Below are 56425 nucleotides of genomic sequence, written 5' to 3' on the forward strand. Positions count from 1 at the left end.
GTCCGCGAGGCCCGCCCCCGCCGCTCCCGGTCCGCGCGCGGCGGCGGCCACGGCGCGCGCCGGCGTGCCGGGCGTCAGCCACATCATCGCGGTCGCCTCCGGCAAGGGCGGCGTCGGCAAGTCGACGACGGCGGCGAACCTGGCGCTGGCGCTGGCGTCGCTGGGGCTGAAGGTCGGCGTGCTCGACGCCGACATCTACGGCCCGTCCATGCCCAAGCTCTTCAACCTCCACGACAAGCCGGAGATCGGCGAGGGGCGGGTGATGAAGCCGCTCGTCGCCCACGGCGTGAAGGTGATGTCGATCGGCTTCCTCATCGAGGAGGAGACGCCGGTCATCTGGCGCGGGCCGATGGTGATGTCGGCGCTGCAGCAGCTCCTGCGCGAGGTCGACTGGGGAACCCTCGACGTGCTCGTGGTCGACATGCCGCCCGGCACGGGCGACGCCCAGCTCACCATGGCGCAGGCGGTGCCGCTGGCCGGCGCGGTCATCGTCTCGACGCCGCAAGACCTGGCGCTGATCGACGCGCGGCGCGGCATCGCCATGTTCAAGCGGGTGGAGGTGCCGGTGCTCGGCATCGCCGAGAACATGTCCACCTTCATCTGCCCGCATTGCGGCGGGCGCTCCGACATTTTCGGGCACGGCGGCGCGCGGCACGAGGCCGACCGCCTCGGCGTGCCCTTCCTCGGCGAGATCCCGCTGCACATGGACATCCGCGAGACGTCCGACGCCGGGTTGCCCGTCGTCGTGGCCGCGCCGGACGGGCCACACGCGCGCGTCTACAAGGACATCGCCCGGAAAGTGTGGACGGCGCTGTCGGGCGGCGCCGGGGCCCGCAAGGCCCCGTCCATCGTCATCGAGTAGGCCTCAGAACGCCTCCTCCAACATGGCGAGATAGTCCTGTTCGGTGGCCGGGCGGGCGTTGGTGGCGTGGGTGTGGTCGCCCAGCGCCGCCTTGGCGATGGCGGGCAGAACCTGCCGCGGCACGCCCATTTCCGACAGGCGGGAGGGCAGGCCGAGTCCCCGGCTGAATTGCGCCACGAAATCGGCGACGTCCGCGCCCGGCGCGAGCCCCATGGCCCGCCGCAGCCCGTCATATTTCTCGCCCGCCGCCGGCGCGTTGAAGCGCAGCACCGTCGGCAGCAGAACCGCGTTCAGCGTCCCGTGATGCAGCGCGAATTCTCGCAGCGCGCCGAGCGGGTGCGACAAAGCGTGCACCGCGCCGAGGCCCTTCTGGAACGCCAGCGCGCCCTCGAAGGCGGCGATCATCATCTCGCGCCTAGCCTCGCGGTCCTGCCCGTTGGCGACGGCGCGGGGCAGCGCCTTCGTCGCCCGCTCCAGCCCGTCGATGGCGATCGCGCCGGCGACCGGGTTGTCGACGGGGGAGATGAAGCACTCGATGCAATGGCTCACCGCGTCCATGCCGGTCGCGGCCGTCAGCCCGGGCGGCAGGCCCAGCGTCAGCTCGGGGTCGCAGACGGCGCGGCGGGGAATCAGGTGCGGCGACAGCAGCGCCAGCTTGCGCCCGTCCCGGAAAGTGATGACCGCGCCGCGGCCGACCTCGCTGCCCGTCCCCGCCGTCGTCGGCACGGCGATGACGGGCGCGGCGGCGGCGGTGATGCGGGGCGTGCCGCCGAGCACGGCGGTGAAGCTCTGGAGCGGACCTTCGTGGGTGGCGAGCACCGCCACCGCCTTGGCGAGGTCCATCGGCGAGCCGCCGCCGATGGCGACGATGCCGTCGCATCCGTGCGCGCGATAGACGGAGAGCGCCGCCTCCGCCGCTTCCTCGGTGGGGTTGGACGGCGTGTCGGTGAAAACCGGGGCGGCGGCGTCGGCGTCCGGCAGGGCGGCGCGGATGCGGTCCAGCAGGCCGGCGGCGGCGACGCCGCGATCCGTCAGGATCAGCGGCGCGGCGATGCCCGTCGCCCGCAAATCCTCCGGCAGGCCGGCGATGGCGCCGAAGTCGAGCCGGATGGTGGTGAGATAGTTGATGATCGCCAAGGCCGTGTCCTCTCCTGCCCGCCGCGGGGGCGACGCGGGCGGATCATTTCATCAGACGGGACGGGGGTGAAGACATGCGCTGCGCGCCGGGCTGCCTTGTTCCTGTCGTATTTCGACCTTGTGGTCGGTTGACGACGGGTTCGAGACCAAGATGCTACGCCCCAATCGGTGTGATCGTACGCGCCGCGTCGAAAATGCCGACCGAGGATACCCCAGGAGAATCAAAGATGAAGCGCCGTCAATTCGTCCAGGCCGCCGGAGCGGGACTGGCCGCGACCGCGATCGCCAAGCCCGCCCTCGCGCAGGCCCAGCCGGAAGTGAAGTGGCGTCTCGCCTCGAGCTTCCCGAAGTCGCTCGACACGATCTATGGCGGCGCCGAGGTGTTCGCCAAGCACGTGTCGGACCTCACCGACGGCAAGTTCCAGATCCAGGTGTTCGCCGGCGGCGAGATCGTCCCCGCCCTGCAGGCGCTGGACGCCACCCAGAACGGCACGGTGGAGTGCTGCCACACCGTCTCGTACTACTATGTCGGCAAGGATCCCACCTTCGCCATCGCCTCCGCGGTGCCGTTCGGCCTCAACGCCCGCGGCCAGAACTCCTGGCTGTTCCAGGGCGGCGGCAACGAGCTGTTCAACGAGTTCTTCAAGAAGTCCAATGTCGTCGGCTTCCCCTGCGGCAACACCGGCACGCAGATGGGCGGCTGGTTCCGCAAGGAGATCAAGAGCGTCGCCGACATTAGCGGCCTCAAGATGCGCATCGGCGGCATCGCCGGCCAGGTGCTGCAGAAGCTCGGCGCGGTGCCCCAGCAGATCGCCGGCGGCGACATCTACCCGGCGCTGGAGAAGGGCACGATCGACGCGGCCGAGTGGGTCGGTCCCTACGACGACGAGAAGCTCGGCTTCTCGAAGGTCGCGCCGTTCTATTACTACCCCGGCTGGTGGGAAGGCGGCCCGACGGTCCACGCCTTCATCAACACCGAGAAGTACGCCGCGCTTCCCAAGTCCTACCAGGCCGCGATCGAAGCGGCGGCGACCTACGCCAACACCTGGATGCAGGCGCGCTACGACATGCTGAACCCCGGCGCGCTGAAGCGGCTGGTGGGAGCGGGCGTCCAGCTGCGTCCCTTCCCGCAGGACGTGATGGAAGCCTGCCTCAAGGCGTCGAACGAGCTCTATGCCGAGATCAGCGCCAAGAACGAGGAGTTCAAGAAGGCGATCAACGCCATGGTCGCCTACCGGAACGAGCAGTATCTCTGGTTCCAGGTTGCTGAATTCACCTATGACAACTTCATGATCCGCTCCCGCGCCCGCGGCTGACGCAGGCGGCAGCGGAATCGACCTTGAGGCCCGGGGCGGAAGCTCCGGGCCTTTTTGCATTCGGGGGCGTCAAGCTTGCGGCGATCTGGAACGGCTTTTCAGAACACATTCGATTTGATATGCAAAAATCAGAACGGACATAGGCGAAAAACGCATGGTCGTTCGCCCTAGGGAGGAATGCAGTTCATGAAGAGACGTCAGTTTGTCCAGGCGGCCGGACTCGGCCTGGCCGCCGGTGCCATCGCCAAGCCCGCCATCGCGCAGAGCATGCCCGAGGTGAAGTGGCGGATGACCTCCAGCTTCCCGAAGTCGCTCGACACGATCTACGGCGCCGCGGAAGTGCTCTCCAAGGCCGTCGCCGAGGCGACGGACAACCGGTTCCAGATTCAGGTGTTCGCGGGCGGCGAGATCGTCCCGGCGCTGCAGGCCGCCGACGCCGTGCAGAACGGCACCGTCGAGTGCTGCCACACCGCCCCGTACTACTACGTCGGCAAGGACCCGACCTTCGCCTTCGGCACCGCCGTTCCCTTCGGCATGAACTCCCGGCAGGAGAACGCCTGGTTCTACCACGGCGGCGGCATGGACCTGCTGAACGCGTTCTACGCCAAGTACAACTTCATCGGCATCCCGGGCGGCAACACCGGCACCCAGATGGGCGGCTGGTTCCGCAAGGAAATCAAGACCCCCGCCGACCTCAACGGCCTCAAGATGCGCATCGGCGGCCTGGCCGGACGCGTCATCCAGAAGCTCGGGGCGGTGCCGCAGCAGATCGCCGGTGGCGACATCTACCCGGCGCTGGAGAAGGGCACGATCGACGCGGCCGAGTGGGTCGGCCCCTATGACGACGAGAAGCTCGGCTTCAACAAGGTCGCGCCCTTCTACTACTATCCCGGCTGGTGGGAAGGCGGCGCCGCGCTGCAGTTCTTCGTCAACACGGCGAAGTGGAACGAGCTGAGCCCGACCTACAAGTCGATCTTCAAGACCGCGGCGGGGCTGGCCAATGTCGACATGCAGGCCAAGTACGACGCGCTGAACCCGCCGGCCGTCCGCCGCCTCGTGCAGGCCGGCGCGCAGCTGCGGCCGTTCAGCCAGGAGATCATGGACGCGTGCCAGAAGGCGGCGCTCGAGCTCTACGCCGAGATCGCCAAGGAGAACGCCGAGTTCAAGAAGATCCTGGACCCCTACATGGCCTTCAGGAACGACGGCTACATCTGGCAGCAGATCTCCGACTTCACCTACGACAACTACATGGTGCGCTCGCGCGCCAAGGGCTGAGACGAACGGCCGGCCTCGCGCCGGCCGTCCTTTCCGCCGGACGAAAAAAAGCCCCGGAGGCGCTCGCCTCCGGGGCTTTTTTGTCGGGGCGTCGCGGCCCGGACCGTCACTGGATCTTGGGCGGCCCGAGGTCCAGCGGCGGCGGCGCGTCGAAGCTCGGCGTCAGGTTCTGGAGCTGCTCCAGCGCCTTCTCCTTGTCCACCACCGGCCCGCTGTTCTTGTAGTGCATCACCATGGCCGGGAAGGACACCACCAGCGCCACCATGATGCACTGGATGACCACGAACGGCACCGCGCCCCAGTAGATCTGGCCGGTCGTGACCGGCTCCATCGTCTTGCCCGTCACGCGGTCCTTGTAGGGCTCCTTCGGCGCGACCGAGCGCAGGTAGAACAGGGCGAATCCGAAGGGCGGGTGCATGAACGACGTCTGCATGTTCACGCCCAGGATGACGCCGAACCAGATCAGGTCGATGCCGATCTTCTCCGCCGCCGGCCCGATCAGCGGCACCGCGATGAAGGCCAGCTCGAAGAAGTCGAGGAAGAAGGCCAGCACGAAGACGAGCAGGTTGACGATGATGAGGAAGCCGACCTGGCCGCCGGGCAGCGACGTCAGCAGGTGCTCGACCCAGACATGGCCGTTCACCCCGTAGAAGGTGAGCGAGAAGACGCGCGCGCCGACCAGGATGAACACCACGAAGGCGGACAGCTTGGCCGTGGCCTCCACCGCCTGCCGGGTGAGGTCGAACGTCAGCCGGCGCTTCATGGCGGCGAGGATGATCGCGCCCGCCGCGCCCATCGCGCCGCCTTCCGTCGGGGTCGCGACGCCGATGAAGATCGTCCCCAGCACGAGGAAGATCAGCCCGAGCGGGGGCACCATCACGAACGTCACCTGCTCGGCGAGGTTGGAGACGATGCGCCGGCCGGTGGTGCGCTCGATGATGCCGGCGACGAGGGCGTAGAGCGCGCCGGCCGCGAGCGCCTCCGACAGCAGGGCCGTTTTCGCCCAGCCGTTGGTCTTCAACAGCCACCATCCGGCGAGGAACACGAGCGTGACGACGGCCGTGAGGCCGACCCGCTTGCCGCCGAAGGCGCGGTTGAAGATGGCGCACAGGAACGACACCACCACCGCGATCGACATGGTCAGCACGACGAAGTCGGCGCCGCCGCGCACTTCGGTCTGCTGCATCACGTAGTAGCCGACGAGGCCGGAGAACACGACCAGCACGGCGAGCTGCCAGACGCCGCGCGCCCCGCTCGGCTCGCGGAAGCCGACCGCCTCGAGGGGCAGGCCGGGCGCGGCCGCCGGGCGGACCATGGAGACGAGGAAGACATAGCCCGCGTACAGCGCCGACAGCACGAGGCCGGGGATGAACGCGCCCTCGTACATGTCGCCGACCGAACGGCCGAGCTGGTCGGCCATGACGATGAGCACCAGCGAGGGCGGGATGATCTGCGCCAGCGTGCCGGACGCCGCAATGACGCCGGTGGCGAGGCGGCGGTCATAGCCGTAGCGCAGCATGATGGGCAGCGAGATGAGGCCCATCGAGATCACCGAGGCGGCCACCACGCCCGTCGTCGCCGCCAGCAGCGCGCCCACGAAGATCACCGCGTAGGCGAGGCCGCCGCGGATGGTGCCGAACAGCTGGCCGATGGTGTCGAGCAGGTCCTCGGCCATGCCGGACCGTTCCAGCACGAGGCCCATGAAGGTGAAGAACGGGATGGCGAGCAGCGTGTCGTTGTTCATCACCCCGTAGACGCGTTCGGGAAGCGCCTGCAGGAAGTCGGGGCGGAACAGGCCGAGCTCAATGCCGAGCAGCGCGAAGACGAGGCCGTTGGCGGCCAGCGCGAAGGCCACGGGGTAGCCGAGCAGCAGGAAAAAGACGAGCGCCGCGAACATGATCGGCGCCATGTTCTGGATGATGAAGGCGGTCATGAGTGCGATCCGGAAGCGTTTGGGCGGCGGTCAGCGGAGGGCGGCCGAGGCGGCCTGCTCGCTGGCGAGCAGGCGCGCGGCCTCGGCTTCCGCCGCGGCATGGTGGCCGCCTCCGGACGTGGTGTCCTCGAGGTCGCCGGTCATGATGGCGATGCGCTTGATCAGCTCCGAGATGCCCTGGATGAAGAGCAGCGCGAAGCCGACCGGGATCAGCAGCTTGGAGGGCCATTGCGGCAGGCCGCCGGCGTTCAGCGACTGCTCGCGGATGGCGAAGGACCGCTCGAAGAAGGGCACCGAGACGATCAGCATGATGATCGTGAACGGCAGCAGGAAGACGACGTGGCCCAATATGTCGATCCAGTTGCGGACCTTGCGGGGCAGCAGGCTGTTCACGATGTCGATGCGGATGTGCTCGTTCGACAGCAGCGTCCACGGGCTGCACAGCAGGAACACCGCGCCGAACAGCACCCACTGCATCTCCAGCCATGCGTTGGAGGAGGTGTCGAACACCTTGCGGATGATGGCGTTGACGGTCGAGATGCCGACGGCGAGCAGGATCAGCCAGCTCAGCCACACCCCGATGCGCGTGTTCACGGAATCGATCAGGCGGCTGAGGTTCAAAAGAGCTTTCACCGGCACCCCTCCATCGCCCTTGTCCCGGGCCATGTAATCGATGGATTTGCCCCGCGTCCGAAGCGGGGCTGGTCTTCGATCGCCGTATAACACTCCGGCTCGGCCCCTGCTAGGGGCGGCGCGCTTTCGGACGCTAAACTATTGAGGACGACGCGTTTCCGGCGTGACCGTCGCCGCTGACGCGGAGATTGCGCGTGCCCGCAGCCGCTCGCGGTGGACGGTGTAGACGCCGGCCGCGACGATCAGGCACGCGCCGAGCGCGGCGAACAGGTCGGGGACCTCGCCGAACACGAGATAGCCCGCCAGCGCGCCCCAGACGATGACGCTGTAGCGGAACGGCGAGACCACCGCGACCTCGACGTTCCGGAACGCCGTGATCATCGCGTAATTGCCGAGCACGACGAAGAAGGCGGCGCCGGCCAGCACGCCCGCCACGGAGGGGGAGAGCGGCCTCCAACCCTCGTAGGAAGCCATCGCCACGCCGCCGGCCATGACGAGGACCACGGAGGAGAACAGGATCAGCACGGTCGGGATGTCGGAGCCGAAACGGCGCGTCGCCAGGTCGCGCACGCCCACCAGCACCGCCGACCCGAACGCCGCGACGGTGTAGATGTCGAACGACGACCCGCCGGGCCGCACCACGAGCAGCACGCCGGCGAAGCCGACCAGGATCGACAGCCAGCGCCGCCACCCCATCGGCTCGAGCCCGGTGAACGCCAGGTACACGGCGATCAGAAGGGGCGTCGATTGCATGACGGCGATGAGGTCCGCCAGCGGCATGAAGCCGAGCGCAATGATGTAGAGCGTCGCGACGGCGAGCTCCGAGGTCGCGCGCCCCAGCACGCGCGGGCGCAGGACCAGCCTCAGGCGGCCGGCCTCGCCCATCCAGGCGACGAGCGCGAGGGTGATCGCCAGCGCGAAGACGCCGCGCACCGCCATCACCTGGCCGGCCCCGAGCGTCTCGCGCGCCAGCTTCGTCATCGCGTCGTTGGCGACGAAGAACGCCATCGCGGCCAGCATCGCGACGATGCCGCGTCGGTTGTCGGGCGTTGTCTCGGTCGACATGAAGGGCGGGGCTCGGCGGAGGGCGGGGCGGCGGGCGCTCCGGTCGTAGCGGTCGCCGCCACGGCTTTCAAGCGGCCGGCGGGACTCGCCGATGCGCGCCCCATGCAACCCTCGCGGGTTGCGCCTTCCTTAACGGCTCCCGGTCGATGCTGCGCGCGACCAGTCCGCCGCGCTGCGCGCCGAATTCGAGGGCCTGGTGACGCGCCTGCGCGCGGTGTGAGGGGATCAGCCCCCGGTGACGCTCATGTGCCGGCCGACCGCCGGCCGCGCCGTGGTGCGGTCGATGACGAAGTCGTGCCCCTTCGGCTTGCGGGCGATCGCCGCCTCGATGGCGCGCTCCAGCTTCTCGTTGCTCTCGGAGGCGCGCAGCGGCGCGCGCAGGTCGGCGGCGTCCTCCTGCCCGAGGCACATGTAAAGAGTGCCGGTGCAGGTGACGCGCACGCGGTTGCAGCTCTCGCAGAAATTATGGGTGAGCGGCGTGATGAAGCCGATCCGCCCGCCCGTCTCGCGCACACTCACATATCGCGCCGGGCCGCCGGTGCGGTAGGCGCTCTCCTCGAGCGTGAAGCGCTCCGCCAGCCGCGCCCGCAATTGCGACAGCGGCCAGTACTGGTCGAAACGCGAGGGCTCGATGTCGCCCAGCGGCATCACCTCGATGAAGGTGAGGTCCATGCCAAGGCCGTGCGACCACTCGACCATCCGCTCGACTTCGTCCTCGTTCACGCCCTTCAGCGCGACGGCGTTGATCTTCACGGAGAGGCCCGCCTTGCGCGCCGCCTCCAGGCCGGCCAGCACCTTGCCGAGGTCGCCCCAGCGCGTGATGGCCCGGAACTTGTCGGGGTCCAGCGTGTCCAGCGAGACGTTGATGCGCCGCACGCCGCAGGCGGCAAGGTCGCCGGCGTAGCGCGCGAGCTGCGAGCCGTTCGTCGTCACCGTCAGCTCGTCCAGCGCGCCGCTCTCGAGGTGCCGCGAGAGCGAGCGGAACAGCGTCATGATATCGCGGCGCACCAGCGGCTCGCCGCCAGTGATGCGCAGCTTGCGCACGCCCTTGCCGACGAACACGGTGCAGAGCCGGTCCAGTTCCTCCAGCGTCAGCAGGTCCTGCTTGGGCAGGAAGTGCATGTCCTCGGACATGCAGTAGACGCAGCGGAAATCGCAGCGGTCGGTCACGGAGACGCGCAGATAGGAGATCGATCGACCGAACGGGTCGATCAGGGGCGTCGCGGCATCTATGGTCGGCGTCTGGGTCATCGCTTGTCCCGGGCGGCGCGTCTTCTGGTCTGGCGGCGTCCGCCAGCTCCCTTTATAGGGTGTCGCGGCCGAATTCGCGAGGGGTTCGGCAGCATGGCGGCACATCACGCGAGAAATTGACGGCAGGGATCGACGACAATGACCGACGCAGGCGCGTGGCCCACCGAGATCCGCCTGGCCAAGGATCGCCGCAGTCTCCGCATCGCCTTCGACGACGGGTCGGCGTTCGACCTGCCGGCGGAGCTTCTGCGCGTGCTCAGTCCCAGCGCCGAGGTGCAGGGTCACTCGCCGGCCGAGCGCAAGACGGTGCCCGGCAAGCGCAACGTCGAGATCCTGAAGGTCGAGCCGACCGGCAACTACGCGGTCAAGCTCGTTTTCGACGACATGCACGACACCGGCTTCTACACCTGGGAATTCCTGCACGATCTCGGCAGCACCCTGGACGAGAAGCTCGCCGCCTATCTGGCCGAGCTCGAGGCCAAGGGCCTCAGCCGCGACCCGCCGGCCCGGCGCTGACGCAGAAGGCCGCCGCGACGCGACAGGGCAAAAAGAAAAGCCCCCGCGAGGGCGGGGGCTTCACGTCGACGCCGGAGCGAAGGATCAGCGCAGCACGACCACCTGCGCGCCGACGCGGGCGCGCTGGTAGAGGTCGACCACGTCGTCGTTCAGCATGCGGATGCAGCCGGACGACACCGCCTGGCCGATCGTGTCCGGCTCGTTCGAGCCGTGGATGCGGTAGAGCGACGAGCCCAGATACATGGCGCGCGCGCCGAGCGGGTTGTCCGGTCCGCCGGGCATGTAGCGCGGCAGGTCCGGGCGGCGGCGCAGCATCTCGGACGGGGGCCGCCAGTCGGGCCACTCGCGCTTGGCGGTGATGGTCTTCACGCCCGCCCACTCGAAGCCCGGGCGGCCCACGCCGACGCCGTAGCGGATGGCGCGGCCGTCGCCGAGCACGAAGTACATGCGGCGCTCGCTGGTGGAGACGACGATCGTGCCGGGCTTGTACGCGCCGTCGAAGGAGACCGTCTCGCGCGGGATCGCCGTCGCTTCCGGCCGCGTCTCCGTGAAGGTCTCGACGACGGGCTTCCGGGTCAGCGGATCGATCTGGTAGGCAAAGGACGTCGCCGGCATGGCGGCCGTGAAGGCTGCTGCGGCAAAGAAGAGAGCGACTGCCGAACGGCGCATCGATGTGGCCTCGTTCAAGGGTGGAAATTGCGGCCGCAAGGCCGCTCAGGTCTCGGTTATCCGTTTGCGCTTAAGAAATTCAATACGACGGCTTCCCGTTTGATCACGTTTGTTTGTATTCGCGGCGAGCGTTGCCGAGGCGCTACACTTGCCCGGCCTCCGCGCTCCGCGTCGGCGCGCCGACGCGCTTGACAGGGGCCTCGGGCCTGATAGAAGGCGCGGGCCGAACGGGCGCGTAGCTCAGCGGGAGAGCACTCCCTTCACACGGGAGGGGTCACAGGTTCAATCCCTGTCGCGCCCACCATTTCTTTTCTGGAAATCAGGCCGCCCGGCCGGCCGCATGACAGGCCGAAACGATCTTGAATCGCCCCCTTCTGCTCGCCTTTTCGGCGGTCCTGCTCTCGACGCCGGTCGCCTTCGGCCACGACTACACGGTCGGGGGCATCGCGATCGGCCATCCCTACGCCCGCGCCACGCCGCCCTCGGCGCCGGTCGGCGGCGGCTACATGACGCTCGAGAACCGCGGCGCGCAGGCGGATCGCCTGCTCTCGGTCGCCAGCGGCGCGGCGCAGCGCGTCGAGGTGCACGAGATGGCGATGGCGAACGGCGTGATGACCATGCGCCCGGTCAAGGACGGCGTGGCGCTGCCGGCCGGGGCCAAGGTCGAGCTCAAGCCCGGCGGCTTCCACGTCATGTTCATCGGGCTCGCCAAGCCCTTCGTGAAGGGCGAGCGCGTCAAGGCGACGCTGAATTTCGAGAAGGCGGGGGCGGTCGACGTGGAGTTCGCGGTCGAGGCGCTCGGCGGTTCGGCGCCGGCCCACGGCGACGCCCACGCGCACTGAACCCGGACGGCGCGCCGTCAGGCGGTCCGGCGGAACGCCGCGACGGCGGCCTCCAGCTCGTCGAAATGATCCACGACCCGGTCCGGCGAGAGCTGGGCGACGGGCGTGTCGGTGTAGCCGAAGCTGACGGCGATGACCGGCAGGCCGGCGGCGCGAGCCGTGTCCACGTCGGTGCGCGAATCGCCGATCATGATGGCGTGCGCCGGGTCTCCGCCCGCCCTGGCGACCGTCATGGTGAGGTGGCGCGGGTCGGGCTTGGCGAAGGCGAAGGTGTCGCGCCCGCAGATCGAGCCGAACAGGTCGGCCACGCCGAGCGCTCCGAGCAGCCGCACGGAGTGCTCCTCCGGCTTGTTGGTGCACACGGCGAGCCGGTAGCCAGCCATCGCCAGCCGGTCGAGCGCCGCCCGCGCCCCCGGATAGAGCGACGTCTTCACCGCGATGTTCTCGGCGTAATGGACCAGAAAGTCCTGGAACAGCGTCTCGATCTCGGTTTCCGAGGCCGTCTTGCCGCCGAGCGACAGGCCGCGCTTGATCATCGCCCTTGCGCCGGCCCCGACGACGTCGCGCGCCCGGTCGACGGCAACGGGCGGCGCGCCCATCCGCTCCATCAGCACGTTGAGGGTTCCGATCAGGTCGACCGCCGTATCGGCCAGCGTCCCGTCGAGATCGAAGACGAGGGTCGGGAGATCGGAGGGCTGATTCGCGTCCGCCATGTAAATGGTTTGGCTGAGCCATGACACGGCGTCAACGGCGACTTGACTTGACCGAAAGGCGGCGCGCCGGACGCGCCGGTCATCTTCCGTTAACCATGATTTGCCCAGAGTGACATCCGACTTCGAGCCCCCAGAATCGGTTGGCCGCACGAGATGACCATGATGACGACGCCCCGCCTTCGCCGCCGCGCCTTCGCGCTGCTGTGCGCACTCCCGATGTCCTGCGGCGCCGCCATCGCCGGGCAGTTCGACTTCATGCCCGCGCCGCAGACCGACCTCAACCGCATCTACCGCATCGACCGCGTCACCGGCGAGGTCGGGGCCTGCCAGTACGGGCAGAAGGAGGGCACGTTCGGCGTCACGCTGTGCTTCCCGGCGGGGGAGGGGGCGGGCAAGCAGGAGCCGTCCGAATACGGCCTCGTCGCCTCCCGCCACGAGCGCGAGGGCGGCGTGTTCCGGGTCGACATGCGCACCGGCGCGATGAGCGTCTGCTACGTCTTCGACGAGCGCGTCGTCTGCACCCCGCCCGAGAAGGGCGCGCCGTCCGACACCGGCGCGAAAGCCGCGACGACCAGCGAGAGCGTGGCCGCGCCGCGCAAGCCCTGACGCGCTTCACGGGCCCCGAGTCGGCGTGCTAGACAGCGCCGTCTCAAGGGCCGGCCGCTTCGGCGCGCCCGGCGAACCGGGTGAAGCCATGCCGATCTCTCGTCCGACGCCTCCTTCACGAGGGCGCACCGCATGAGCCTCGAGGCGCTGAAGCGCGAGGCGGCGGCGCAGGCCGTCGCGCTGGTGCGGCCGGGGATGAGGCTGGGCCTCGGCACGGGCTCCACCGCCAAACACTTCGTCGACCTGCTCGCCGAGCGCGTCCGCGACGGTCTCGACGTGGTCGGCGTGCCGACCTCGGAGGCGACCCGCGCCCAGGCCGAGCGGCTCGGCGTGCGCCTGACCACCCTCGACGAGACGCCCGAACTCGACCTGACGGTCGACGGCGCGGACGAGATCGACGGCGCGCTGCGCCTCATCAAGGGCGGCGGCGGTGCGCACCTGCGCGAGAAGATCGTCGCCTCGGCGTCGCGCCGCATGGTGGTGATCGCCGACGAAACCAAGCTGGTCGAGACGCTCGGCCGCTTCCCGCTGCCGATCGAAGTGGTGTCGTTCGGGCTCGGCGCGACGCGCCGCGCCGTCGAAGCGGCGCTCGCCGAGGCCGGCTGCGCGGGGACGCTGACCGTGCGCGAGCGCGACGGGGCCGCGTTCCGCACCGACAGCGGCAACCTCATCCTCGACGCGGCTTTGGGCCGCATCCCGGACCCGGAGCGCCTGGCGGAAGGCCTCGACCGCGTCACCGGCGTCGTCGAGCACGGGCTCTTCATCGGCCTCGCCACGGCCGCGATCCTCGCCACCTCCCAGGGCGTGAAGGTGCTCGGGGAGCCCTAGTTCGTCCCGCCTTGGGAAAAACCCAAAGGCGGCGCAAAGGAAAAGCTGATTTCGCACGGGCGTTCAGGCCCGTTCCGCAGGAGACACGTCAATGCTTCGCACCCTGTCCTGGCGTCCCGCCGCACTCCTCGCCGCTGGCGGCGTCGCGCTGATGCTCGCTTTGCCGGCCGTGGCCCAGACCAAGCCGGCCGCCCCCGCCCCGGCCGCCGCTCCCGCGACCCCGCCGGCCCCGGCCATCTCCGCCTCCCACCTCGCCGCCGCGGCGGAAGTGGTGCAGCTCTCCGGCATTGCCCGGTCGTTCAACTTCGTGGTCCCGCAGTTCTCCGAGCAGCTCAAGCAGATGTTCGGCACCACGCGGCCGGAGATCGCCAACGACCTCGCCGCCACGCTGACGGCGCTGCAGCCCGAGTTCGAGGCGCAGAAGGAGGAGATGGTGCAGGCGACCAACCGCATCGTCGCCCAGGCGATGACCGAGGACGAGCTGAAGGAGGTCGCGACCTTCCTGAAGACGCCGGCCGGCGCCAAGTATGTCGAGTCGCAGCCCAAGATCGTCGACGCGCTGTTCTCCGAAATGCAGGTGTGGTCGCGCAAGCTCTCCGACTACATGATCAATCGTGTCCGCGCCGAGCTGAAGAAGAAGAACATCGAGCTCTGAGCCTCGTCTCCGTCCGTCCCCCGCCTGTTCGCAGGAGCGCAGCGTGACCGCGTACGACGTCGACCTTTTCGTCATCGGGGCGGGCTCCGGCGGCGTGCGCGCCGGCCGCATCGCCGCCTCTTACGGGGCCAGGGTGATGGTGGCGGAGGAGTACCGCGTCGGCGGCACCTGCGTCATTCGCGGCTGCGTGCCGAAGAAGCTCTACGTCTACGCGGGCCGGGTGGCCGACGAGATCGAGGACGCCGCCGGCTTCGGCTGGTCGATACCTGAGCCGCGCTTCGACTTCGCCGCCCTGAAGGCGGCCAAGGACGCCGAGATCGCCCGGCTGGAGGCCGCCTACCGCACGAATCTGGGCCGTTCCGGCGCCGAGATCGTGGCGAGCCGGGCCGTGGTGGAAGGGCCCAACAGCGTCCGCCTGCTCGCCGACGGGCGCGTGGTCACCGCCCGCCACATCCTCGTGGCGACCGGGGCGCGGCCTTATCTGCCGGAGGCGACGCCCGGTGTGGGGCTGGCGGGCACCAGCAACGACATCTTCGAGTGGGAGCGCCTGCCGCGCTCCGTGCTGATCGTCGGCGGCGGCTACATCGCCGTGGAATTCGCCTGCGCTTTGGCCCGGATGGGCAGCGAAGTCACCGTCGTCATCCGCCGCGACCGCGTTTTGCGCGGGTTCGACGACGATTTGCGCGCCGGCCTCATGGACCAGATGGCGCTGGCCGGGATCCGGGTGATCGCCTCCTCCGACGTGGTGGCCCTGGACGGGCGGCCGGGCAACATTTCGGCGACGCTGCTGGACGGCGGCGCGGTGGCGGCCGAGCAGGTGATCTACGCCACCGGCCGGGTGCCCAACACGGCGGGGCTGGGGCTGGAGCAGGCGGGGGTCGAGCTGGACCCGTTCGGGGCGGTCAAGGTGGACCGCTTTTCGCAAAGCTCCGTGCCCTCCATCCACGCCGTCGGCGACGTCACCAACCGGCTGAACCTGACGCCGGTCGCCATCCGCGAGGGCCACGCCTTCGCCGACACGGTGTTTGGCGGACGCCCGGTCGAGGTCGACCATGCCCTTGTTCCGTCAGCGGTTTTCTCGACGCCGGAGATTGGCACGGTGGGCCTGACGGAGGCCCAGGCGCGGGCGCTGGGCGGCGAGGTGACGATCTACAAAACGAGCTTCCGCCCGATGAAGGCGACCCTCTCCGGCTCGCAGGAGCGGACCCTGATGAAGCTGGTGGTGGACGGCACGACCGAGCGCGTGCTGGGCGTCCACATCCTCGGCGAGGGGGCCGGGGAGATGATCCAGTGCCTCGGCATCGCCATTAGGATGGGGGCGACCAAGCGCGACTTCGACGCCACCATGGCCGTCCACCCCACCGCGGCGGAGGAACTGGTGACGATGCGCACGCCCTGGACGCCGCCCGCGTCCTAGCTTCGAACGTCGCGCCGAACGGGCCCGCTTCGGCCCGGAATCCGGGGCCGAACACCGCCTCGATTGCGTCTTCGCATCGCCGTTCGAGCGCGATCGCGACTTCCGGTCGAAGAATGCACGTCGGCGCGCCCCGCGCGCCGATTTCGCCACCTGAACGCGCAAGCCGACAATCCGTCCCGCCTTCCACGCCATCCGCGCACCGGCGCGGGAGCGCTACCCCGGCGTGCCGGGCGGCTTGGCCGGGGCGGCGTCGGCCTCGACCCGCACGGCGGGCGCGCGGCGCACGATGCGCCAGGCGACGAAGGCCGCCATCAGCACGTGGGCGACGCCGTTGTGGACGAACAGCATGACCTGGCCGCCGCGCGCCATCAGCTCGGAGGCGGCCACCGGGCCGATGATGCCGCCGCAGCAATACACGAAGAGCAGGGTGGAGGAGATCGCCACCGCCTTGGCCGAGCCCATGCGGTCGACCGCGTGGGCGACGATCAGCGGGTACACCGAGGGCAGGAACAGCCCGGTGAGGAAGCCGAAGAGGTACAGCACGGCCGCCTGCGGCTGGCCGACGGCGGCGAGGCCCAGCTCCACGATGCCGGCGGCGATGGCGACGGCGGCGATCACCCAGCGCCGGTCGACGCGGTCGGAGAGCCGGCCGAGCGGGTAGGGCCCGGTCGCCGATCCCAGGATCACGGCGGTCATGTAGCTCGACACCGTCCCCGCGCCCATCTGCAGGTTCTCGACATAGGCCGGCACGAGCGACCAGAACGCCCCGTTGGCCCAGCCCACCAGCGCCATGCCGACGAAGGCGATGGGGCTGGCGCGCCACAGGCCGGCGAGCTCCAGCCGTCCCTTGGGCGGCAGCGGCGGCGGCTCGGCGCGGGTCATCGCCATCGGCACCAGCGCCATGACGAGGAAGGACGCGCCGGCCGAAAACAGGGTAAAGGAGCGCGGGTCGGCGAGCCGCAGGATCTGCTGGCCGGTGGCCGAGCCGCAGAAGTGGACGATGTTGTAGACGGCCAGCATGCGGCCGCGATTGGAGTCGCTGGCCTTGGCCGACACCCAGCCCTCGGCGATGGCGTAGAGCCCGGCGAAGCAGAAGCCGAACACGGCGCGGTAGGCCACCCACAGCCACGGCGACACGAAGGCGGCGAAGCCCAGCGCCGCCACGGCGGCGACGGCGGCGTAGGCGGAGAAGGCGCGGATGTGCCCGGCCCGGCGCACGATCGAGGGCGCCATCCACGTGCCGGCCAGCATGCCGGTGAAGTAGGCCGAGCCGATATAGCCGATCTGCGCCTGGTTGAACCCCTCCAGCGCCGCGCGCATCGGCACCAGCGTGGAGACGATCCCGTTCCCCGCGATGAGGATGAACACCGCCGCCAGCAGCGGCGTCACGGCGAGGAACACGGCGGGCAGGGGGGGCAGGAAGGAGCGCACCGGACTCTCGGCTGGCGACCCCGCGCCGACCGCGACGGCCGCCCGAGGGGAAAGGGGATTCTTTCATGGATACACCGAGAGGGTTAAGCGCACCATGACGCCAGCGACACGCGCCGCCCCGGACGCGACCCGGGCGGAGCTCCAGCGAATGACGCGGACGTCAGTCCGCCCGCCAAAGTGCAGGCCCTCAGCCCGCACGTCCCAGAGCGGTGCAGCGAAAGCGCTTCGGGCGGGCGCCAGCCCGCCACCCGTCCCCGGGTCGGTGCAGCGAAAGCGGAACCGAGCCCGGGGCCCAGCGCACTTTGTCGCGCGTCAGCGCGTCCTTGTGGCCTTTTCCATTGAGCGCCGCTTCGCGGCATCATCCATGCGCTGGCTCCCGGATGCCCCTCCGCTGGCGCTGCGGGGCTCCGGGAACGGGCGGACCTTGTCCGCCCTGTCGGTTTCGCGCCCGCCGCGCCCGCCCCCGTCCCCATTTCCCGGTTTCCCCTTTGGCGCGTCATGTTCTATAAGGCGCGCTTCCGACCAAGGTGGAGACACGACGCGGGGCGAGGGCGCTCCGGGTGTTCCAGGAAGGTGGCCTCCGGGGAGCGGGGGCGAGGGGAGTGACATGAGCGAGCGTTGGACACCGTCGAGCTGGAGGGACAAGCCGATCCAGCAGGTGCCGTCCTATCCGGACGCCGAGCAGCTGAAGGCCGTCGAGGCGCAGCTCACCGGGTTTCCGCCGCTCGTTTTTGCCGGCGAGGCGCGCAAGCTCAAGCGGGCGTTGGGCAAGGTGGCGGCCGGAGAGGCGTTCCTGCTGCAGGGCGGCGACTGCGCCGAGTCCTTCGCCGAGCACTCGGCCGACAACATCCGCGATTTCTTCCGCCTGTTCCTGCAGATGGCGGTGGTGCTGACCTTCGCCGGCTCGTCGCCGGTGGTGAAGGTGGGCCGCGTCGCCGGCCAGTTCGCCAAGCCGCGTTCCGCCCCCACCGAGAAGGTGGGCGACACGGAGCTGCCGTCCTACCGCGGCGACATCATCAACGGCATCGAGTTCACGCCCGAGGCGCGCATCCCCGATCCGCGCCGGCAGATCGAGGCCTACCGCCAGTCGGCCGCCACGCTCAACCTGCTGCGCGCTTTCGCGACCGGCGGCTACGCCAACCTCGAGAACGCGCATCGCTGGATGCTGGGCTTCGTCAAGGACAGCCCGCAGTCCGGGCGCTACAACGAGCTGTCCGAGCGCATCACCGAGTCGCTCGACTTCATGCGCGCCATCGGGCTCGATCCGGAAGCGCATCCCGAGATGCGCGCGACGGAGTTCTACACCTCGCACGAGGCGCTGCTGCTCGGCTACGAGCAGGCCATGACCCGCGTCGACTCGACCACGGGCGACTGGTACGGCACCTCCGGGCACATGATCTGGATCGGCGACCGCACCCGTCAGGCGGACCACGCCCATGTCGAGTATTGCCGGGGCATCAAGAACCCGATCGGCCTCAAGTGCGGCCCGTCGCTGAAGCCCGACGACCTGATCCGCCTCATCGACCTGCTGAGCCCCAACAACGAGCCCGGCCGCCTCACGCTGATCTCGCGCTTCGGCGCGGACAAGGTGGGCGACAGCTTGCCGGCGCTGGTTCGCGCCGTCCAGCGCGAGGGCCGCAGCGTCGTGTGGTCGTGCGACCCCATGCACGGCAACACGGTGAAGGCGGGCTCGGGCTACAAGACCCGCCCGTTCGACATGATCCTCTCCGAGGTGCGCGACTTCTTCGCCGTCCACCAGGCCGAGGGCACGCATGCCGGCGGCATCCACCTGGAAATGACGGGCAAGAACGTCACGGAATGCACGGGCGGCGCCCGCGCCATTTCCGACGACGAGCTGCGCGACCGCTACCACACGCATTGCGACCCGCGCCTCAACGCCGAGCAGGCGCTGGAGCTGGCCTTCCTCACGGCCGAGCTGCTGAAGAAGGAAAAGCTGGCGCGGGGCCGGCCGGACGTCGAGGCGGCGGAGTAAGCTCCGCCCTTACGTCAGCGACTTCGAGAACGCGGGCTTCGGCCCGCGTTTTTCGTTTCGGAGGTCCGGACGCGGCGGCGGCGCTCAGGCCGTCCGGCCGGCGAGCCGGGCGCGGGCGCGGGCTTCGCCGATCAGCGGCAGCAGGGCCTTCAGCTCCGGCCCGTGGTCGAGCCCGGTAAGCGCGAGGCGCAGCGGCATGAACAGCGCCTTGCCCTTGCGGCCGGTGGCCTGGCGCACGCGCTCGGTCCACGCGCCCCAGCTCGTCTCGTCCCACGGCGCGGGCGGCAGCAGCGCGGCGGCCTCGGCGAGGAAGCCGGCGTCCTCCACCGACGGCGTCACCGGGCCGTCGACGACGCGCCGCCACTGCGCGGCGTCCGCGAAGCGCGACAGATTGCCGCGCACGGCGAGCCAGAACGCTTCGTCCGCCGGCAGGCCGGCGGCGGCGAGCCGCTCCGCCACGGCGGCGAAGGGCAAATGGTGCAGCGTGCGGGCGTTCAGCGCCTCCAGCTCCGCCTCGTCGAAGCGCGCCGGGGCGCGCGACAGGCGGCCAAGGTCGATCAGCGAAGCCAGCTCGTCGAGGCTTTCGACCGGGCGCACCGCCTGCGCCGAGCCGACCAGCACCGCCAGCGCGGCGACGGCGAGCGGCTCCATGCCGTCCTCGCGCAGCGCCCCCAGCGAGAGATGGCCGAGGCGCTTGGACAGGCCCTCGCCGCTGGCGGTGGTCAGCAAATTGTGGTGGCCGAAGCGCGGCGCGGGCGCGCCCAGCGCCTCGAAGATCTGGATCTGCACGCCGGTATTGGTGACGTGGTCCTCGCCCCGCACCACGTCAGTGACGCCGAGGTCGATGTCGTCCACCACGGAGGGCAGGGTGTAGAGATAGGCCCCGTCGGCGCGCACCAGCACGGGGTCCGACTGCGAGGCGGCGTCGATGTGCGAGGGGCCGCGCACATGGTCGTCCCAGCTCACCGTGCGGTGCTCCAGCAGGAAGCGCCAGTGCGGCCGGCGGCCCTGCGCCTCCAGCGCGGCCCGCTCCTCCGCCGATAGGCTCAGCGCGGCGCGGTCGTAGACGGGCGGCAGGCCGCGCGCGGCCTGGCGCTTGCGGCGGCGCTCCAGCTCGTCCTCGGTCTCGTAGCACGGGTAGAGGCGGCCGGCCGCCTTCAACCGCTCGACGGCGGCGTCGTAGAGCGCGAAGCGGTCGGACTGGCGCACGACGAGGTCCGGCTTCAGGCCGAGCCAGGCGAGGTCGTCGCGGATCGCCTGGGCGTGCTCCTCGCGCGAGCGCTCGCGATCGGTGTCGTCGAGCCGCAGGATGAAGCGGCCGCCGTTGGCGCGCGCCAGCAGCGCGTTGAGCACGGCGGAGCGGGCGTTGCCGATGTGCAGCCGCCCCGTCGGCGAGGGGGCGAAGCGCAGGGTCGGGCGGCTCCCGGGCGGGATGGTCATGGCGGCTCAGAAATCGACGGAGTCGGCCGCCGTGCGGCCGGAGGCCCGCACCAGCGAGGCGTCCGGCAGGAGCGCCGGCGAGCCGGGATCGCGGAAGCGGTTGACGATGGGGTAGCGCCGGTCGCGGCCGAAATTGCGGCTCGTCACCTTGACGCCTGGGGCGGATTGCCGCCGCTTGTACTCGGCGAGGTAGAGCAGGCGCTCGACGCGCTTCACCGTGTCGAGGTCGTAGCCGCGCGCCACGATGTCGGAGACGCGCTCCTCCTTCTCGACGAGACCGACGAGGATGGCGTCGAGCACGTCGTAGGGCGGCAGCGAGTCCTGGTCGGTCTGGTTCTCGCGCAGTTCCGCCGAGGGGGCGCGGGTGATGATGTCGGTCGGGATGACGACGCCCTCGGGGCCGAGCGCGTCGGCGGGCCGCCAGCGGTTGCGCAGCTCGCACAGGCGGTAGACCTGCGTCTTGTACAGGTCCTTGATCGGGTTGAAGCCGCCGTTCATGTCGCCGTAGAGCGTGCAGTAGCCCACCGACATCTCGGACTTGTTGCCGGTGGTCACCACCATCGGGCCGAACTTGTTGGAGATCGACATGAGGATGGAGCCGCGCACGCGGCTCTGCAGGTTCTCCTCGGTCACGTCCGGGGCGCGGCCCTCGAACATCGGGGCGAGCGTGGCCTCGATGGCCTCGACGCCGGCGCCGATCGGCACGACGTCGTAGCGCACGCCGAGCGCGTCGGCGCAGGCCTTGGCGTCGTCGAGGCTGCGCTGCGCGGTATAGCGGTAGGGCAGCATGACGCAATGCACGCGATCCGGCCCCAGCGCGTCGACGGCCATCGCCGCGCACAAAGCCGAGTCGATGCCGCCCGACAGCCCGAGCACGACGCCGGGGAAGCGGTTCTTCTCGACATAGTGGCGCAGGCCCAGCACGCAGGCGGCGTAGTCGGCCTCGTCGCCTTCCTCCCACACGGCGCGCGGCCCCTCGACGCAGCGCCAGCCGCCCGCCTCGCGCGCCCAGCGCGTGATCGCCACCTCCTCGCGGAAGGCCGGCATCGAGGCCGCCAGCGACGAGTCGCCGTTGAGCACGAAGGACGCGCCGTCGAAGACCAGCTCGTCCTGGCCGCACACCTGATTGAGGTAGACCAGCGGCAGGCCGCATTCGGCCACGCGCGCCACCGCGATGTTGAGGCGGGTGTCGTTCTTGTCGCGCCAGTAGGGCGAGCCGTTGGGCACCAGCAGGATCTCGCCGCCGGTCTCGCACAGGCACTCGACCACGGCGTCGGTCCAGATGTCCTCGCAGATCGGCACGCCGACGCGCAGGCCGCGCACGTTGACGGGGCCGGGCATCGGCCCCGCCTTGAACACGCGCTTCTCGTCGAACACGCCGTAGTTCGGCAGGTCCACCTTGAAGCGCACCGCCTCGATGCGGCCGCCGTCGAGCAGCGCGAAGGCGTTGTAGACGTCCGCGCCTTCCGCCCAGGGCAGGCCGACCAGCACGGCGGGGCCGCCGTCTTCCGTCTCGCGCGCCAGCGCCTCGCAGGCGGCGCGGCAGGCCTCCTGGAAGGCGGGCTTGAGCACGAGGTCCTCCGGCGGATAGCCGGCCAGGAACAGCTCGGGGAACATCACCAGGTCCGCCCCGGCCCGCGCCGCCTCGGCGCGCGCGCGGCGCACCTTGGCCGCGTTGCCGTCGACGTCGCCGACGGTGGGGTCGAGCTGCGCCAAAGCGAGGGTGAAAGTGTCGTCGATGCGTGTCGCCATGCAGTCGGTTTAGAGCATGGCGCGCAAAAGGAAAATCGGCTTGTCCGCGAAACGGGCGCGTCGGGCGGGCGAGGGGACGTTCGCCGGCGAAGAAGCGGCGGGCGCGGCGAGCATCATCCGTCAAGTCGGCAAATCAAGTTATCGCGGCGGCAAGTTAACCGGACAGTAACGTTACCGATTTATTCCTCAATCGTGTCCGGTCGCGCCCGCGACCATTCAGCATCGCACAGGACGAAGCCATGCGCCTCGCCGCCAGACTGACCGTTCTCACGGTCGCCCTCGCCCCGGGAGCGGGCTATTCCGCCATCGGCGCGCTCGCCGCGGATTATTACCCGCCCGTCCCGGGCCAATCGGGCTACCACGCGCTGCCGCCGGCCTCCGGCCCGCAGGACTTCGAGTGGGGCGGGCTCTACGGCGGCATCTACGCCAGCTACACGGCCGCCGATTTCAGCGCCACCGACGCGGGCGTCGGCTTCGGCAACAACATCACGCTGGCGACCACGCCGCCGACGCCGACCACCTTCTCGGTGGGGCCGATCACCTTCGCCGGCCCGTCGGACAGCCGGGCCAATTTCGGCGCGTTCGCCGGCGTCAACTGGCGCTGGGACGACGTGGTCATCGGCCTGGAGGCGGACGTCAACTTCGCCGGGCTGAACGGCAAGTCGAGCACCAACTACAGCCAGATCGAGCCGCCCAGCTCCGGCGTCGCCTACGGCATTACGGCGGTGGGCGCCAACGAGTACAAGATGAACGGCTACGGCATCCTCAAGGCGCGCGCCGGCATGCCGATCGGCCGCCTCCTGCCCTACGCCACGGTCGGCCTCGCCATCGGCTACGCCAGCGCCTCGGCCTCGTTCACCGGCACGCAGGAGACCTACAGCGTCGCCGGCAACGTCTACACCGTCACGGCCGTCGACCCGCTCACCCCGCAATACGCCAAGAAGGACAGCTGGATCCTCGGCGCGGCGCTGGGCGCGGGCCTCGATTACGCCATCGTCGACAACGTCATGCTGCGCGCCGAGTACCAGTTCGTCGCCTTCGACAAGATCCTCGGCCAGCAGGCCACGCTCAACGTCGTCAAGGCCGGCATCGGCGTGAAGTACTGAGCCCTCAGCGCGTCGCCGGCGCGGGCGTCGCCGCCTGCCGCGGCGGCGCGGGCTTGGCCGGCGCGGCGGCGGGCTTGGCGGGCGGCGGCTTGGCCGCGCTCGCCTTGGCCGGGATCGGCTTCGGCGCGGCGGGCTCCGGCGCGCGCGACATCTCCAGCGATTTCTGCTCCGTCACCACGATGTCGCCGGGCCGCGCCGAGACCAGCTTGTCGGCGTCGCTGAGCGCCTCCACCCAGCTCTGCCCCGGACGCCGGCATCCGCAGGACGGATCGTAGGCGCGGCGGTAGCGGAAGGCGTTGGGCAGCGAGGAATAATACTCCCCCGTCAGCGACTGCGCCTGCTCCGCCGACTGGCCGGAGGGCGTCACGAACAGCTCCACTTCGGCGGCCGGGCACGAGGCCTGGCACAGGGCCGAGTCGGTTTCGAAGCGGCCGCGCGGCGCGCTCGTGCTGATCGGGAAGTAGTAGCCGTCGCACTTGCGCACGCACAGCGTCCTGTAGGAGCCGTCGCCGAAATCCGCGCCGACCGGCGGCGGCGGCGGCAGGTCCTCGCCGGGGCCGCTCTCGTCCTCGCCGGAGCCGAACAACTGCTCGAACAGCCCGCCGCGCGCCGGGCGGACGGGGGCCGCGCCCCGGCAATTGGCTTCGAAGGCGGCGGTCAGCGCCGCGCGCTGCGCCTCCAGCCCGCCGCCGCCGCGCTGCGCCTGCGCCTCCAGCGAGGCGAGGCTGGACTGCATCTGCGCGATCTGGGCGTCGAGCTGGCCGCACTGCGCCGGGCGAGGCTCGCCGAAGAAGATCAGGCGCGGGCGGTCGCAGCCGATCGAGCGCGCATAGGCCGTGGTGCGGTCGAGCTCGGCGCGCTGGCGGCGCACGTTGTCGCCGGCGCTGGGGTTGCGGCCGGCCGACACCGCCCCGTCGAGCGCCGCGATGTCGGCGCGCAGCCGGTCGCACGAGGCGTTCTGCGCGGCGGCCGCGCCGGCGAAGGCGAGGCCGGCGGCCGCCGCGAGCGCGGCGAGGCAATGTCTGGCGTTCACGCGCGGACTCCGTCCCGGCTCGGGGGCCGGCGAGCGCGATCTTGGCCGCACATCGTGGCGAGACTCAAGCGAGCCCGAGAGATTCCTGTGGCTTGCCATCCTCGCCGGGGCGGCGCGGGCCGCGCTCGGCGTCGAGCAGCGCGCGGAAATCGGCCATCCCCATCGGTTTCGCGTAGAAGTAGCCCTGCGCGACGTCGCAACCCTCGTCCCGCAGCAGCGCCGCGACCTCAGCCGATTCGACCCCCTCCGCCACCGCCCGCATGCCGAAGCCGCGCGCCAGCGACAGCATCGCCCGCACGATCTGCAGCGCGTAGGGGTCACGGTCGCAGTGGCGCACGAAGGAGCGGTCGAGCTTCAGCTCGCTGAAGGGCAGGCGCAGCAGCGTCAGCAGCGACGAGTAGCCGGTGCCGAAATCGTCGAGCGAGAGCAGGCAGCCCTTGATGCGCAGCCGCGTGAGGATGTCGGTGATCAGCGGGGCCTCGGAGGTCGCCACCGTCTCGGTGATCTCCACCGTCAGCCGCTCCGGCGGCAGGCCGGCCTCGGCGAGCGCCGCCTCGACGCGGTCCGGCCATTCGACGTCGACCAGCGCCGTCGCGGGCACGTTGACGGCGACGCCGACATCCGCGACCTCCCGCCAGCGCGCCATGTCGCGCAGCGCCGCGCGCAGCATGGCGTCGGTGAACGCGGCCGACAGCCCCGCCGCCTCGGCGACAGGCACGAACTGCGTCGGCGGCACCAGGCCCAGCGTCGGGCTGGTCCAGCGCGCCAGCGCCTCCACCCCGATGACGCGCCCCGTCGCGAGGTCGACCTTGGGCTGGTAGACCGGCGCGATCTCGCCGCTCTCCAGCGCCTCGCGCAGTTCCGCCGCCTCGAAGCGCGGCGGCGCGCCGGCGACCGAGTCGCGCGGCGCGGCGCTCCGCGTGGCGGCGGCCAGGCGGTCGCGCACGTCCGGGAAGTGGATCGGCTTGCGCAGCGTGCCGAGCGTCGTCAGCCCCATGGCGCGCGCGTAGCGCAGCGCGCCGTCGCGGATGCGTTCCTCCATGCCGGAGACGACCAGCAGGGACGGGCTCTGGCCCGCCTCCGCGACGTGGCGCACCAGCTCCACGCCGTCGCGCCCGCCGAGCGACAGGTCGAGGATGATGGTGGCGTAGCCGCGCGTGCGCAGCCGGGCCACCGCCTCGTCCAGCGACGAGGCGGTGTCGACGGCGAAGCCGCACCGCCGCGCCATGCCGGCGAGGATCAGCACCTGCAGCCGGTCGTCGTCGACCACAAGCAGGTTGCGCCCGCGCGGGGCGGCGTCGAGGGGGAAGGCGGCGGCCGCCGACATCAGCACCCCTCCAGTGCGGCGCGCGCCTCGCCGAACGCGGCGTCGAGCGCCGTGACCTGGCGTTCGAGAGCTTCGACGTCGAGCCCGGCGGCATCCCGCTCCAGCCCCTCCGCGATCGCGGCGAGGCCGGCGAGCCCCATGGCGGTGGCGGCCGAGCGGATGGCGTGGGCCAGCAGGCCGATCCGGCGCGGATCGCCCAGCCCGTCCCGCATGGCGGCGATGCGGGCGGCCGTGTCGGTCACGAAGACCTCCACCAATTCGTCCAGCTCCGCCGCGTCCATGGCGTCGCGCAGCGCCGCCAGCGGCGCGTCGCCCGGGCCGCCCGGCGCGGGGTCGGCTCCGGCGCGCGGCGTCGCCAGCACGCGCTGCAGCGCCTCGCGGCTCAGCGGCTTGGCGGCGACCGCGTCGACGCCCGCCGCGCGCGCCGCCTCGGCGTCGGCGGCGAGCGTGCTGGCGGTGAGCGCGACGATGGGCACGTCGCAATTCGGGGCGGGCAGGGCGCGAATGGCGCGCGCCGCCGCGTAGCCGTCCATGCCGGGCATCATCAGGTCCATCAGCACCGCGTCGAAACGTTGCGCCGCCGCGGCGCGCACGGCGGCCTCGCCGTCCGCCACGGCGACATGAGCGAAGCCCAGCCGCTCGAGCTGCGCGGCGAGCACCATCCGGTTGGTCGGCACGTCCTCGGCCAGCAACACCAGCCCGCGCGGCGCGCTCCCCGGGCGCGGCGGCGGCGAATCGGCCGCGGCGGCGAGCGCGGCCGCCGTCGCGGCGGGGGTTGTCGGCTTGGCGAGCACGAGGTCGAAGCCGCGCGCCGCGCCCGGTTCGCCGCACGCCGGGGCGGCGGCGGCGAGCACGAGGCGCGCCCCGGCGGCGCGCCGGCGAAGGCCCGCGGCGAGCGCCTCCACGCCCTCGTCGCCCAGCGTCTCGTCCACCAGCACGGCGTCGACGCTCGCCTCGGCCAGCGCCGCCGTGGCGGACGCGGCGTCCGAAGCGACGCGGAAATCCGCGCCGAGCGCGGCCAGGCAGCGCGCGTGGAACTCGCGCGCCCCCGCGTTGGCGGCCACCACGAGAAGGCGGCGGCCCGCGAGCGCGCGAGACAGGGGCGCGCGCCCGCGGGCCGCCCTGAGCGGCAGTTCGACGCGAAACGTGCTCCCGACGTCCGGGCGGGAGCTCACGTCGATGACGCCGCCCAGCAGCCGGGCGATGCGGCGCGAGATCGCGAGGCCGAGCCCCGTGCCTCCGAACCGTCGCGCGATGCTGGAATCGACCTGGACGAATTCGCCGAACAGGCGCGGCAGCGCCTCGGCCGGGATGCCGATTCCGGTGTCGCGCACCAGGATCTCCAGGCGCGGCTCGCCGTCCTCGCCATCGGCCTTGCGCCGCGCCTCGAGCAGCACGTGGCCCCTGGCGGTGAACTTCACGCCGTTGCCCACCAGGTTCACCAGCACCTGCCGCAGCAGGTCGGCGTCGCCGCGCACCATGGCCGGCAGGTCGGGCGAGGCGAACGCGCCGAGGAAGAGCCCCTTGGCGTGGGCGGCGGGGGCCGCCATCTCGGCCACTTCGTGCAGCAGCGCGGCCAGGTCGAACTCCGCGTCGGCGGGCTCCACCCGCCCGGCCTCGAGCTTGGAGAAGGCGAGCACGTCGTCGACGACGCGCAGGAGATGGTCGGCGGAGCCGCGCAGCGCATCCACGTAGCGGCGGTGCTCGGGGGCGAGCGGGAAATCCTGCATCGCCTCGGCGATGCCGACGATGCCGTTCAGCGGCGTGCGGATCTCGTGACTCATCATCGCCAGGAAGGCGGTGCGGTCGCTGGCGGGCGAGCCGGAAGGCGCGCCGAGGGGCGCGGACGGGTCCATGACAACCATTGCTGAAAAGACTTCGTTCGCAATCGGCGTCCGCAACCGGACGGAAAAAGATACTGAAAACGCAACCATATGACGTGACGCGCCTTAAGCAATCGTAAGCGCCGCCGTGGGCGCGCCCGGCCGCGCATTGGCGATGCGGCGCGGCGTTCCTATCTACGGCGGATGGAGGACGCGATGACCCGATCCGCACCGAGCCGCACGCTCCCGACGATCCTCGCCGCGCTGGTCTGCGCCGCGGCGGCGCTGGCCGTCGCCACGCCCGCGCGGGCGCAGGAGCCGGAGGTGATCTTCAAGAAATCGACCGTGTGGAAGATGCTGACGCCGGACGACAAGCTCGTCACCTACGCGCTGGACGATCCGGGCGTGGAGGGCGTCACCTGCTACTACACCGCGCCGGAGCGCGGCGGCGTCAAGGGAATGCTCGGCGTGGCGGAGGAGGTCTCCGACATCTCGCTCGCCTGCCGGCAGACGGGGCCGATCAAGATCAAGGAGAAGTTCTCGCAGGGCGAGGTCGTGTTCCGCGCCTCGCGCTCGCTGATCTTCAAGAAGATGCAGATCGTGCGCGGCTGCGACGCCAAGCGCAACGTGCTGGTCTACCTGGTTTATTCGGATCGCATCATCGAGGGCTCGCCGAAGAATTCGACGTCGGCCGTGCCGGTGATGCCGTGGGGCGCGGCGGCGGACACGCCGCGCTGCGCCGACTTCGTCAAGAGCTGAGCGGCGCGCCCGCGCCGCCGCTCTGCCCGTTGCGGAGTCTTACTCGTTGCAGGTGATGGTGTAGGTGCGCTCGGACGTCGCGCCCGCGCGGGCGATGGCCGCCGTCACCTCGACCGGGTCGGACGGGCCGAAGGAGGCCGCGGCGCCCATGCCCTGCGCGCGGCACCACGCGTCGGCGACGATGCGTCCGCAGGCCGAGCCGTCGGCCAGGCAGTCCGCGACGCCGTAGCCGTCATTGGCCGGCACGATGAAGGAGCGCATTTCGGCGGTGGCCGGCAGCGCAGACAGAGTCGAGCCGAGCAACAGGGTCGCGAGAGCGAAGCGCGTCATGGAAATTCGGGTCCGGGGAGAAGTGACGCGCAGCAGAATGCCGGCATCACGGTAATAATCAGTTAATGGCGATGACGTTCCAACGCAGTGCGATCCGGCACGCATCGGCTGAGCGGTTGCACTAGACGTCGCACGACCGCTTCGCAAGCGTTAAGGATGCGTCGCCCCCAGGCTTTCCCGGGGTGTGGAGCTTGCGCCACAGACGGCGCGATACAGGCGGCGAGGACTTGGCCGTTCGGCGGGTTGACCTCGCGGCCCGGCGCGGGCATGGTGCGCGCCATGATGGCCTCGTCGTTCGCGACCTTCCGAATCCTCATTTGCAGCTAGCGTCACCGCTGGCTGGAGCCGTCATTCTCTGACATATCGGAGCGGTTGTCCCGGCCAGCCTGGCAAGGTGGAACCGCATGTCCCTGAAGCTCTACAACACCCTCACGCGCCGCAAGGACGAGTTCGTCCCGATCGATGCCGCGAACGTGCGGATGTATGTCTGCGGCCCCACCGTCTACGACTACGCCCATATCGGCAATGCGCGGCCGGTGATCGTCTTCGACGTGCTGTTCCGCCTGCTGCGGGCGCTCTACGGCGAGGCGCACGTCACCTATGTCCGCAACATCACGGACGTCGACGACAAGATCAACGCCCGCGCCGCCGAGCGCGGCGTGTCGATCCGCGAGGTCACCGAGGAGACGGCGCGCATCTTCCGCGAGGACGTGGCGGCGCTCGGTTGCCTGCCGCCCACCGTCGAGCCGCGCGCCACCGAGCACATCGCCGAGATGATCGCCATCATCGAGCGGCTGATCGCGCGCGGCGTCGCCTACGCGGCGGACGGGCACGTGCTGTTCAACGTGCCGGCCATGGCCGGCGTGCCCGGCGCGCCGGCCTATGGCGCGCTCTCCAACCGCTCGCTCGACGAGATGATCGCCGGGGCGCGCGTCGACGTCGCGCCCTACAAGCGCGACGCCACCGACTTCGTGCTCTGGAAGCCCTCGGCGGCCGACGAGCCGGGCTGGGAGAGCCCCTGGGGCCGCGGCCGGCCGGGCTGGCACATCGAGTGCTCGGCGATGAGCTGGAAGCACCTCGGCGAGGTGTTCGACATCCACGGCGGCGGCATCGACCTCGTGTTCCCCCACCACGAGAACGAGCTGGCGCAATCCACCTGCGCCTTCGGCCACTCGGTGATGGCGAACGTGTGGATGCACAACGGCTTCCTGCAGGTGGAAGGCGAGAAGATGTCGAAGTCGCTCGGCAACTTCCACACCATCCGCGAGCTGCTGGAGACGGACAGCTTCGGCGGCCGCAAATGGGACGGCGCGGAGCTGCGCCTGGCCATGCTGCGCACCCATTACCGCCAGCCGATCGACTGGACGGTGGACGCGCTGGAGGAGGCGAGCCGCACGCTGGCGCGCTGGCGCAACACCATCCGCCGCAACGGCGCCGGCCCCGCCGAACCGACGCAGGAGTTCATCGAGGCGCTGTCCGACGACCTCAACACGCCGAAGGCGCTGACGCTGCTGCTCGGCTACGGCGCGCGCGTCAACCAGTTCTTCCACGGCGGGGCAGGGGCCGACGCCCCGCGCGACGAGGAGGAGGCGCTGGCGCTCGCCGGCAACCTCGTCGGCTGCGCCGCCCTGCTCGGCATCGCGCTCGACGTGGCGGAGGAGGAGGTCGCGCCCGAGCTGAAGGCCCAGGTCGACGCGCTCGTCGCCCGCCGCCTCGAGGCGCGCAAGGCCCGCGAGTGGGCGGAATCGGACCGGCTGCGCGACGAGATCGTGGCGCTCGGCGTCGTCCTCATGGACGGCAAGGACGCCGCGACCGGCCAGCCGACCACCACCTGGGAGCTGAAGCGGTGAGCCAGGGAGATTCTCGAAAGAGCGACCTGCCGCCGCGCCGGCTGCTCTGGCTGTTCGGCGTCAAGATCGTCCTCATGGTCTTCGCCGCGCTGGTGGCGCTGCGCCTCTACGGCCTGATCTGAATTCCGGTGACCTCATGAACCCCGCCCGCGAACGCCTCTACCTCTTCGACACGACGCTGCGCGACGGCGCGCAGACGACGGGCATCGACTTCTCGATCGACGACAAGACGCAGATCGCCGGCATGCTCGACAAGCTCGGCGTCGACTATGTCGAGGGCGGCTATCCCGGCGCCAATCCGCTCGACACTGCGTTCTTCGCCCGCAAGCCGACCCGCAACGCCCGCTTCACCGCCTTCGGCATGACCAAGCGGGCGGGGCGCTCCGCCGCCAACGACCCCGGCGTCGCGGCGCTGCTGGAGGCGGACTGCGACGCCATCTGCTTCGTCGCAAAGGCGTGGGATTACCACGTCCACGTCGCGCTCGGCTGCACGCTGGACGAGAACCTGGAAGGCATCGCCGACAGCGTCGCCGCCGCCAGCGAGCGCGGCCGCGAGGTGCTGGTCGACTGCGAGCATTTCTTCGACGGCTACAAGGCCAATCCCGACTACGCGCTGGCCTGCGCGCGCGCCGCCTTCGAGGCGGGGGCGCGCTGGGTGGTGCTGTGCGACACCAATGGCGGCACGCTGCCGCACGAGGTGGAGGCCATCGTCGCCGCGGTGGGGCGCGTCGTGCCAGGCGACCGGCTCGGCATCCACGCCCACGACGACACCGGCCAGGCGGTGGCCAACTCGCTGGCCGCCGTGCGCGCCGGCGCGCGCCAGATCCAGGGCACGCTGAACGGGCTCGGCGAGCGCTGCGGCAACGCCAACCTCGTGACGCTGATCCCGACGCTCAAGCTGAAGCCCGGCTTCGCCGACCGCTTCGACATCGGCGTCGGCGACGAGGGGCTTTCCACGCTCACCCATGTCTCCCGCGCGCTCGACGAGCTGCTCAACCGCGCGCCGAACCGCCACGCGCCCTATGTCGGCGCGTCCGCCTTCGCCACCAAGGCGGGCATCCACGCCTCCGCCGTGCTGAAGGACCCGCGCACCTACGAGCACGTGCCGCCCGAGACGGTGGGCAACCGCCGCACGGTGCTGATCTCGGACCAGGCCGGCAAGTCGAACGTGCTGGCGGAGCTGGAGCGGCTGGGCATCGTCGTCCACCGGGACGACCCGCGCGTCGCGCGCCTGCTCGACGAGGTGAAGGACCGCGAGGCGCAGGGCTACGCCTACGAGGGCGCCGACGCCTCGTTCTTCCTGCTCGCCAAGCGCGTGCTCAACGAGGTGCCGGAGTTCTTCACCGTCGAACGCTTCAAGGTCAACGTCGAGCGCCGCTACAACGCGCTGGGCGAGCTGATCTCGGTGGCCGAGGCCATCGTCAAGGTGAAGGTCGACGGCCAGGTCTTCATCTCGGCGGCGGAGGGCAACGGCCCGGTCAACGCCCTCGACGTGGCGCTGCGCAAGGACCTTGGCAAGTACCAAAGCTTCATCGACCCGATGGAGCTGCTGGACTTCAAGGTGCGCGTCTTCCAGGGCGGCACCGACGCGGTGACCCGCGTGCTGGTGGAGACCGGCGACGGGGCCGGCGAGCGCTGGACCACCGTCGGCGTCTCCGCCAACATCATCGACGCCTCGTTCCAGGCGCTGACCGACTCCATCACCTACCGCCTGCTCACCTGCGGCGCGACGCTGTAGGGGTGGCTGAGGGGGAGGCGGCGGCCCGCCTCACTCCACGATGGTGAGGGTGCTGTCCTTGCAGACGTCGAGCCCGTCGGCGGTGAAGTCCTCGCCGTCGGCGAGGCGGCCGGCGATGTTGTAGACGCAGTCGCCCTTCTTCGCCTTGAACGTCACCGTGACGGTCTTGCCCGGGGCGAGCGGCGTCTTGAGCGCGTTGGCGGCCGGCTTGGCGGCCGTCGCGCCGGTGAAGGCCAGCGAGCTGACCGGCAGGTCGCGCCCGTTCGTCACCGTTACCTTGAGGTTGACCGTCGCCGCCGGCTTGGCGGCCGGCTTGGCGGCGGGCTTGGACGTCGCCGTCTGGGCCGAAGCGACGGCCGGAGCGAGCAGCGCGGCGGCAAGCGCCGCGGCGGCCAAAACTGTTTTCATTGTCTTTTCCCCCCGTCCGGAAAACCCGGCGTCGCCGCTCGGGCTGCGCCGCCTTCCACTATCCGACGGCCGGCCCGCGCCGTCCAGCGCCGCCCCCGTGTCAAGTCGGGCTCCGGAACAATTGAAAACAGCGAGCGTTCAACCGGGGACGAAACGACGGCTCGGAGTGTGAGGAGAGCAGCCATGACATACGATCCTAACGATGTGAACCGCAGGACGGTGGACGAAGACTATCGTTCTACGGGCCCCGCCGTGACGAACACCACCGTCGACAGCCGGCCGGCCAGCAATACGGGCGTGATCGGCGCGATTCTCGGCGTTCTCGCCGTCATCGCGGTGATCTTCTTCGTGTGGCGCGGCTATGACGGCTCGACGACCACCAACACCAGCGCCGACGCCAACCGCAGCGCGGTCGAGACGACCGGCTCGGTGCAGCGCCCGGCTTCACCCGCCGGCGCGCCCAACACGACATCGCCCAGCGCGACCGCGCCCGCTCCGGCGGCCCCGGCTCCGGCCACCACGGCTCCGGCTACGACGCCTCCGGCCTCGCCGGCGACCCCGCCGAAGCCCTGACGCGCGCGCCGCGAAGGCGCAAGCGATCGAAACGGGACGGCCGGCGCGACGCCGGCCGTTTCCGCTTGCGGCGGCCCATCCCCGGACCGGTGCAGCGAAGCGGAACCGGAGCCGGGGTCCAGAGCAATATGGCGCGCGTCAGCGCGGCACTATGATAAGGCCGATGAAGCGCCGCTTCGCGGCAACATCCATGCGCTGGCTCCCTGACACACCTCCGCTGACGCTCCGGGGTTCCGGGAACGAGGCGGGCTGAGCCCGCCTAGCTTACGACTCTAGAACCGCTCCTCGACCAGCGCTTCGGCGGCGGGGGCGGGCTGGCGGCGGGCGGTGGCGGCGCGCAGCATGGGGATGATCTCGCCGATCTCCTCGGCCACCTGGTAGCGCACCTCGGAGCCGGGGCGGATGAAGCCGGCCTCGCGCATGTGGGCCAGCAGCACCAGCAGCGGCTTCCAGAAATTCCCGATATTGGCGAGCAGGATCGGCTTGCCGTGCTGGCCGAGCTGCGCCCACGTCATCTGCTCGACGAGCTCCTCCAGCGTCCCGACGCCGCCGGGCAGCGCCACGAACGCGTCGGCGCGCTCGAACATGATGCGCTTGCGGGTGTGCATGTCCGGCACGACGATGAGCTCCTGCGCGTCGGGGATCATGATCTCGCGCGCCTTCAGGAACTCGGGGATCACGCCCACCACCTTGCCGCCATTGTCGAGCACGGCGCGGGCGACGACGCCCATCAGCCCGACATTGCCGCCGCCATAGACGAGCTGCAGGCCGGCGCGCGCCATCTCGCGCCCGAGTTGCTCAGCGGCCCTGGCGAACACCGGGTCGGCCCCGTGCGCGGAGCCGCAATAGACGCATATCGAACGAAGGTCGGTCATGGGATCATGTTGCATTGCACTCGACCGGGGTCAATCCGCGCGCCGACCCCGCATCGAGCGGCGTCTTGCGTGGTGAAGTTGACGTAAAGGGTGAGGGGCTTGTCGGAACGGTTGGATTTTGGGCCGTACCGCCTTGTTTTTGGGTCATTTCCGGGGCGAAGCGGTTTCCGTTTCGCTGTATAATCCTCTACAAGCATCCTGCGGTAACGCATGAGCGGGGCAATTGGATGGCCGGGTGGTTGAAGATCGCGATCGTGCTGGCGGGCCTGATCGGGCTCGGTGGCGGCTTTTGGTGGTATGGCCTGCCCCCGAAGCCGCAGGACCAGGCGGCCGCCCCCGCCGCGCCGGCGCCGCAGCAGCCTGCCCCCGCCGCCCCAGCCGCGCCGGCTCCCGCCCAGCAGCAGGCCGCTGTCCCGCCGGCTCCGGCCCCCGCCGCTTCCGCTCCCGCCCCGCAGCCGCCGGCCGCTCCCGCCGCCCAGGCTGAAGCCGCCCCCATGCCGCCCGGCTTCGACGTCGTGCGCGTCGAGCCGACGGGCGACAGCGTCATCGCCGGGCGCGCCGCGCCGGGCGCGACGGTCACGCTGATGCTCAACGGCAAGCCCTTCGCCAGCGTCACGGCCGACGCCGGCGGGCATTTCGCATTCGTGCCGCCGGCGATCCCGGCGGGCTCCCACGAGCTGACGCTGACCGCGCGTACGGCGTCCGGGCAGGACATCGCCTCGACGCAGAGCATCGCCGTCTCGGTTCCGGCCGCCTCGGGCGGGGACGTCATCGTGGCGCTCGCCCAGCCGGGCCAGCCGACGCAGCTGCTGGCCAAGCCGAGCACCGTCGCCGCCGCGCCCTCGGCTCCGGCCGCAGCTTCCCCGCCTTCCGGCGAGCGCGCCCGTGTCGCGCTCAGCACGGTCGAGGCCGAGGACGGCGGCCGATTCCACGCCTCGGGCGTGGCCGAGCCGGGCGCGACCGTGCGCCTCTACCTCAACGACAGCTTCCTCGCCGCCGCCACGGCCTCGCCGCAGGGTGGCTGGTCCTTCACCATCGGGCGCGGCCTGACGCCCGGAAACTACCGGGTGCGCGTCGACGACGTGGAGCCCGCCGGCGGCAAGGTGCTGTCGCGCGCCGAAGTGGCGTTCGACTACGCGCCGCGCGTCGCTTCGGCGGCGCCGGCTCCGGCCGGTTCGGCCCCGGCCGCCGGCGTTTCGAACGGCGCGGGCGCTCCCTCCGGCGCGACCGCCGCGGCGGGAGGGCAGGTGGCCTCCGCCTCGGACGTCGTGCTGTCCGAGATCCGCTCGACCCAGGTGACGCGCGGCGACAGCCTGTGGCGGATCAGCAAGCGCATCTACGGCAAGGGCGTGCGCTTCACGGTGATCTACGAGGCCAACCAGAAGCAGATCCGCGATCCGGACCGCATCTATCCGGGCCAGGTCTTCGTGCTGCCGACCGACCGGAGCTGACGCGCGGCGAGCCGCCGGGCAGGGGTGCGCGTCCGGTCGCAAGGCCCTATATAGGCCGTCTGACCGAACCCGGACTCCGCTCGCCATGACCCACGTGACCCCGCCCGCGACGCCCCGCCGCCGCGTCAGCGCCGACAAGGGCGCGCTCGTCTCGACCATCCAGGGCCTGTGGCCCTATCTGTGGCCGAAGGACCGGGCGGACCTGCGCGCGCGCATCCTGTGGGCGACGGTGCTGCTGTTCGTCGCCAAGCTCGTCACCATTTCGGTGCCCTTCACCTTCAAGTGGGCCACCGACGCGCTGGTGCCCGCCAACCAGCACGACGTGCCGATCGCCGCGCTGGCGGCCGCGCCCGTCGCGCTGACGGTGATCTACGGCGTGTCGCGGCTCCTGATGGCGCTGCTGACGCAATGGCGCGACGCCATGTTCGCCTCGGTGGCGATGAACGCCGTGCGCCGCCTCGCGCTCGAGGTGTTCGAGCACATGCACCGGCTGTCGCTGCGCTTCCACCTCGAGAAGAAGACCGGCGGCCTCACCCGCGTGCTGGAGCGGGGGCGCAACGGCATCGAGAGCATCGTGCGCATGAGCATGCTGACCGGCGTGCCCACCGTGGTCGAGTTCGCGATGATCCTCGGCGTGCTGCTCTGGCAGTTCGACTGGCGCTACTGCGTCATCACCGTGGTGATGATCGTCGCCTACATGACCTACACCACCAAGGCCACCAACTGGCGCATCGGCATCCGCCGGCGCATGAACGAGAGCGACACCGACGCCAACACCAAGGCCGTCGACAGCCTGCTCAACTTCGAGACGGTGAAGTATTTCGGCGCCGAGGAGCGCGAGACCTCCCGCTACGACAAGTCGATGGAGCGGTTCGAGAAGGCGAGCGTCAAGGCCTACGTGTCGCTCGCCGTGCTCAATGCCGGGCAGGCGGCCATCTTCACCGCCGGCCTCACCGCCTGCATGGTGCTGGTCGTCATCGGCATCCGCGAGGGCCGCCACACGCTGGGCGACCTCGTGATGATCAACGCCATGCTGATCCAGCTCTACCAGCCGCTCAACTTCATGGGCATGGTGTACCGCGAGATCAAGCAGGCGGTGACCGACATCGAGCAAATGTTCGACATCCTCGACCGCGCGCCCGAGATCGCCGACAAGCCCGGCGCGAAGCCGCTCGTCGTCCACGAGGGCGCGGTGCGCTTCGAGGACGTGCGCTTCGCCTACGTGCCGGAGCGCCCGATCCTGAAGGGGGTCAGCTTCGAGGTGCCGGCCGGCAAGACGGTGGCCATCGTCGGCCCGTCAGGGGCGGGCAAGTCGACCATTTCGCGCCTGCTGTTCCGCTTCTACGAGCCGCAGTCCGGCCGCATCCTGATCGACGGCCAGCCGATCGCCGACGCGACGCAGAAGAGCCTGCGCGCCGCCATCGGCATGGTCCCGCAGGACACGGTGCTGTTCAACGACACCATCGGCTACAACATCCGCTACGGGCGCTGGGAGGCCACCGAGGCCGAGGTGGAGGAGGCGGCGGCGCTGGCGCAGATCGACCGCTTCATCCGCTCGCTGCCGGAGGGCTTCGCCACCAGCGTGGGCGAGCGCGGCCTCAAGCTGTCCGGCGGCGAGAAGCAGCGCGTTGCCATCGCGCGCACCATCCTCAAGGGGCCGCCGATCCTGGTGCTCGACGAGGCGACCTCGGCGCTCGACAGCTTCACCGAAAAGGACATCCAGGACGCGCTGGAGCGCATATCGCGCGGGCGCACCACCCTGGTTATCGCCCACCGCCTGTCCACCGTCGTCAACGCCGACGAGATCCTCGTGCTCGACAAGGGCGTGGTGGTGGAGCGCGGCTCGCACCCCGACCTGCTGTCGCGCGGCGGCGTCTACGCGCAGCTCTGGAACCGCCAGCGCGAGGTCGACGAGGCGCGCGCCACGCTGGAAGGGCTGCCGCGCGAGGAGGCCGCGAAGGAGACCTTGTCGGTGGCCTCGAAGGAGCCCGCGCCGGCCCCCGCCGCTTGACGGCGAGGGCTGGAGCGTGACAACGCTGCGACATGCTGCTGAAAGAACTCGTCCCGACCACCATCCTGCAGTCCGTCCGGCGGCAGTTCGTGCCGATCCACAAGGAGGGCTGGCCCTTCATCGCCGGCTTCGCCGTGCTGGCGCTGGTGCTTGGCTGGATCTGGGATCCGCTGGGCTGGCTCGGCTGGATCCTCACGGCCTGGTGCGCCTATTTCTTCCGTGACCCGCCGCGCACGACCCCGGTGCGCGAGGGGCTGGTGATCTCGCCGGCCGACGGGCGCGTGTCGCAGATCGTCGCCTGCGTGCCGCCGCCGGAGCTGGAGCTCTCGGAGACGCCGCTGACGCGCATCTCGATCTTCATGAACGTGTTCGACTGCCACGTGAACCGCGCCCCGGTGGCGGGGCGCATCGTCACCATCGCCTACCGCGCCGGCCTGTTCCTCAACGCCGAATTGGACAAGGCGAGCGACGACAACGAGCGCAACGGGCTCGTCATCGAGACCGACGCGGGCGCGCGCTACGGCGTGGTGCAGATCGCCGGGCTGATCGCGCGGCGCATCGTCGGCTTCGTGGCCCGGGGGCAGGAAGTGGCCGCCGGCGAGCGCTTCGGCCTGATCCGCTTCGGCTCGCGCGTCGACGTCTACCTGCCGGAGGGCGTGACGCCGCTGGTGGGCGAGGGCCAGCGTGCGGTGGCCGGCGAAACCGTGCTGGCCGACGCGCGCGGGGCCGACCCGGCGCGCGCCTTCCGCACCGCCTGACGCGGCCGGGCGCGTCCTTGTGACCCATCCGCCGCCCGCCTATGCTCGCGCCCCATGACGGACCTGTTCCCTCCCTACGAGCCCGGTGACGAGCCGCGGCGCCGCCGCTTCAAGCCGGTGCCGCTGCGGGTTCTGCTGCCCAACATCGTCACGCTGCTGTCGCTGTGCGCCGGGCTCACCGCCATGCGCTACGCCGTGCATGGCGAGGCGCAGATGGACCGCGCCGTCTACGCCATCCTCGTCGCCGCCGTGCTCGACGGGCTGGACGGGCGACTGGCGCGCCTGCTCAAGGGCACGTCGCGCTTCGGCGCGGAGCTCGATTCGCTGGCCGACTTCGTCAGCTTCGGCGTCGCCCCGGCCTTCGTGCTGTACACGTTCAGCCTGCACGAGATCGGCTCGCCGGGCTGGATCGTGGCGCTCGCCTACGCCATGGCCTGCGCGCTGCGTCTGGCGCGCTTCAACGTGATGATCGACGACCCGGCGCGGCCGGACTGGCAGAAGAACTTCTTCGTCGGCATTCCCGCGCCGGCCGGCGCGCTCGCCGCGCTGCTGCCGCTCTATCTCCACCTCGACGGCTTCAGCCGGCCGATGGGCTTCGCGGTGGTGGAGGCGGCCTACCTGCTGTTCGTGGCGCTGATGATGGTCAGCCGCATCCCCACCTACGCGGGCAAGACGCTGGGCACGCGTGTGCCGCGCGAATGGGTGGTGCCGATGCTCATCGCCGCCGCGCTCGCCGTGGCGCTGATGGTGAGCCACACTTTCGAGATGCTGACGCTGATCACCGTGACGTACCTGGCCTTGATCCCGCTGGGCGTGCGGGCCTACCGCCGGCGCGAGCGCGGCGAGGACGTGCCGCCGGAGGTGGTGGCGGCGGCCGCCGCCGGGCTCGACGACAAGCCGCGCCCCTGAGCGCGCGGCTCAGTACCTGACGCCGCCGGCCAGCCGCTTGGCGTTGGCGCGCACCCTGCGGTGGGCGGGCCGGGCGGCGGCGGCGGCGACGCCGGCCAGGCCGTCCGCGAAGCCGGCCGGATGGCTGACCTGCCCGAGCATGATCCGCATCCAGAAGCGGCCCATGGCGAACTGGGCGGCGATGGCGCCCTCGATCGCGGCCTCGGCCTTCTCCGACACCATGCGCCGCGTCTCCTCGGCCGCGCGGGGTGAGCCGCGCCCGACGCCCATGAGCAGCGGGGCGCGCGCCGCGATGGTGACGCCGGCGGCGATGCCGGCCTCCACGGAAAACAGGCCGAGCCTGATCGCGTTGTTCAGCATAGGGTCCATGATCTCACGCTCGCAGCGCCCGGCCGCGCGGCGGGCCGCGAGGTCTTGGCGGGGGAAGGCGCGCCGGGGGTGGCGCAGTTCACAAATCGGGCCGATTCCAGTACGGTCCGGCCGCGCCGGCCCGGCGAACGGCCCGGCGTTCCGTCCTCAATACAGCATCCGGACCTCAAGGAAAGATCGCTTGCCCGCTTCGGTTCCCGACTGGCGTCCCCGACTTGTGCTCGCCTCGGCCTCGCCGAGACGGCTGGCCCTCCTCCAGCAGATCGGGATCGAGCCGGATGCGCTGCTGCCCAGCGACATCGACGAGAGCCCGCTGAAGGGCGAGCGGCCCAAGGCCGTGGCCCGCCGCCTGGCGCGCGAGAAGGCCGAGCGCGCCCGCGCCGTGCTGGCGACCCGCCCGGAGCTCGAGGGCGCGTTCATCGTCGCGGCCGACACCGTGGTGGCGCGCGGCAGCCGCATCCTGCCCAAGCCCGAGCACGTCGAGGAGGCGGCGCAGTGCCTGCGCCTGCTCTCCGGGCGCGGCCACCGCGTCTATACCGGGCTTGCGGTGATCGGCCCGCGCGGGGGCCTGCGCGAGCGGCTGGTCGAGACGCGCGTCAGCTTCAAGCACCTCTCGCGGCAGGACATCGAGGCCTATCTCGCCTCCGGCGAATGGCGCGGCAAGGCGGGCGGCTACGCCGTGCAGGGCCGCGCGGCGTCCTTTGTCACCAAGCTGGTCGGCTCGCATTCCAGCGTCGTCGGCTTGCCGCTCTATGAAACCGCGGCCATCCTGACGGGCGAGGGCTACCCGCTGCACGCGGCGTGGCTGAACGCCGGAGCGCCCCATGGCTGACGACGCCGCGCCCGACCCCGACGCCCCCACCGGCCGCCCCTGTCCCCAGTGCGGCAAGCCGGCCGTGATGCGCTACCGGCCGTTCTGCTCGAAGCGCTGCGCCGACCTCGACCTGTCGCGCTGGCTGAACGGCGTCTACGCCATCCCCGCCTCCGAGGCGGACGAGGACGACGAGGACGCCGACACCGAGCGCTGAGCCGCGCTTGAACCCCGGCGGGGGCGGCTCTACACAGGCGGCGGGAGGACCCTGCGTGACCGATCTCATCGTCAAGCCCGACGCGCCGGCCTGGGCCGACCTGCCGGCCCACCGCCTGTGGCTGCTGCGCCAGGCCGACGCGCTGTTCGACCTTTTCGCCGGCGCGGTCGACCCCGCCGGCGGCTTCCACGACCTCGACACCGACGGCAGCCCGATGCCGGCCGGGGCCAATCCGGCGCGGCAGCTCCATGCCACGACGCGGATGGTCCACTGCTTCGCCATCGGCCACCTGATGGGGCGGCCTGGCTGCGACGCCATCGTCGACCACGGCATGGCGTTTCTCTGGAATGGCCACCGGGACGCCGCGCGAGGCGGCTATCTGTGGGGCGTTGGCCCGCAGGGCCCGACCGACGACAGCAAGCAGGCCTACGGCCACGCCTTCGTGCTGCTGGCGGCCTCGAGCGCCAAGGTGGCGGGCCACCCCGATGCCGACCGCCTGCTCGCCGATGTGACCGAGACGCTGCTGACGCGGTTCTGGGAAGAGCGGCATGGCGCGGTCGCGGAGGAGTTCGCGCGCGACTGGACGCCGCTCGGCGACTATCGCGGCCAGAACTCCAACATGCACCTCACCGAGGCGCTGATGGCCGCCTTCGAGGCGACCGGCGACGGCCAATACCTGCGCATGGCCGAGCGCATCGCCGACCTCATCGTCAACCGCCACGCCCGCGCGCTCGGCTGGCGGCTGGCCGAGCATTTCGACGCTGAGTGGGCGCTCGACCGCGACTATTCCGGCAGCCCGATGTTCCGGCCCTACGGCGTCACGCCGGGCCACTGGCTGGAATGGGCGCGGCTGCTGGTTCAGCTGTGGGAGCTGGGCGGCCGCCGCGTCGACTGGCTGCCCGGGGCAGCGCGCGGCCTGTTCCTGCAGGCGGTTCAGGACGGCTGGGACCGCGACAAGGGGGGCTTCTACTACACGCTGGAGTGGAGCGGCGCGCCGCGCATCCGCGACCGCTACTGGTGGCCGTGCTGCGAGGGCATCGGCGCGGCGCACGTCCTGCGCGCCACCACGGGCGAAGCGGTGTTCGAGGAGTGGTACCGCCGCATCTGGAACTTCAGCGCGGCGCGCTTCATTGACGCGAAGCACGGCGGCTGGGTCCCGCAGCTCGACGACGCGCTGCGGCCCAACAGCGACCCGTTCTTCGGCAAGCCCGACATCTACCACGCCCTGCAGGCGTGCCTCATCCCGCTTCTTCCAGCCACGGGAAGCATCACGCGTGGTCTCGTTACACGCGGCGTCTCAATCGAAAGTTGAATCTCGCAAACCGAGGCATCCGGGAAAATACTGTCAGCACTTTTGCCAAATTGTCACTTGCGAGTGCTTGTGAGACAAAGAGGATGCTCCTCATCGGAGTTTCCTCCCAGACTTGGCCCGCCCTCGAGGCGGGCTTTTTGTTTCCGGAGGTTGCCGAGTCGCCGGACGTTGCCGGGTCGCTGGCTTCGCGGGGCGCGGCCGTGCTACCCGAAGCTTGTTCGTCAGCGGGCGGGAGCTTCCAGCGTGGCCACTATTCTCGGCATCGACATCGGCACGTCGGCGGTGAAGCTTGTCCTCGTCGACGAGGCCGAGCGCGTGATCGCGGAGCGCGACGCGCCGCTCGCCGTGTCGCGGCCGCGGCCCTCCTGGTCCGAGCAGGACCCGCTCGACTGGTGGCGCGCCGTGGGCGACCTCCTCGACGGGCTGAAGCGCGACGAGGCCGCCGCGCTGGCGGCGGTCGGGGCCATCGGCCTCTCCGGGCAGATGCACGGCGCGGTGCTGCTGGGAGACGACGACGCGCCGCTGCGTCCCGCCATGCTGTGGAACGACGGCCGCGCGGCGGCCGAGGCCCGCGCGCTGCGGGCGAGCCACCCGCATCTGCCCGCCGTCGTCGGCGTCCTGCCGATGGCCGGCTTCACCGGCCCCAAGATTCCCTGGCTCGCCGCCCACGAGCCCGACGTGCTGGCGCGCCTGCGCACGGTGATGATGCCCAAGGACTACGTACGCCTGCTCCTCACCGGCGAGAAGGCGACGGACATGTCCGACGCGGCGGGCACGTGGTGGCTGGACGAGGCCCGCCGGGAGTGGTCCGCCGAGGCCGCCGAGGCGACGCGGCTGCCGAAGTCGGCGTTGCCGCGACTTCTGGAAAGCCCGCAGCCCGCCGGCGCGCTGCTCCCGGAACTGGCGGCGCGGTGGGGCATGGGGCGCGGCGTCGTGGTCGCCGCCGGGGCGGGGGACGCGGCCGCGGGCGCGATCGGCATCGGCTCGGTCGCCGACGGCGACGCCTTCCTGTCGCTCGGCACGTCCGGGCAGCTCTTTGTCACCACCTCGCACTATCGGCCCGCCCCGGAGACGGCGGTCCACGCCTTCGCGCACGCTCTGCCGGGCCTGTGGTTCCAGATGGGCGCGATGCTGAACGGGGCAAGCTGCCTGGCCTTCGCCGCCGGGCTGATGAGGGCGGAGATCGAGACGCTGCTGGCCGAGGCCGAGCGTGGCTTCGCCGGGCCCTCGCGGCTCATCTTCCTTCCCTATCTCACCGGCGAGCGCACGCCGCACGACGACCCGCACGCCCGAGGCGTCCTGTTCGGCCTGACGCCGGACACCACGCGCGCCGAGGTGATGCAGGCGGTGCTGGAGGGCGTGGCGTTCAGCTTCGCCGATGCGCGCGACGCGCTGGCCGCCTCCGGCACGCGCATCGGCCGCGCGGCGGTGATTGGCGGGGGCGCGCGCAGCGCGTTCTGGATGCGCATCCTCGCCAGCGTCCTCGGCGTCACGCTGGCGCGCTACCAGGGCGGCGCCAAGGGACCGGCCTTCGGCGCGGCGCGGCTCGGCCGGCTGGCGCTGACCGGCGAAGACCCCGCGCGCCTGTGCGCCAAGCCCGCCATCCTCGACGAAACCGCGCCGGACCCGGCGCTGCACGCGGCCTACGCGCCCCGCCTCGACGCCTACCGCCGCCTCTACGCCGCCCTGCACCCCGAATTCCGCGCGGGGTGAGCTATAAGGGCGGACCGGAGGCCCCGCTCAGCAATGGCCTGGCGAGTCCGGCACCTAAGGCCGCCACAGCGCGACGGGGTGGGGGCGCAGGGCGCGGTCGAGAACGCCTTTGACGTCCATCACCAGGCCCTCGCCGTCGCGCAGCAGGCCCTGGGCGAGCGCCCATCCGCCTTCCAGGTAGAAGGCGTGCGGCACGGCGAGGATGACGGCGTCGGCGGGGGCAAGCGCGTCGAGCGGCGACAGGGTGACGCCGTGGTCGCGCTCCGCCTCGCGCGGATCGGCCAGCGGATCGTGCGCCTGCACCTCGATGCCGAAGCCGCGCAGCTCGGCGATGATGTCGACGACGCGGGAATTGCGCGTGTCCGGCACGTTTTCCTTGAAGGTGAGGCCGAGCACGGTGACGCGCGGGCGGGCCCGCCCGGCGGCCAGCAGCAGCCGCACGCATTCGCGCGCCACGCGCTCGCCCACCGCGTCGTTGACGCGCCGCCCGGCCAGGATCACCTCCGGGTGGCAGCCGGCCTTCTCGGCGCGATAGGTGAGGTAGTAGGGGTCGACGCCGATGCAGTGCCCGCCGACGAGGCCGGGCGTGAAGGGCAGGAAGTTCCACTTCGTCCGCGCCGCCGCGAGCACGTCGCCCGTGTCGATCCCGAGCCGGCGGAAGATGATCGACAGCTCGTTCATGAAGGCGATGTTGAGGTCGCGCTGGGCGTTCTCGATGACCTTCGCCGCCTCGGCGACGCGGATCGTGGGCGCGCGGTGGACGCCCGCCCGCACCACCGAGCCGTAGACCTCCGCCACAATGTCGAGCGTCGCCGCGTCCTCTCCGGAGACGATCTTGACGATGCTCTCGAACCGGTGCGTGCGGTCGCCCGGGTTGATGCGCTCGGGCGAATAGGCCACCGCGAAGTCGGTTCCCCGCGCGAGCCCGGAGGCGCGCTCCAGCACCGGCGCGCAATCCTCCTCGGTGGCGCCCGGGTACACCGTGGATTCGTAGACGACGATGGCGCCCGGCCGCATCGCCCGGCCGACGGTCTCGGAGGCGCGCAGCAGCGCGGTGAGGTCGGGCCTGCGGGCGGCGTCGATGGGAGTGGGCACGGTGACGATGAAGAAATCGGCCCGCGTCAGTTCGGCCGGGTCGTGCGTGTAGCGCAGCGTCGGGGCGGCGAGGCGCTCGGGCTCCACCTCGCGCGTGCGGTCGCGGCCCTCGCGCAGTTCCGCGATGCGTTCGGCGTCGATGTCGAAGCCGATGACGCTCGCCCCGGACGCCGCGAAGGCGGTGGCGACGGGCAGGCCGACATAGCCCAGCCCGATGACGGCGATGCGCCTCCCGTGCGGCGGCATCAGCGCGCCCGCCACGCGAGGAACCAGTCGACGAAGCGCCGCACGCCCTCCTCGATGGACGTGGACGGCTGGAAGCCGACCAGCGCCGCGAGGTCGCTGACGTCGGCGAAGGTCTCCGGCACGTCGCCCACCTGCAGCGGCGCGTATTCCTTGATCGCCTCGCGGCCGAGCGCCTGCTCCATCACCGCGACGAGCCGCATCAGCTCGACGGGATTGTTGTTGCCGATGTTGAATATGCGATAGGGCGCGCGGCTGCTGGCCGGGTCGGGCGCGTCGCCGGACCAGGCCGGGTCGCCGGTCGGCGGCATGTCGACGAGGCGCAGCATCGCCTCGACGATGTCGTCGACATAGGTGAAGTCGCGCCGCATCCGGCCGTGGTTGAACAGGGTGATCGGCCGCCCGGCCAGGATGGCGTCGGCGAACAGCCACATCGCCATGTCGGGCCGGCCCCACGGGCCGTAGACGGTGAAGAAGCGCGGCCCCGTCGCCGGCAGGCCGTAGGTGTGGGCGTAGCAGTGCGCCATCAGCTCGTTCGCCTTCTTGGTCGCGGCGTAGAGCGACAGCGGATGGTCGACGTTCTGGTGCACCGAGAAGGGCATGCGCGTGTTGGCGCCGTAGACCGACGACGACGAGGCGAACAGCAGGTGCCTCACTTCGGCGCGGCGGCACGCCTCGAGCATGTTGAGGAAGCCGGTGAGATTGGACTCGCCGTAGGCGTAGGGGTTCACCGCCGAGTAGCGCACGCCGGCCTGCGCCGCGAGGTGGACGACGTGCGTAAAGCCGAAGCGGGCGAACAGCCCGTCGACGGCCTCGCGGTCCTGCAGCGCGCCGCGCACGAAGGTGAACCCGGCATGGCGCGACAGCTCGGCGAGGCGAGCCTCCTTCAGCGCCGGGTCGTAATAGTCGTTGACGTTGTCGAAGCCGACGACGCGGCGGCCCTCGGCGAGCAGGCGCGCCGCCATGTGGAAGCCGATGAAGCCGGCCGCGCCGGTCACCAGCACCGGCGCGTCGATGTCCTTGCCTGCCACGACCTTGACCCCCGGTGACGCGGAAAGATGTGATACGCGCGGCCTCGGCCCCCGGCAAGGCCGCCGTGCGCGCGTGCGCGCCAGTAATCGTACCGACGGTTCGGCCTTGAAATTTCGTGCGAAGTTTGCTGAGGCTGTACGGCTCGGATTTCGAGCTGGGAGATTCGCACAGGGACAGGAATGAGGCTGACACGCCGCTCATTGATGGCTGCCGCCTCGCTCGGGGTCTTAGGGGGGCTGGCGGGCCGCGCGCCGGGGGCCAGGGCCACGCAGAAATTCGGCATCCGGGCCATCGAGAAGATCGCCTGGGAGCTGGCGTCGCGCCCTTACCAGCCCGTTTCGGACGTGCTGCCGCCGCAGATCGCCGCGCTCGATTTCGACGGCTGGCGGCAGATCGCGTTCCGTCCCGACAAGTCGCTGTTTCCCGACCCGACGGACCGCTTCCGGCTGCAAGCCTTCCACCTCGGGCACCTGTTCCGCCGCGCGGTCCACCTCAACGCCATCCGCGACGGGAAGGCGCAGCCGATCCCGTATCGCAACGAAGACTTCGACGCCGGCAACTCCGGCCTGCAGGCGGGACTGCCGGCCGATCTCGGCCACGCCGGCTGGCGCTTCAACTATCCTCTCAACGCGCCCGACCGGCACGACGAGCTGATCTCCTTCCTCGGCTCCAGCTATTTCCGCTTCCTCGGGCAGGGGCAGGTCTATGGCCTGTCGGCGCGGGGCCTGTCGCTGGGCACCGGCCTGCTCGACAACAACGAGGAATTCCCGTTCTTCCGCGATTTCTGGTTCGAGGCCCCGGAGCACGGCGCGGGCGGCGACACGGTGCGCTTCTACGCCCTGCTCGACTCGCCGTCCCTGACGGGGGCCTACCAGTTCGACCTCGCGCCGGGCGAGGTGAGCACGCTGGACGTGACGCTGACGCTGTTCGCGCGCAAGCCGGTCTATCATCTGGGCGTCGCGCCGCTCACCTCGATGTATTTCATCGGGGAAAACGACCGCCACTACAACGACCGCAACAAGTACGACGACTACCGCCCCGAGATGCACGATTCCGACGGGCTGCGGATGCATTTCGAGGGCGACGATTGGATCTGGCGGCCGCTGCGCAACCCGCAGGTGCAGGAGCTGTCCTATTTCCACTCGCGCAAGCTGCAAGGCTTCGGGCTGCTGCAGCGCGACCGGGAATTCGCCGTCTACCAAGACATCGAGCTCGCCTACCACCAGCGGCCGAGCTACTGGGTGGAGCCGCTCGGCGACTGGGGCCCGGGGCGGCTGGAGCTGGTCGAACTCGCCACCAAGGACGAGACCGCCGACAACATCGTCGTCGCCTGGCTGCCGACCGAGCCGCTGCTGCCGGAGCGGCCGGCGACCTACTCCTACCGGATCTCCGCCGGCCTGGAGTTCGAGCAGCCGGCCAATCTGGCGCAGGTGGTCCACACCTTCCACGCGCCGACCGGGGCGCTCGGCTCGAAGGAGCGCCGCCCGCCCGGCTCGCGCCGCTTCATGGTGGATTTCTCCGGCGGCCCGCTGCCTTCGATCGGCGAGGACCTGTCGAAGCTGAAGCTCGAGGTGAACGTGCGGGGCGGCCGCCTGCTGAAGGCGTTCATGCGCACCAACGCCCATGTCGAGGGCGTGCGCGCCTTCATCGACGTGGTCGGCGTGCCGGTCGACACGATCTATCTCGACGCGCGGCTCAACGGGCCGGACGGGCCGGCGAGCGAGACGTGGTCCTACCGCTGGAAGGCCGAGTAGAGGCGGCTTTCCGCGCCGTGACCGACGCCGGCGCGACCGCGCGGCGGGCTGCGCGCAAGGCGGGCCGGGCCGGCGCGGCAGTCGCTTGACTTTCCCTTTTTGATCAAAAAAGCTGACCCTCGCAACCGGGGTTCAAACGGTTGGAATGTCGCCCCCGGCGCGTCGCCGGCGGCGTCTTCCTTCCCCGACTCACCCCGGCGCTCAGGCCCGGCGCGCGTCCCCAACGGACGTCGACGACACGGACGGCAAAGGGAGGGACACGACGGTGGCTGAAAAGCATCACTGGACCAGGCGGCGCGTGCTGGGCACGACAATGGCGGGAGCCGCCGCTGCGGCGCTCGGCGGCAAGCGGGCGGCGCTGGCCGCGCCCGCGCTGCAAAAGGGATCGAAGGTCACCTTCTGGGGCGGCCTCATCTTCTCGGACAAGGCCAACAAGCTTTTGGTCGACACCGTCAACAAATGGGGCGCCGACAACGGCATCCAGACCGAAGCGGTGATGATCAACCAGAACGAGACCGTGCAGAAGGTCTCGGCCGCGGTGGCGTCCAACACCATGCCGGACGCGCTGGACCTCAGCCTCGATCTGCTGCTGCTGCTGTCGCGGCAGGGCCAGTTCCTGCCGCTCGACGACGTCTACGACTCGATCGGCAAGGCGCAGGGCGGCTGGTACGCGCCCGTCGCGTCGTCCACCGACACCAGCAAGATCGCCGGCGGGCGCACCGGCATTCCGTTCGGCGTGTCCGGCAACCTGCTGCTGCGCCGCGACGACCTGCTCTCCAAGGCGGGGTTCAGCAAGCCGCCGACGACGTGGGAGGAACTCGCCCAGCAGGCCGCCGCCGTCAACAAGCCGCCGCTGTTCGGCCTCGGGTTGGCGCTCTCCAATGTCGGCGACGGGAATGTCCAGATTTCGGTCATGCAGTCCTATGGGGGGCGCATCGCCGACGACGCCGGCAAGACCGTCACCATCAAGTCGGACGCGACGCGCGAATATCTGCGCTGGGTGAAGGCGGCGTGGGACAAGAAGCTCTTCCCGCCCGGCAACACGACGTGGGACGGCGCGGGCGACAACCAAGCCTATCTGGCGGGGCAGGCGGCCTTCATCGCCAACACCGGCTCGGTGGGCATCGCCGCCAAGTCGCAGGACCCGGAGCTCTACAAGGCGACGCTTTACTCTTCGCTGCCGGGCGGGCCGAAGGGCGTGGTGTCCCCCATCGCGCCGCAGCTGCGCGCGGTGCCGAAGTCGAGCAAGAACCCGGACGCCGCCAAGGCGCTCATCGAGCACCTGGCGCAGCCCGCCTTCATGAACGCCTATTACGAGGCGGCCATCTACGGCCCCGTGCTGCAGGACCAGGCCAAGTTCAAGGCTTTCACCGGCGGCGACCCGATCCTCGCCGGCCTGCTGGACCTGGTGCAGAAGGGCACGGCCCCGGCCTATCCGGACGTCTTCAATGCCGGCTACGCGGACATGTTCAACAACTTCATGATCCCCAAGATGGTCCAGCGCGTCGTCATCGACGGGTGGGACCTCGACAAGGCCATGGACGAGGCGCAGGTCGGCACCCAGGCCATCTACGACAAGTACAAGTAAGGCACGCGCGAAGGCGGGCGGCGCGCGCCGCCCGCCGGCCCGTGGCGCGCGATCCCCCGGTCCGCGCGCAGTCCCGGAGCACCATGTCCCAGGCCCCGACACCCCTGACGTCCCGGCCCGCCGGTCTCGCTGCCGCGCGACAGGCCGCCGGCCGGCGGCGCTGGAGCGCCGCGACGCAGGACCGAGTCTTCGCCTACGCGCTCGTCGCGCCGGCGCTCCTGCTGATCCTGGGCCTCGTGGCCTACCCGTTCTTCTACGCCATCTACGTGTCGTTCACGAACCGCGTGGTCGGCAACGACGGCGAGTGGATCGGCCTCGGCAATTTCCGCTATCTGGCGCAGTCGGCCGCCTTCTCCAGCGCCATCTGGAACACCGTCATCCTCGTCGTCGCCAGCGACGCGCTGAAGCTGTCGATCGGGCTGGGGCTGGCGCTGCTCGTCAACCAGCGCTTTCCGGCGCGCGGCCTGTTCCGCTCGTTCCTGATGTTGCCGTGGGCGATGCCCGCCTTCGTCGCCTATCTCACCTGGCGCGTGCTCTACCAGCCGATCGGCGGCGGGCTGAACCTGATCCTCACCGGAACCGGGATCTATTCCGGCATCATCGACTGGCTCGGCCAGCGGGCCACGGCCATGCCGGCGGTCATCGCGGCGTCGGTGTGGCGCGGCTTCCCGTTCTGGTTCGTCAGCATCCTGGCTGCCCTGCAGACCATTCCGGCGGAGCTTTACGAGGCGGCGCGCATCGACGGGGCCACCGCCTGGCAGCGCTTCCGCCACGTCACCTTCCCCGCCATTCGGCCGGTGCTGATCGTCGTCACGCTGCTGTCGTCCATCTGGACGGCCAACTCGTTCGAGAGCGTCTGGCTACTGACGCAGGGCGGCCCGTCCGACGCGACCATGATCTTCCCGGTGCTGGCCTATTACGGCATGCAGACCCAGCGCCTCGGCGAGGCGGCGGCCGTCTCCGTCGCCATGCTGCCCGTGCTGGCGATCCTGGTGCTCGTCGCCACCGCCCTGATGCAGAAGGACGACGAGGCATGATCGGCCGCAACGCCGCGCGCGACGACGCAGCGCCGCCCGGCGCGCGCGGCCGCTGGATCGCCGGCCGGGCCCTGACGTACGCGGTCCTGCTCGCCGCCGTGGCGCTGGTGCTGCTGCCGATTTACTGGATGGCGATCACGTCGCTGAAGCTGCCGCGCGAGATCTACCGCGTGCCATCGCTGTGGCCGCAGACGATCACCTTCAACAACTACCGCATTCTGTTTGAGGACAAGGACTTCGTCCTCGCCATCCGCAACAGCCTCATCGTCTCCTTCGCGGTGACGCTGATCTCGGTGTTCATCTCTTCACTGGCGGCCTATTCGATGGTGCGGTTCCGCTACCGGTTCCGGGGGCTGTTCGGGCGCGTCATCCTGTTCGCTTATCTCACGCCGACCTCGCTGCTCTTCATTCCGCTCTCGATCCTGATGGCGAGGCTCGGGCTCGGCAATTCGCTGCACGGGCTCATCCTCGTCTATCTCACCTTCTCGCTGCCGCTCAGCACCTGGCTGCTGCAGGGCTATTTCCGCAGCGTGCCGCGCGAGCTGGAGGAGCAGGGGATGATCGACGGCCTCAGCCGCTTCGGCGCGCTGTTCCGCATCGTCGTTCCGCTGTCGGCGCCGGGCATCGCGGCCGTGTCGATCTTCACCTTCACGGGGGCGTGGAACGAACTTCTGCTGGCGCTGGTGCTGATCACGTCGGAGTCGCAGCGCACCGCGCCGCTGGCGCTGAACTACCTGATCACGAGCGACGTGCTGCCCTGGGGGCCGCTGATGGCGGGGGCGGTCGTGTCCTCGCTGCCGCTCATGATCCTCTACTTCGTCGCCCAGCACTACATGGTGCAGGGCATGACGGCGGGCTCGGTGAAGGGCTGACCCGCCAATGGGCCACCATGCGTTCGCGAGAGGGACAAGATGACGCAACAGGGCATCAGGATCGGCGTGGGCCAGTTCAACGAGCTCACCGACGAGAAGCTGCGCTTCGCCAAGCAGATCGGCGCGAGCGGCATCCAGATGAACACGCCCAAGCTTCCGGGCGACGCGCGCTGGGAGGAAAAGGACCTGCGCGCCCTGGTCGACAAGACGCGCGAGCACGGCCTCGTGCTCGAGGCCATCGAGAACGTGCCCACGCACTTCTACCACAAGGCCATGCTCGGCCTGCCGGGCCGCGACGAGCAGATCGAGAACTATCGCGCCACGGTGCGTAACGTGGGCCGCGCCGGCATCCCCATCCTCGGCTTCCACTTCATGCCGAACTCGGTGTGGCGCACCGAGCGCTTCGCGCCCGGGCGCGGCGGCGCGGGCTGCACCAAGTTCGACATGGCCGAGGTGGAGGCCAAGGCGAGCAAGGACGAGTGGCGGCAATACCTGCCGACCAGCCTCGGCTGGCAGGAGACGATGCCGCTGCGCGGCAAGGACGAGGCGGTCGTCACCGAAGAGGAGATGTGGGCGAACTACACCTACTTCATCAAGGCCGTGCTGCCGGTGGCGGAGGAGGCCGGCGTCAAGCTCGCTTTGCATCCGGACGACCCGCCGGTGCCGATGCTGGGCGGCGTCGCGCGCCTGTTCTACAAGCCCGAGAACTTCATCCGGGCCTGGGAGATCAACCCGAACAGTGACGCGTGGGGCCTCGACCTGTGCCTCGGCTGCTGCTCGGAGATGCCGGGCGGGGCGGCCAACGTGCGCCGGATGATCGAGTTCTTCGGCCCGAAGGGACGCATCTTCTACGTCCATTTCCGCGACGTGCAGGGCACCGTGCCGAACTTCCAGGAGTGCTTCATCGGCGAGGGCAATTTCGATCCCGCCGAGGTGATGTTCCTGCTCCAGCGCAACGGCTTCAAAGGGTTCCTGCTCGACGACCACGTGCCGCACATGGACGACGATACCGAGTGGAACCATCGCGGCCGCGCCCACGCCATCGGCTACATGCAGGGCCTGCTGCGCATGGGCGAGCTGCGCGCCGCCTGAGGCGGGGAGCGGGTCAGGAGGCGGCCGCGCCCTGCTCGGCCGCCTGCTCCGCGCGGATCTTGCCGACGAGGTGCTCGCGCACCGCCTCGACGGCGTCCTGCGCCAGCGCGACGGCGTCGCCGGCGTCGCCGCGCCTTGCCGCCGCGATGATGCCGCGGTGGTTGCGCGAGATCGCGCCGAGGTCGCGGGGGCCGAAATGGCGCGCGGCGGGGTAGATCAGCGGCCAGGTGCGGTCCAGCGCCTCCGCCGCCTCGGGGTTTCCCGCCACTCGCAGCACGTGGTCGAAGAACAGATCGTTGGCGACCATGTGGTCGTCGATCCCGACCGCCGCGTCGAGGCGGTTCTCCAGCGCCTCCAGCGTGTCGATATCGTCTTGCGTGGCGTGCTCGACGAAACGCCGGACGACGAGCCCGAGGATCGCCTTGCGCAGGTCGCAGAGATTGTGCGCGAGTTGCTCGTCGACGATGCGCACGCTCGCCCCGCGATTGGCGGGAATGCTGACGAGGCCCTGCGCCTGCAGTTCGAGCAGCGCCTGGCGCACCGGCATGGCGCTGGTGCGATAGCGCCGGGCCAGCTCCGCCACCTTCAGCCGCGCGCCCGGCGGGAAATGCCCGAGCCTGATGTCTCGCCGCAGCGCGGCGAGCAGGCCCTGGTAGGTCAGTTCTTCCCTGAGATGCTTGACCATGGCGGGTTTCGGCTCCGGGCCGGAAACCCGGCGGCCTCGCGGTTTCCCTAGCATCGCCACCCTCGGGCCGCCAAGAGCGCGGGCCCAACCCCGGCAGGAGCGGGCCAGGGCTGACGCACGCACATCGAAGGCGAACCGGCCTTGCGCGGGGCCGATTCTGTTCCCACTTTCGAGCGAAACGCGGATTGCTGTCCGCAGCCGGGCGGCAACATCCACTCAGCGTGACCGACGCCGCGCTGACGGCCTTTGAGTTGCGCACCTCATGCTTTGATGCTACCCATCCCGACGCCTCGCGACAGAGACGAGGAGCATGGGAGGACGACGGATGAACCGGTTGACTCGGTTGATGTTCGCGGCGGCGGCGGTCGCGCTGTCGGCGGGCGCGGCGGCGGCGCAGACCACGGTGAAGTGGCTGCACATCGAGGTGAACCCCCAGCAGGTGAAGATCTGGGAGGAGGTCGCCCGCGCCTTCGAGGCGAAGAACCCCGGCGTCAAGGTCGAGATGCAGTTCCTGGAGAACGAGGCCTACAAGGCCAAGGCTCCGACGCTGCTGCAGTCCAAGGACCGGCCGCACATCATCTATAGCTGGGCCGGCGGCGTGCTGCAGAGCCAGGTCGAGGCCGGGGTGATCGAGGACATCACCGAGCCGATGAAGGGCTACGTCGACACGCTCACTCCCGCGGCCGTCGACGCCTTCAAGGTCAACGGCCGCAACTACGGCATTCCGATCGCCATGTCGCAGGTCGGCTTCATGTACAACAAGGAGCTGATGGCCAAGGCCGGCGTCGACCCGAGCAAGATCAAGACCTGGGACGACTTCCTCGGCGCGGTGAAGACGATCAAGGCCGCCGGCATCACCCCGATCATCGCGGGCGGGGCCGACAAGTGGCCGCTGCACTTCTACTGGACCATGCTGGCGGTGCGCGTCGGCGGCAAGGCCGGCATCGAGCAGGCCATGAAGGGCGAGAACGGCGGCTTCGAGTCGGACGTCTACGTGAAGTCCGGGGAGCTCTACAAGCAGCTCGTCGACCTGCAGCCCTTCCAGAACGGCTTCCTCGGGGCCAAGAACCCGCAGGCGGTCGGCGCGTTCGGCGACGGCAAGGGCGCGATGATCCTCGCCATCAGCAGCTTCTACCACACGCAGAAGGCGCTGGCCGCCGACAAGGTCGGCCTGACCGACGACAAGGTCGGCTGGTTCGAGTTCCCGCAGGTTCCCGGCGGCAAGGGCGACGCCAACGACACGCTGGGCGGCATCACCGGCTGGCTCGTCACCAAGGGCTCGCCCAAGGAGGCGGTGGAATTCCTCAAGTTCTTCGTCTCCAAGGACGTGCAGTCGCGGCTCGCCGCCGGCAACTACATCATCCCGGTGTCGAAGGGCGCCGAGGAGGGCATCGTCAGCCCGTTCATGAAGAACATCGCCGCCAACCTGGCCAAGTCGAAGTACCACCAGAACTTCTACGACCAGGCGCTGGGCCCGAATGTCGGCCGCGTCATCAACGACGCCTCGGCGGAGATCGCCGGCGGCTCCATGACGCCGAAGCAGGCCGCCAAGGCCGTCAACGACGCCTGGAAGCAGGGCAACTGACGAAACCCGGGCGCGGCTCCCCGGCCGCGCCCGTCCGCACCCCGACCGGCAGGAGCCCCCCATGGTCGCCACTGCGCTCCGCTCGCGGAGAACCGACGGGCAGCTTCCGGCCCTGCTGCTGTTCCTCCCGCCGGCGCTGCTGCTGTTCACGATCTTCGTGGTCATGCCGGTGGGGGAGGCCGCCTGGTACAGCCTGTTCAACTGGAACGGCTTCGGCCGGCCGACCAACTGGATCGGCCTGCGCAATTATTTCTCCGTGTTCGAGACGCGCGCCTTCGGGCTCGCTTTGCGCAACAACGGGCTGATCATCGTTGTCTCGCTGCTGGTGCAGCTGCCCCTGGCGCTGACGCTGGCGATCATGCTGGCGGAGAAGTTCCGCGGCTCGGTGTTCCTGCGCATGCTGTTCTTCATGCCGTACGTGCTGGCGGAGATCGCCACCGGCCTGATCTTCAGCTTCGTCTATGACGGCGACTATGGGCTGCTCGCCGCCATCTACCGCGCCTTCGGGGCCGAGGCCCCGCATCTGCTCGCCAGCGCCGACACGTCCATGGCGGCCGTGCTGGTCGTGGTGGTGTGGAAGTATTTCGGCTTCCACATGATGCTGTTCATCGCCGCCTTGCAGGGCATGGACCGCAACCTCATCGAGGCCGCCCGCATCGACGGCGCGACCCGCGTCCAGCAGCTGCGCTTCGTCGTCATCCCGCTGCTCTACCCCACGATCCGGCTGTCCGTGTTCTTTGCAGTGGTCGGCTCGCTGCAGCTCTTCGACCTGGTGATGCCGCTGACGCGCGGCGGCCCCGCCGACAGCTCGCAGACCATGGTGAGCTTCCTCTACACGCACGGCGTCATGCGCATGCGGGTGGGCTATGGCAGCGCCATCGGCGTCATCCTGTTCGTCATCTGCGTCACCGTGGCCTTCACCTACAAACGCTGGTTCATGCGCGATGAGTAGAGCTCTGCCCGCCGGGCCCGGCATGGCCCGACCCGCCGAACGCGCCGCCGCCCCGGCCGCGCCCGCCAAGCGCCGGGCGCGCGACATCGACGGCGGCTCGCCCTTCGCGACGCTCTACAAGTGGCTGTTCCTGCTGCTCGTGGCGGGGTTCGTTGTGGTGCCGCTGATCGCCACCGTGCTCGGCGGCTTCAAGAGCCTGGGCGAACTGCGCACCAACCCGTTCGGCCTGCCGCACGTCTGGGAGTGGAGCAACTACGGCGATATTCTGTTCTCGGCGCGCTACTGGCAGCTCATCGCCAACTCGCTCATCATTTCCTCGCTCACCGTGCTGCTGGTGCTGGTGACGGCCTCGATGGCGGCGTTCGTGTTCGCCCACATCAAGTTCTGGGGCAACCGCATGCTCCTGAACTACCTGACGATGGGCCTGCTGTTCCCGGCCTCGACCGCCATCCTGCCGCTGTTCATCCGGGTGCGGGACTTCGGCCTGCTCGACACCTATCTCGGCGTCGTGCTGCCGCAGGTGGCGTTCAGCCTGGCCATGAGCGTGCTGCTGCTGCGCCGCTTCTTCAAGGACCTGCCGGAAGAGCTGCTGGAGGCCGCGCTCGTGGACGGCTGCTCCTACCTCAACTTCTTCCGCTACGTGACGCTGCCGCTGTCGCGCCCGATCCTCGCCACCGTGGGCACCATCGCCTTCGTGCACAGCTGGAACGGCTATTTGCTGCCGCTCGTGATGCTCAACAGCGACGCCATGTACCCGTGGCCGCTCGGCATCATGGTCTACCA

General features: G+C 70.4%; 52 protein-coding genes and 1 tRNA gene (1 of these 53 cut by a window edge). 33 read left to right on the plus strand and 20 right to left on the minus strand.

All coding sequences use genetic code 11. From position 1 onward, the window contains the following. A partial coding sequence (locus tag NK718_RS16035; protein WP_254744316.1) for an Mrp/NBP35 family ATP-binding protein occupies positions 1-862 on the plus strand: 862 nt, incomplete at its 5' end. Between the two features lie 3 nt (positions 863-865). On the opposite strand, the gene gbd is transcribed toward NK718_RS16035, so the two are convergent. Continuing rightward, positions 866-1999, minus strand: a complete 1134-nt coding sequence (gene gbd, locus NK718_RS16040) for a 4-hydroxybutyrate dehydrogenase (RefSeq protein WP_254744318.1) — start codon at positions 1997-1999, stop codon at positions 866-868. Positions 2000-2226: 227 nt separating this feature from the next. Between gbd and NK718_RS16045 the strand changes: the two genes are divergently transcribed. Beyond that, positions 2227-3315 (plus strand): TRAP transporter substrate-binding protein, encoded by a 1089-nt coding sequence (locus NK718_RS16045; RefSeq protein ID WP_254744320.1) that lies wholly within the window; start codon positions 2227-2229, stop codon positions 3313-3315. Between the two features lie 186 nt (positions 3316-3501). Next, positions 3502-4590 (plus strand): TRAP transporter substrate-binding protein, encoded by a 1089-nt coding sequence (locus NK718_RS16050; protein ID WP_254744322.1) that lies wholly within the window; start codon positions 3502-3504, stop codon positions 4588-4590. Between the two features lie 106 nt (positions 4591-4696). Here NK718_RS16050 and NK718_RS16055 read toward each other — a convergent pair whose 3' ends face one another. The 4 genes from NK718_RS16055 to moaA form a co-directional block, all read right to left on the minus strand. Beyond that, on the minus strand, positions 4697-6523 hold the full coding sequence (locus NK718_RS16055; RefSeq protein WP_254744324.1) for a TRAP transporter large permease: 1827 nt from the start codon (positions 6521-6523) through the stop codon (positions 4697-4699). A gap of 30 nt (positions 6524-6553) precedes the next feature. Continuing rightward, positions 6554-7156 (minus strand): TRAP transporter small permease subunit, encoded by a 603-nt coding sequence (locus tag NK718_RS16060; RefSeq protein ID WP_254744326.1) that lies wholly within the window; start codon positions 7154-7156, stop codon positions 6554-6556. Between the two features lie 138 nt (positions 7157-7294). Continuing rightward, the gene (locus tag NK718_RS16065; RefSeq protein ID WP_254744328.1) at positions 7295-8221 is read right to left on the minus strand and encodes a DMT family transporter; all 927 of its coding nucleotides are present in this window, start codon (positions 8219-8221) and stop codon (positions 7295-7297) included. A gap of 225 nt (positions 8222-8446) precedes the next feature. Continuing rightward, positions 8447-9472: a GTP 3',8-cyclase MoaA gene (gene moaA, locus NK718_RS16070; RefSeq protein WP_254744330.1), complete on the minus strand. Its 1026-nt coding sequence runs from the start codon at positions 9470-9472 to the stop codon at positions 8447-8449. A gap of 138 nt (positions 9473-9610) precedes the next feature. Here moaA and NK718_RS16075 point away from each other — a divergent pair, with 138 nt between their 5' ends. Further along, positions 9611-9988 (plus strand): gamma-butyrobetaine hydroxylase family protein, encoded by a 378-nt coding sequence (locus NK718_RS16075; protein ID WP_254744332.1) that lies wholly within the window; start codon positions 9611-9613, stop codon positions 9986-9988. A gap of 84 nt (positions 9989-10072) precedes the next feature. Here the strand turns inward: NK718_RS16075 and NK718_RS16080 are convergent, their stop codons facing one another. Further along, on the minus strand, positions 10073-10657 hold the full coding sequence (locus tag NK718_RS16080) for a L,D-transpeptidase (protein ID WP_254744334.1): 585 nt from the start codon (positions 10655-10657) through the stop codon (positions 10073-10075). Positions 10658-10886: 229 nt separating this feature from the next. On the opposite strand from NK718_RS16080, the gene NK718_RS16085 reads away from it, so the two are divergent. Next, positions 10887-10961, plus strand: a tRNA-Val gene (locus NK718_RS16085). Between the two features lie 55 nt (positions 10962-11016). After that, entirely contained in the window at positions 11017-11499 is a 483-nt protein-coding gene (locus tag NK718_RS16090) for a copper chaperone PCu(A)C (RefSeq protein ID WP_254744336.1), read from the plus strand. Between the two features lie 17 nt (positions 11500-11516). Here the strand turns inward: NK718_RS16090 and NK718_RS16095 are convergent, their stop codons facing one another. Further along, entirely contained in the window at positions 11517-12212 is a 696-nt protein-coding gene (locus NK718_RS16095; RefSeq protein WP_254744338.1) for an HAD family hydrolase, read from the minus strand. Between the two features lie 159 nt (positions 12213-12371). Here NK718_RS16095 and NK718_RS16100 point away from each other — a divergent pair, with 159 nt between their 5' ends. The 4 genes from NK718_RS16100 (at position 12372) to gor (ending at position 15718) form a co-directional block, all read left to right on the plus strand. Further along, on the plus strand, positions 12372-12818 hold the full coding sequence (locus NK718_RS16100; RefSeq protein ID WP_371877308.1) for a hypothetical protein: 447 nt from the start codon (positions 12372-12374) through the stop codon (positions 12816-12818). A gap of 132 nt (positions 12819-12950) precedes the next feature. Further along, a complete protein-coding gene (rpiA, locus tag NK718_RS16105) occupies positions 12951-13646 on the plus strand; it encodes a ribose-5-phosphate isomerase RpiA (RefSeq protein ID WP_254744340.1) in 696 nt (231 codons plus the stop codon). A gap of 91 nt (positions 13647-13737) precedes the next feature. Beyond that, positions 13738-14301, plus strand: coding sequence for a DUF2059 domain-containing protein (locus NK718_RS16110; protein ID WP_254744342.1), 564 nt, complete (start codon positions 13738-13740; stop codon positions 14299-14301). A gap of 43 nt (positions 14302-14344) precedes the next feature. After that, on the plus strand, positions 14345-15718 hold the full coding sequence (gene gor, locus NK718_RS16115) for a glutathione-disulfide reductase (protein ID WP_254744344.1): 1374 nt from the start codon (positions 14345-14347) through the stop codon (positions 15716-15718). Between the two features lie 213 nt (positions 15719-15931). On the opposite strand, the gene NK718_RS16120 is transcribed toward gor, so the two are convergent. Next, positions 15932-17149: an MFS transporter gene (locus NK718_RS16120; RefSeq protein ID WP_254744346.1), complete on the minus strand. Its 1218-nt coding sequence runs from the start codon at positions 17147-17149 to the stop codon at positions 15932-15934. Between the two features lie 607 nt (positions 17150-17756). On the opposite strand from NK718_RS16120, the gene NK718_RS16125 reads away from it, so the two are divergent. Next, entirely contained in the window at positions 17757-19142 is a 1386-nt protein-coding gene (locus NK718_RS16125) for a class II 3-deoxy-7-phosphoheptulonate synthase (protein ID WP_254744348.1), read from the plus strand. Between the two features lie 84 nt (positions 19143-19226). Here NK718_RS16125 and gltX read toward each other — a convergent pair whose 3' ends face one another. Together gltX and NK718_RS16135 are read right to left on the minus strand one after the other, a co-directional pair. Next, entirely contained in the window at positions 19227-20582 is a 1356-nt protein-coding gene (gltX, locus tag NK718_RS16130) for a glutamate--tRNA ligase (protein ID WP_254744350.1), read from the minus strand. Between the two features lie 6 nt (positions 20583-20588). Then, entirely contained in the window at positions 20589-22334 is a 1746-nt protein-coding gene (locus tag NK718_RS16135) for an NAD+ synthase (RefSeq protein WP_254744352.1), read from the minus strand. Between the two features lie 239 nt (positions 22335-22573). Between NK718_RS16135 and NK718_RS16140 the strand changes: the two genes are divergently transcribed. Then, positions 22574-23440, plus strand: a complete 867-nt coding sequence (locus tag NK718_RS16140; protein WP_254744354.1) for an outer membrane protein — start codon at positions 22574-22576, stop codon at positions 23438-23440. Between the two features lie 4 nt (positions 23441-23444). Here the strand turns inward: NK718_RS16140 and NK718_RS22105 are convergent, their stop codons facing one another. From NK718_RS22105 to NK718_RS16155, 3 genes are all read right to left on the minus strand, one after another. After that, the gene (locus NK718_RS22105) at positions 23445-24473 is read right to left on the minus strand and encodes a DUF2865 domain-containing protein (protein ID WP_254744356.1); all 1029 of its coding nucleotides are present in this window, start codon (positions 24471-24473) and stop codon (positions 23445-23447) included. Between the two features lie 64 nt (positions 24474-24537). Then, positions 24538-25800: an EAL domain-containing response regulator gene (locus NK718_RS16150; RefSeq protein ID WP_254744358.1), complete on the minus strand. Its 1263-nt coding sequence runs from the start codon at positions 25798-25800 to the stop codon at positions 24538-24540. After that, positions 25800-27656: an ATP-binding protein gene (locus NK718_RS16155; RefSeq protein ID WP_254744360.1), complete on the minus strand. Its 1857-nt coding sequence runs from the start codon at positions 27654-27656 to the stop codon at positions 25800-25802. The genes NK718_RS16150 and NK718_RS16155 overlap by 1 nt, the downstream gene beginning before the upstream one ends. Before the next feature lie 183 nt (positions 27657-27839). On the opposite strand from NK718_RS16155, the gene NK718_RS16160 reads away from it, so the two are divergent. After that, the gene (locus tag NK718_RS16160) at positions 27840-28382 is read left to right on the plus strand and encodes a CreA family protein (RefSeq protein WP_254744363.1); all 543 of its coding nucleotides are present in this window, start codon (positions 27840-27842) and stop codon (positions 28380-28382) included. Between the two features lie 39 nt (positions 28383-28421). On the opposite strand, the gene NK718_RS16165 is transcribed toward NK718_RS16160, so the two are convergent. Beyond that, a complete protein-coding gene (locus NK718_RS16165) occupies positions 28422-28712 on the minus strand; it encodes a hypothetical protein (RefSeq protein ID WP_254744365.1) in 291 nt (96 codons plus the stop codon). Between the two features lie 404 nt (positions 28713-29116). Here NK718_RS16165 and cysS point away from each other — a divergent pair, with 404 nt between their 5' ends. The 3 genes from cysS to cimA are packed head-to-tail and all read left to right on the plus strand — an operon-like array spanning position 29117 to position 32300. After that, positions 29117-30562 carry a cysteine--tRNA ligase gene (cysS, locus tag NK718_RS16170; protein WP_254744367.1) on the plus strand — a complete coding sequence of 482 codons (1446 nt, stop codon included), beginning with the start codon at positions 29117-29119 and terminating at the stop codon, positions 30560-30562. Continuing rightward, positions 30559-30684, plus strand: a complete 126-nt coding sequence (locus tag NK718_RS22000; protein WP_256515668.1) for a hypothetical protein — start codon at positions 30559-30561, stop codon at positions 30682-30684. The genes cysS and NK718_RS22000 overlap by 4 nt, the downstream gene beginning before the upstream one ends. A 14-nt stretch (positions 30685-30698) precedes the next feature. After that, entirely contained in the window at positions 30699-32300 is a 1602-nt protein-coding gene (gene cimA / locus NK718_RS16175) for a citramalate synthase (RefSeq protein WP_254744369.1), read from the plus strand. A gap of 30 nt (positions 32301-32330) precedes the next feature. Here cimA and NK718_RS16180 read toward each other — a convergent pair whose 3' ends face one another. Further along, positions 32331-32708, minus strand: coding sequence for a hypothetical protein (locus NK718_RS16180; protein ID WP_254744371.1), 378 nt, complete (start codon positions 32706-32708; stop codon positions 32331-32333). Between the two features lie 183 nt (positions 32709-32891). On the opposite strand from NK718_RS16180, the gene NK718_RS16185 reads away from it, so the two are divergent. Then, positions 32892-33281 carry a hypothetical protein gene (locus NK718_RS16185; protein WP_254744373.1) on the plus strand — a complete coding sequence of 130 codons (390 nt, stop codon included), beginning with the start codon at positions 32892-32894 and terminating at the stop codon, positions 33279-33281. A 272-nt stretch (positions 33282-33553) separates the two neighbouring features. On the opposite strand, the gene NK718_RS16190 is transcribed toward NK718_RS16185, so the two are convergent. Continuing rightward, on the minus strand, positions 33554-34156 hold the full coding sequence (locus tag NK718_RS16190; protein WP_254744375.1) for an LOG family protein: 603 nt from the start codon (positions 34154-34156) through the stop codon (positions 33554-33556). A gap of 227 nt (positions 34157-34383) precedes the next feature. On the opposite strand from NK718_RS16190, the gene NK718_RS16195 reads away from it, so the two are divergent. The 4 genes from NK718_RS16195 to NK718_RS16210 all read left to right on the plus strand — a co-directional run bounded on the left by NK718_RS16195 (position 34384) and on the right by NK718_RS16210 (position 39285). Then, positions 34384-35607, plus strand: coding sequence for a LysM peptidoglycan-binding domain-containing protein (locus NK718_RS16195; RefSeq protein ID WP_254744377.1), 1224 nt, complete (start codon positions 34384-34386; stop codon positions 35605-35607). 85 nt (positions 35608-35692) lie between these two features. Further along, positions 35693-37618: an ABCB family ABC transporter ATP-binding protein/permease gene (locus tag NK718_RS16200; protein ID WP_254744379.1), complete on the plus strand. Its 1926-nt coding sequence runs from the start codon at positions 35693-35695 to the stop codon at positions 37616-37618. Positions 37619-37650: 32 nt separating this feature from the next. Then, entirely contained in the window at positions 37651-38376 is a 726-nt protein-coding gene (locus NK718_RS16205; protein WP_254744381.1) for a phosphatidylserine decarboxylase, read from the plus strand. Positions 38377-38430: 54 nt separating this feature from the next. Next, positions 38431-39285: a CDP-alcohol phosphatidyltransferase family protein gene (locus tag NK718_RS16210; protein WP_254744383.1), complete on the plus strand. Its 855-nt coding sequence runs from the start codon at positions 38431-38433 to the stop codon at positions 39283-39285. Positions 39286-39294: 9 nt separating this feature from the next. Here NK718_RS16210 and NK718_RS16215 read toward each other — a convergent pair whose 3' ends face one another. Then, positions 39295-39654, minus strand: coding sequence for a hypothetical protein (locus NK718_RS16215; RefSeq protein ID WP_254744385.1), 360 nt, complete (start codon positions 39652-39654; stop codon positions 39295-39297). 181 nt (positions 39655-39835) lie between these two features. Here NK718_RS16215 and NK718_RS16220 point away from each other — a divergent pair, with 181 nt between their 5' ends. The 4 genes from NK718_RS16220 to xylB all read left to right on the plus strand — a co-directional run bounded on the left by NK718_RS16220 (position 39836) and on the right by xylB (position 43707). Then, positions 39836-40486, plus strand: a complete 651-nt coding sequence (locus tag NK718_RS16220; protein WP_254744387.1) for a Maf family nucleotide pyrophosphatase — start codon at positions 39836-39838, stop codon at positions 40484-40486. Next, on the plus strand, positions 40479-40682 hold the full coding sequence (gene yacG / locus NK718_RS16225; RefSeq protein ID WP_254744389.1) for a DNA gyrase inhibitor YacG: 204 nt from the start codon (positions 40479-40481) through the stop codon (positions 40680-40682). The genes NK718_RS16220 and yacG overlap by 8 nt, the downstream gene beginning before the upstream one ends. Positions 40683-40737: 55 nt before the next feature. Further along, positions 40738-41994, plus strand: coding sequence for an AGE family epimerase/isomerase (locus tag NK718_RS16230; protein WP_254744391.1), 1257 nt, complete (start codon positions 40738-40740; stop codon positions 41992-41994). Positions 41995-42237: 243 nt separating this feature from the next. After that, a complete protein-coding gene (gene xylB / locus NK718_RS16235; RefSeq protein ID WP_254744393.1) occupies positions 42238-43707 on the plus strand; it encodes a xylulokinase in 1470 nt (489 codons plus the stop codon). Positions 43708-43761: 54 nt separating this feature from the next. Here the strand turns inward: xylB and NK718_RS16240 are convergent, their stop codons facing one another. Both NK718_RS16240 and NK718_RS16245 read right to left on the minus strand, forming a co-directional pair. After that, positions 43762-45048, minus strand: a complete 1287-nt coding sequence (locus NK718_RS16240) for a nucleotide sugar dehydrogenase (protein ID WP_254744516.1) — start codon at positions 45046-45048, stop codon at positions 43762-43764. Next, positions 45048-46076 carry an NAD-dependent epimerase gene (locus NK718_RS16245; protein ID WP_371877309.1) on the minus strand — a complete coding sequence of 343 codons (1029 nt, stop codon included), beginning with the start codon at positions 46074-46076 and terminating at the stop codon, positions 45048-45050. Before NK718_RS16245 ends, NK718_RS16240 begins: the two co-directional genes overlap by 1 nt. A 180-nt stretch (positions 46077-46256) precedes the next feature. On the opposite strand from NK718_RS16245, the gene NK718_RS16250 reads away from it, so the two are divergent. The 5 genes from NK718_RS16250 to NK718_RS16270 all read left to right on the plus strand — a co-directional run bounded on the left by NK718_RS16250 (position 46257) and on the right by NK718_RS16270 (position 52420). Next, a complete protein-coding gene (locus NK718_RS16250; protein WP_254744395.1) occupies positions 46257-47831 on the plus strand; it encodes an OpgD/OpgG family glucan biosynthesis protein in 1575 nt (524 codons plus the stop codon). A 265-nt stretch (positions 47832-48096) separates the two neighbouring features. After that, positions 48097-49419 (plus strand): ABC transporter substrate-binding protein, encoded by a 1323-nt coding sequence (locus NK718_RS16255; RefSeq protein ID WP_254744397.1) that lies wholly within the window; start codon positions 48097-48099, stop codon positions 49417-49419. An 83-nt stretch (positions 49420-49502) separates the two neighbouring features. Next, the gene (locus NK718_RS16260) at positions 49503-50456 is read left to right on the plus strand and encodes a carbohydrate ABC transporter permease (protein ID WP_254744399.1); all 954 of its coding nucleotides are present in this window, start codon (positions 49503-49505) and stop codon (positions 50454-50456) included. Continuing rightward, positions 50453-51328 carry a carbohydrate ABC transporter permease gene (locus tag NK718_RS16265; protein ID WP_254744401.1) on the plus strand — a complete coding sequence of 292 codons (876 nt, stop codon included), beginning with the start codon at positions 50453-50455 and terminating at the stop codon, positions 51326-51328. Before NK718_RS16260 ends, NK718_RS16265 begins: the two co-directional genes overlap by 4 nt. Positions 51329-51367: 39 nt before the next feature. Then, a complete protein-coding gene (locus NK718_RS16270; RefSeq protein ID WP_254744403.1) occupies positions 51368-52420 on the plus strand; it encodes a mannonate dehydratase in 1053 nt (350 codons plus the stop codon). Positions 52421-52433: 13 nt separating this feature from the next. On the opposite strand, the gene NK718_RS16275 is transcribed toward NK718_RS16270, so the two are convergent. Continuing rightward, positions 52434-53105, minus strand: coding sequence for a GntR family transcriptional regulator (locus NK718_RS16275; RefSeq protein WP_254744405.1), 672 nt, complete (start codon positions 53103-53105; stop codon positions 52434-52436). A 325-nt stretch (positions 53106-53430) separates the two neighbouring features. Here NK718_RS16275 and NK718_RS16280 point away from each other — a divergent pair, with 325 nt between their 5' ends. From NK718_RS16280 to NK718_RS16290, 3 genes are all read left to right on the plus strand, one after another. Beyond that, positions 53431-54690, plus strand: coding sequence for an extracellular solute-binding protein (locus tag NK718_RS16280; protein ID WP_254744407.1), 1260 nt, complete (start codon positions 53431-53433; stop codon positions 54688-54690). Between the two features lie 61 nt (positions 54691-54751). Continuing rightward, complete coding sequence (locus tag NK718_RS16285; protein WP_254744409.1) at positions 54752-55642, plus strand: carbohydrate ABC transporter permease; 891 nt, start codon at positions 54752-54754, stop codon at positions 55640-55642. A gap of 22 nt (positions 55643-55664) precedes the next feature. Beyond that, positions 55665-56425, plus strand: the 5' portion of a protein-coding gene (locus tag NK718_RS16290) for a carbohydrate ABC transporter permease (RefSeq protein WP_254744411.1). Its footprint extends 133 nt past the window's final position; the window shows 761 of its 894 coding nt (coding positions 1-761); its start codon is at positions 55665-55667; its stop codon lies off the right edge, out of view.

Origin of the sequence: Alsobacter ponti, assembly GCF_024294805.1 — a bacterium.
GTDB lineage: Bacteria > Pseudomonadota > Alphaproteobacteria > Rhizobiales > Beijerinckiaceae > Alsobacter > Alsobacter ponti.

Coding starts and splice junctions, on each gene's coding strand:
- NK718_RS16045 (WP_254744320.1), top strand. CDS start 2,227: ATGAAGCGCCGTCAATTCGTCCAGGCCGCCGGAGCGGGACTGGCCGCG.
- NK718_RS16050 (WP_254744322.1), top strand. CDS start 3,502: ATGAAGAGACGTCAGTTTGTCCAGGCGGCCGGACTCGGCCTGGCCGCC.
- NK718_RS16055 (WP_254744324.1), bottom strand. CDS start 6,523: ATGACCGCCTTCATCATCCAGAACATGGCGCCGATCATGTTCGCGGCG.
- NK718_RS16065 (WP_254744328.1), bottom strand. CDS start 8,221: ATGTCGACCGAGACAACGCCCGACAACCGACGCGGCATCGTCGCGATG.
- moaA (WP_254744330.1), bottom strand. CDS start 9,472: ATGACCCAGACGCCGACCATAGATGCCGCGACGCCCCTGATCGACCCG.
- NK718_RS16075 (WP_254744332.1), top strand. CDS start 9,611: ATGACCGACGCAGGCGCGTGGCCCACCGAGATCCGCCTGGCCAAGGAT.
- NK718_RS16080 (WP_254744334.1), bottom strand. CDS start 10,657: ATGCGCCGTTCGGCAGTCGCTCTCTTCTTTGCCGCAGCAGCCTTCACG.
- NK718_RS16095 (WP_254744338.1), bottom strand. CDS start 12,212: ATGGCGGACGCGAATCAGCCCTCCGATCTCCCGACCCTCGTCTTCGAT.
- NK718_RS16100 (WP_371877308.1), top strand. CDS start 12,372: ATGATGACGACGCCCCGCCTTCGCCGCCGCGCCTTCGCGCTGCTGTGC.
- rpiA (WP_254744340.1), top strand. CDS start 12,951: ATGAGCCTCGAGGCGCTGAAGCGCGAGGCGGCGGCGCAGGCCGTCGCG.
- NK718_RS16110 (WP_254744342.1), top strand. CDS start 13,738: ATGCTTCGCACCCTGTCCTGGCGTCCCGCCGCACTCCTCGCCGCTGGC.
- NK718_RS16125 (WP_254744348.1), top strand. CDS start 17,757: ATGAGCGAGCGTTGGACACCGTCGAGCTGGAGGGACAAGCCGATCCAG.
- gltX (WP_254744350.1), bottom strand. CDS start 20,582: ATGACCATCCCGCCCGGGAGCCGCCCGACCCTGCGCTTCGCCCCCTCG.
- NK718_RS16135 (WP_254744352.1), bottom strand. CDS start 22,334: ATGGCGACACGCATCGACGACACTTTCACCCTCGCTTTGGCGCAGCTC.
- NK718_RS16140 (WP_254744354.1), top strand. CDS start 22,574: ATGCGCCTCGCCGCCAGACTGACCGTTCTCACGGTCGCCCTCGCCCCG.
- NK718_RS16150 (WP_254744358.1), bottom strand. CDS start 25,800: ATGTCGGCGGCCGCCGCCTTCCCCCTCGACGCCGCCCCGCGCGGGCGC.
- NK718_RS16155 (WP_254744360.1), bottom strand. CDS start 27,656: ATGGACCCGTCCGCGCCCCTCGGCGCGCCTTCCGGCTCGCCCGCCAGC.
- NK718_RS16160 (WP_254744363.1), top strand. CDS start 27,840: ATGACCCGATCCGCACCGAGCCGCACGCTCCCGACGATCCTCGCCGCG.
- NK718_RS16165 (WP_254744365.1), bottom strand. CDS start 28,712: ATGACGCGCTTCGCTCTCGCGACCCTGTTGCTCGGCTCGACTCTGTCT.
- cysS (WP_254744367.1), top strand. CDS start 29,117: ATGTCCCTGAAGCTCTACAACACCCTCACGCGCCGCAAGGACGAGTTC.
- cimA (WP_254744369.1), top strand. CDS start 30,699: ATGAACCCCGCCCGCGAACGCCTCTACCTCTTCGACACGACGCTGCGC.
- NK718_RS16180 (WP_254744371.1), bottom strand. CDS start 32,708: ATGAAAACAGTTTTGGCCGCCGCGGCGCTTGCCGCCGCGCTGCTCGCT.
- NK718_RS16185 (WP_254744373.1), top strand. CDS start 32,892: ATGACATACGATCCTAACGATGTGAACCGCAGGACGGTGGACGAAGAC.
- NK718_RS16190 (WP_254744375.1), bottom strand. CDS start 34,156: ATGACCGACCTTCGTTCGATATGCGTCTATTGCGGCTCCGCGCACGGG.
- NK718_RS16195 (WP_254744377.1), top strand. CDS start 34,384: ATGGCCGGGTGGTTGAAGATCGCGATCGTGCTGGCGGGCCTGATCGGG.
- NK718_RS16200 (WP_254744379.1), top strand. CDS start 35,693: ATGACCCACGTGACCCCGCCCGCGACGCCCCGCCGCCGCGTCAGCGCC.
- NK718_RS16205 (WP_254744381.1), top strand. CDS start 37,651: ATGCTGCTGAAAGAACTCGTCCCGACCACCATCCTGCAGTCCGTCCGG.
- NK718_RS16210 (WP_254744383.1), top strand. CDS start 38,431: ATGACGGACCTGTTCCCTCCCTACGAGCCCGGTGACGAGCCGCGGCGC.
- NK718_RS16215 (WP_254744385.1), bottom strand. CDS start 39,654: ATGGACCCTATGCTGAACAACGCGATCAGGCTCGGCCTGTTTTCCGTG.
- yacG (WP_254744389.1), top strand. CDS start 40,479: ATGGCTGACGACGCCGCGCCCGACCCCGACGCCCCCACCGGCCGCCCC.
- NK718_RS16240 (WP_254744516.1), bottom strand. CDS start 45,048: ATGCCGCCGCACGGGAGGCGCATCGCCGTCATCGGGCTGGGCTATGTC.
- NK718_RS16250 (WP_254744395.1), top strand. CDS start 46,257: ATGAGGCTGACACGCCGCTCATTGATGGCTGCCGCCTCGCTCGGGGTC.
- NK718_RS16260 (WP_254744399.1), top strand. CDS start 49,503: ATGTCCCAGGCCCCGACACCCCTGACGTCCCGGCCCGCCGGTCTCGCT.
- NK718_RS16265 (WP_254744401.1), top strand. CDS start 50,453: ATGATCGGCCGCAACGCCGCGCGCGACGACGCAGCGCCGCCCGGCGCG.
- NK718_RS16270 (WP_254744403.1), top strand. CDS start 51,368: ATGACGCAACAGGGCATCAGGATCGGCGTGGGCCAGTTCAACGAGCTC.
- NK718_RS16275 (WP_254744405.1), bottom strand. CDS start 53,105: ATGGTCAAGCATCTCAGGGAAGAACTGACCTACCAGGGCCTGCTCGCC.
- NK718_RS16280 (WP_254744407.1), top strand. CDS start 53,431: ATGAACCGGTTGACTCGGTTGATGTTCGCGGCGGCGGCGGTCGCGCTG.
- NK718_RS16285 (WP_254744409.1), top strand. CDS start 54,752: ATGGTCGCCACTGCGCTCCGCTCGCGGAGAACCGACGGGCAGCTTCCG.